The sequence below is a fragment of the Rhodospirillales bacterium genome, assembly GCA_016712595.1.
Lineage (GTDB): Bacteria > Pseudomonadota > Alphaproteobacteria > Rhodospirillales > Defluviicoccaceae > Defluviicoccus.
This window is the reverse complement of record JADJQT010000001.1, coordinates 173,015-229,188: the sequence shown is the minus strand read 5'-3', so window position 1 is coordinate 229,188 and position 56,174 is coordinate 173,015. Positions and strand designations below refer to the sequence as shown.

Annotated in this window: 55 protein-coding genes (2 of these 55 running past the window's edge); 22 read left to right on the top strand and 33 right to left on the bottom strand. The window is 63.7% G+C overall.

The genetic code is table 11. The annotated features are described in order from the left end of the window. The 4 genes from IPK66_01005 to IPK66_00990 all read left to right on the top strand — a co-directional run. Window positions 1-232, top strand: the end of a protein-coding gene (locus IPK66_01005; protein MBK8173915.1) for an ABC transporter ATP-binding protein. It extends 560 nt beyond the left edge of the window; the window shows 232 of its 792 coding nt (coding positions 561-792); the start codon falls outside the window, past its left edge; the stop codon is at window positions 230-232. Continuing rightward, window positions 229-1,098 carry a metal ABC transporter permease gene (locus IPK66_01000; GenBank protein ID MBK8173914.1) on the top strand — a complete coding sequence of 290 codons (870 nt, stop codon included), beginning with the start codon at window positions 229-231 and terminating at the stop codon, window positions 1,096-1,098. The genes IPK66_01005 and IPK66_01000 overlap by 4 nt, the downstream gene beginning before the upstream one ends. A 27-nt stretch (window positions 1,099-1,125) precedes the next feature. After that, window positions 1,126-2,097 carry a metal ABC transporter substrate-binding protein gene (locus IPK66_00995; protein MBK8173913.1) on the top strand — a complete coding sequence of 324 codons (972 nt, stop codon included), beginning with the start codon at window positions 1,126-1,128 and terminating at the stop codon, window positions 2,095-2,097. 665 nt (window positions 2,098-2,762) lie between these two features. Beyond that, on the top strand, window positions 2,763-5,207 hold the full coding sequence (locus IPK66_00990) for a hypothetical protein (protein ID MBK8173912.1): 2,445 nt from the start codon (window positions 2,763-2,765) through the stop codon (window positions 5,205-5,207). A gap of 227 nt (window positions 5,208-5,434) precedes the next feature. On the opposite strand, the gene IPK66_00985 is transcribed toward IPK66_00990, so the two are convergent. Beyond that, complete coding sequence (locus IPK66_00985) at window positions 5,435-6,040, bottom strand: thiamine phosphate synthase (protein MBK8173911.1); 606 nt, start codon at window positions 6,038-6,040, stop codon at window positions 5,435-5,437. Window positions 6,041-6,117: 77 nt separating this feature from the next. Between IPK66_00985 and IPK66_00980 the strand changes: the two genes are divergently transcribed. Next, window positions 6,118-6,795, top strand: coding sequence for a YggS family pyridoxal phosphate-dependent enzyme (locus IPK66_00980; GenBank protein ID MBK8173910.1), 678 nt, complete (start codon window positions 6,118-6,120; stop codon window positions 6,793-6,795). 32 nt (window positions 6,796-6,827) lie between these two features. On the opposite strand, the gene IPK66_00975 is transcribed toward IPK66_00980, so the two are convergent. Both IPK66_00975 and ribA read right to left on the bottom strand, forming a co-directional pair. Beyond that, window positions 6,828-7,325, bottom strand: coding sequence for a L,D-transpeptidase family protein (locus IPK66_00975; protein ID MBK8173909.1), 498 nt, complete (start codon window positions 7,323-7,325; stop codon window positions 6,828-6,830). Beyond that, complete coding sequence (gene ribA / locus IPK66_00970) at window positions 7,326-8,474, bottom strand: GTP cyclohydrolase II RibA (GenBank protein MBK8173908.1); 1,149 nt, start codon at window positions 8,472-8,474, stop codon at window positions 7,326-7,328. 171 nt (window positions 8,475-8,645) lie between these two features. Between ribA and IPK66_00965 the strand changes: the two genes are divergently transcribed. Next, entirely contained in the window at window positions 8,646-9,335 is a 690-nt protein-coding gene (locus tag IPK66_00965; protein ID MBK8173907.1) for a response regulator transcription factor, read from the top strand. A 242-nt stretch (window positions 9,336-9,577) separates the two neighbouring features. Here the strand turns inward: IPK66_00965 and IPK66_00960 are convergent, their stop codons facing one another. The 5 genes from IPK66_00960 to IPK66_00940 form a co-directional block, all read right to left on the bottom strand. Then, entirely contained in the window at window positions 9,578-10,309 is a 732-nt protein-coding gene (locus IPK66_00960; GenBank protein MBK8173906.1) for an outer membrane lipoprotein carrier protein LolA, read from the bottom strand. Between the two features lie 142 nt (window positions 10,310-10,451). Continuing rightward, window positions 10,452-12,782: a DNA translocase FtsK 4TM domain-containing protein gene (locus tag IPK66_00955; protein MBK8173905.1), complete on the bottom strand. Its 2,331-nt coding sequence runs from the start codon at window positions 12,780-12,782 to the stop codon at window positions 10,452-10,454. Between the two features lie 35 nt (window positions 12,783-12,817). Further along, a complete protein-coding gene (locus IPK66_00950) occupies window positions 12,818-14,014 on the bottom strand; it encodes an aminotransferase class I/II-fold pyridoxal phosphate-dependent enzyme (protein ID MBK8173904.1) in 1,197 nt (398 codons plus the stop codon). Window positions 14,015-14,287: 273 nt separating this feature from the next. After that, window positions 14,288-15,646, bottom strand: coding sequence for an ammonium transporter (locus IPK66_00945; protein MBK8173903.1), 1,359 nt, complete (start codon window positions 15,644-15,646; stop codon window positions 14,288-14,290). A gap of 438 nt (window positions 15,647-16,084) precedes the next feature. Next, complete coding sequence (locus IPK66_00940) at window positions 16,085-16,423, bottom strand: P-II family nitrogen regulator (GenBank protein MBK8173902.1); 339 nt, start codon at window positions 16,421-16,423, stop codon at window positions 16,085-16,087. 328 nt (window positions 16,424-16,751) lie between these two features. On the opposite strand from IPK66_00940, the gene IPK66_00935 reads away from it, so the two are divergent. Further along, window positions 16,752-17,981, top strand: a complete 1,230-nt coding sequence (locus IPK66_00935) for a UbiH/UbiF/VisC/COQ6 family ubiquinone biosynthesis hydroxylase (GenBank protein ID MBK8173901.1) — start codon at window positions 16,752-16,754, stop codon at window positions 17,979-17,981. Window positions 17,982-18,088: 107 nt separating this feature from the next. Here the strand turns inward: IPK66_00935 and IPK66_00930 are convergent, their stop codons facing one another. Genes IPK66_00930 through trxA form a run of 4 tightly spaced genes read right to left on the bottom strand, consistent with a single transcriptional unit; the run spans window position 18,089 to window position 20,337 of the window. Next, entirely contained in the window at window positions 18,089-18,463 is a 375-nt protein-coding gene (locus IPK66_00930; GenBank protein MBK8173900.1) for a DUF971 domain-containing protein, read from the bottom strand. Beyond that, window positions 18,460-18,735: a Trm112 family protein gene (locus tag IPK66_00925; GenBank protein ID MBK8173899.1), complete on the bottom strand. Its 276-nt coding sequence runs from the start codon at window positions 18,733-18,735 to the stop codon at window positions 18,460-18,462. The genes IPK66_00930 and IPK66_00925 overlap by 4 nt, the downstream gene beginning before the upstream one ends. 19 nt (window positions 18,736-18,754) lie before the next feature. After that, the gene (locus IPK66_00920; protein MBK8173898.1) at window positions 18,755-19,426 is read right to left on the bottom strand and encodes an LON peptidase substrate-binding domain-containing protein; all 672 of its coding nucleotides are present in this window, start codon (window positions 19,424-19,426) and stop codon (window positions 18,755-18,757) included. After that, the gene (trxA, locus tag IPK66_00915; GenBank protein MBK8173897.1) at window positions 19,423-20,337 is read right to left on the bottom strand and encodes a thioredoxin; all 915 of its coding nucleotides are present in this window, start codon (window positions 20,335-20,337) and stop codon (window positions 19,423-19,425) included. Before trxA ends, IPK66_00920 begins: the two co-directional genes overlap by 4 nt. Before the next feature lie 310 nt (window positions 20,338-20,647). On the opposite strand from trxA, the gene rpsD reads away from it, so the two are divergent. Then, entirely contained in the window at window positions 20,648-21,262 is a 615-nt protein-coding gene (gene rpsD, locus IPK66_00910) for a 30S ribosomal protein S4 (GenBank protein ID MBK8173896.1), read from the top strand. Between the two features lie 104 nt (window positions 21,263-21,366). Here rpsD and IPK66_00905 read toward each other — a convergent pair whose 3' ends face one another. From IPK66_00905 to IPK66_00865, 9 genes are all read right to left on the bottom strand, one after another. Beyond that, the gene (locus IPK66_00905) at window positions 21,367-21,774 is read right to left on the bottom strand and encodes an EF-hand domain-containing protein (protein ID MBK8173895.1); all 408 of its coding nucleotides are present in this window, start codon (window positions 21,772-21,774) and stop codon (window positions 21,367-21,369) included. A gap of 57 nt (window positions 21,775-21,831) precedes the next feature. Continuing rightward, window positions 21,832-22,314 carry a hypothetical protein gene (locus tag IPK66_00900; GenBank protein MBK8173894.1) on the bottom strand — a complete coding sequence of 161 codons (483 nt, stop codon included), beginning with the start codon at window positions 22,312-22,314 and terminating at the stop codon, window positions 21,832-21,834. Window positions 22,315-22,507: 193 nt separating this feature from the next. Then, complete coding sequence (grxD, locus tag IPK66_00895) at window positions 22,508-22,852, bottom strand: Grx4 family monothiol glutaredoxin (protein MBK8173893.1); 345 nt, start codon at window positions 22,850-22,852, stop codon at window positions 22,508-22,510. A gap of 18 nt (window positions 22,853-22,870) precedes the next feature. Beyond that, the gene (locus tag IPK66_00890; protein MBK8173892.1) at window positions 22,871-23,113 is read right to left on the bottom strand and encodes a BolA family transcriptional regulator; all 243 of its coding nucleotides are present in this window, start codon (window positions 23,111-23,113) and stop codon (window positions 22,871-22,873) included. A 25-nt stretch (window positions 23,114-23,138) separates the two neighbouring features. After that, on the bottom strand, window positions 23,139-25,337 hold the full coding sequence (gene purL / locus IPK66_00885; GenBank protein MBK8173891.1) for a phosphoribosylformylglycinamidine synthase subunit PurL: 2,199 nt from the start codon (window positions 25,335-25,337) through the stop codon (window positions 23,139-23,141). Window positions 25,338-25,481: 144 nt separating this feature from the next. Further along, complete coding sequence (purQ, locus tag IPK66_00880; GenBank protein ID MBK8173890.1) at window positions 25,482-26,168, bottom strand: phosphoribosylformylglycinamidine synthase subunit PurQ; 687 nt, start codon at window positions 26,166-26,168, stop codon at window positions 25,482-25,484. Beyond that, window positions 26,165-26,407 (bottom strand): phosphoribosylformylglycinamidine synthase subunit PurS, encoded by a 243-nt coding sequence (gene purS / locus IPK66_00875; GenBank protein ID MBK8173889.1) that lies wholly within the window; start codon window positions 26,405-26,407, stop codon window positions 26,165-26,167. The genes purQ and purS overlap by 4 nt, the downstream gene beginning before the upstream one ends. 49 nt (window positions 26,408-26,456) lie before the next feature. Beyond that, the gene (locus IPK66_00870; GenBank protein MBK8173888.1) at window positions 26,457-27,221 is read right to left on the bottom strand and encodes a phosphoribosylaminoimidazolesuccinocarboxamide synthase; all 765 of its coding nucleotides are present in this window, start codon (window positions 27,219-27,221) and stop codon (window positions 26,457-26,459) included. Window positions 27,222-27,314: 93 nt separating this feature from the next. Then, entirely contained in the window at window positions 27,315-28,115 is an 801-nt protein-coding gene (locus IPK66_00865) for an NRDE family protein (protein ID MBK8173887.1), read from the bottom strand. Window positions 28,116-28,223: 108 nt separating this feature from the next. Here IPK66_00865 and IPK66_00860 point away from each other — a divergent pair, with 108 nt between their 5' ends. Further along, window positions 28,224-28,589 carry a DUF1476 domain-containing protein gene (locus IPK66_00860; GenBank protein MBK8173886.1) on the top strand — a complete coding sequence of 122 codons (366 nt, stop codon included), beginning with the start codon at window positions 28,224-28,226 and terminating at the stop codon, window positions 28,587-28,589. A 15-nt stretch (window positions 28,590-28,604) separates the two neighbouring features. On the opposite strand, the gene IPK66_00855 is transcribed toward IPK66_00860, so the two are convergent. Beyond that, a complete protein-coding gene (locus tag IPK66_00855; GenBank protein ID MBK8173885.1) occupies window positions 28,605-29,903 on the bottom strand; it encodes an adenylosuccinate lyase in 1,299 nt (432 codons plus the stop codon). Between the two features lie 113 nt (window positions 29,904-30,016). Between IPK66_00855 and IPK66_00850 the strand changes: the two genes are divergently transcribed. The 6 genes from IPK66_00850 to IPK66_00825 all read left to right on the top strand — a co-directional run bounded on the left by IPK66_00850 (window position 30,017) and on the right by IPK66_00825 (window position 37,177). Then, window positions 30,017-31,057 (top strand): hypothetical protein, encoded by a 1,041-nt coding sequence (locus IPK66_00850; protein MBK8173884.1) that lies wholly within the window; start codon window positions 30,017-30,019, stop codon window positions 31,055-31,057. Between the two features lie 339 nt (window positions 31,058-31,396). Continuing rightward, entirely contained in the window at window positions 31,397-32,584 is a 1,188-nt protein-coding gene (locus tag IPK66_00845; GenBank protein MBK8173883.1) for a hydrogenase small subunit, read from the top strand. Window positions 32,585-32,597: 13 nt separating this feature from the next. Continuing rightward, the gene (hybA, locus tag IPK66_00840; GenBank protein ID MBK8173882.1) at window positions 32,598-33,623 is read left to right on the top strand and encodes a hydrogenase 2 operon protein HybA; all 1,026 of its coding nucleotides are present in this window, start codon (window positions 32,598-32,600) and stop codon (window positions 33,621-33,623) included. A 54-nt stretch (window positions 33,624-33,677) separates the two neighbouring features. Further along, window positions 33,678-34,877 carry a Ni/Fe-hydrogenase cytochrome b subunit gene (hybB, locus tag IPK66_00835; GenBank protein MBK8173881.1) on the top strand — a complete coding sequence of 400 codons (1,200 nt, stop codon included), beginning with the start codon at window positions 33,678-33,680 and terminating at the stop codon, window positions 34,875-34,877. Between the two features lie 19 nt (window positions 34,878-34,896). Then, window positions 34,897-36,597 (top strand): nickel-dependent hydrogenase large subunit, encoded by a 1,701-nt coding sequence (locus IPK66_00830; GenBank protein MBK8173880.1) that lies wholly within the window; start codon window positions 34,897-34,899, stop codon window positions 36,595-36,597. Window positions 36,598-36,670: 73 nt separating this feature from the next. Next, window positions 36,671-37,177 (top strand): HyaD/HybD family hydrogenase maturation endopeptidase, encoded by a 507-nt coding sequence (locus IPK66_00825; GenBank protein MBK8173879.1) that lies wholly within the window; start codon window positions 36,671-36,673, stop codon window positions 37,175-37,177. On the opposite strand, the gene IPK66_00820 is transcribed toward IPK66_00825, so the two are convergent. Beyond that, window positions 37,174-38,541, bottom strand: coding sequence for a glutamate--cysteine ligase (locus IPK66_00820; GenBank protein ID MBK8173878.1), 1,368 nt, complete (start codon window positions 38,539-38,541; stop codon window positions 37,174-37,176). The genes IPK66_00825 and IPK66_00820 overlap by 4 nt on opposite strands. A gap of 16 nt (window positions 38,542-38,557) precedes the next feature. After that, the gene (locus IPK66_00815) at window positions 38,558-39,328 is read right to left on the bottom strand and encodes a 16S rRNA (uracil(1498)-N(3))-methyltransferase (GenBank protein ID MBK8173877.1); all 771 of its coding nucleotides are present in this window, start codon (window positions 39,326-39,328) and stop codon (window positions 38,558-38,560) included. A gap of 82 nt (window positions 39,329-39,410) precedes the next feature. Here IPK66_00815 and IPK66_00810 point away from each other — a divergent pair, with 82 nt between their 5' ends. Beyond that, window positions 39,411-40,331, top strand: a complete 921-nt coding sequence (locus IPK66_00810) for a 4-hydroxybenzoate octaprenyltransferase (protein MBK8173876.1) — start codon at window positions 39,411-39,413, stop codon at window positions 40,329-40,331. Window positions 40,332-40,335: 4 nt separating this feature from the next. Further along, complete coding sequence (locus tag IPK66_00805) at window positions 40,336-40,986, top strand: methyltransferase (protein MBK8173875.1); 651 nt, start codon at window positions 40,336-40,338, stop codon at window positions 40,984-40,986. A gap of 32 nt (window positions 40,987-41,018) precedes the next feature. On the opposite strand, the gene IPK66_00800 is transcribed toward IPK66_00805, so the two are convergent. From IPK66_00800 to IPK66_00780, 5 genes are all read right to left on the bottom strand, one after another. Beyond that, window positions 41,019-43,034 carry a HAMP domain-containing protein gene (locus IPK66_00800; GenBank protein ID MBK8173874.1) on the bottom strand — a complete coding sequence of 672 codons (2,016 nt, stop codon included), beginning with the start codon at window positions 43,032-43,034 and terminating at the stop codon, window positions 41,019-41,021. A 98-nt stretch (window positions 43,035-43,132) separates the two neighbouring features. Then, window positions 43,133-45,223: a hypothetical protein gene (locus IPK66_00795; protein ID MBK8173873.1), complete on the bottom strand. Its 2,091-nt coding sequence runs from the start codon at window positions 45,221-45,223 to the stop codon at window positions 43,133-43,135. Further along, window positions 45,223-48,084, bottom strand: a complete 2,862-nt coding sequence (locus IPK66_00790; protein MBK8173872.1) for a DUF4159 domain-containing protein — start codon at window positions 48,082-48,084, stop codon at window positions 45,223-45,225. The genes IPK66_00795 and IPK66_00790 overlap by 1 nt, the downstream gene beginning before the upstream one ends. Window positions 48,085-48,100: 16 nt before the next feature. Beyond that, a complete protein-coding gene (locus tag IPK66_00785; GenBank protein ID MBK8173871.1) occupies window positions 48,101-49,033 on the bottom strand; it encodes a DUF58 domain-containing protein in 933 nt (310 codons plus the stop codon). Further along, entirely contained in the window at window positions 49,030-50,046 is a 1,017-nt protein-coding gene (locus tag IPK66_00780) for a MoxR family ATPase (GenBank protein MBK8173870.1), read from the bottom strand. Before IPK66_00780 ends, IPK66_00785 begins: the two co-directional genes overlap by 4 nt. A gap of 36 nt (window positions 50,047-50,082) precedes the next feature. Here IPK66_00780 and IPK66_00775 point away from each other — a divergent pair, with 36 nt between their 5' ends. The 4 genes from IPK66_00775 (at window position 50,083) to IPK66_00760 (ending at window position 52,439) form a co-directional block, all read left to right on the top strand. Then, the gene (locus IPK66_00775; GenBank protein MBK8173869.1) at window positions 50,083-50,682 is read left to right on the top strand and encodes a DUF1285 domain-containing protein; all 600 of its coding nucleotides are present in this window, start codon (window positions 50,083-50,085) and stop codon (window positions 50,680-50,682) included. A gap of 122 nt (window positions 50,683-50,804) precedes the next feature. Next, window positions 50,805-51,317: a CoA pyrophosphatase gene (locus IPK66_00770; protein MBK8173868.1), complete on the top strand. Its 513-nt coding sequence runs from the start codon at window positions 50,805-50,807 to the stop codon at window positions 51,315-51,317. Beyond that, on the top strand, window positions 51,314-51,589 hold the full coding sequence (locus IPK66_00765; protein ID MBK8173867.1) for a hypothetical protein: 276 nt from the start codon (window positions 51,314-51,316) through the stop codon (window positions 51,587-51,589). Before IPK66_00770 ends, IPK66_00765 begins: the two co-directional genes overlap by 4 nt. A 70-nt stretch (window positions 51,590-51,659) precedes the next feature. Beyond that, entirely contained in the window at window positions 51,660-52,439 is a 780-nt protein-coding gene (locus IPK66_00760; GenBank protein ID MBK8173866.1) for an N-formylglutamate amidohydrolase, read from the top strand. On the opposite strand, the gene IPK66_00755 is transcribed toward IPK66_00760, so the two are convergent. From IPK66_00755 to IPK66_00740, 4 genes are all read right to left on the bottom strand, one after another. Next, complete coding sequence (locus IPK66_00755) at window positions 52,406-53,248, bottom strand: transglutaminase family protein (protein MBK8173865.1); 843 nt, start codon at window positions 53,246-53,248, stop codon at window positions 52,406-52,408. The two genes, IPK66_00760 and IPK66_00755, sit on opposite strands and share 34 nt — an antisense overlap. Window positions 53,249-53,295: 47 nt before the next feature. Then, window positions 53,296-53,478, bottom strand: coding sequence for a hypothetical protein (locus tag IPK66_00750; GenBank protein ID MBK8173864.1), 183 nt, complete (start codon window positions 53,476-53,478; stop codon window positions 53,296-53,298). A gap of 8 nt (window positions 53,479-53,486) precedes the next feature. Further along, window positions 53,487-53,762, bottom strand: coding sequence for a hypothetical protein (locus IPK66_00745; protein ID MBK8173863.1), 276 nt, complete (start codon window positions 53,760-53,762; stop codon window positions 53,487-53,489). 303 nt (window positions 53,763-54,065) lie between these two features. Continuing rightward, window positions 54,066-54,272 carry a cold-shock protein gene (locus IPK66_00740; protein MBK8173862.1) on the bottom strand — a complete coding sequence of 69 codons (207 nt, stop codon included), beginning with the start codon at window positions 54,270-54,272 and terminating at the stop codon, window positions 54,066-54,068. Window positions 54,273-54,958: 686 nt separating this feature from the next. Here IPK66_00740 and miaB point away from each other — a divergent pair. Further along, window positions 54,959-56,174, top strand: the 5' portion of a protein-coding gene (miaB, locus tag IPK66_00735; protein ID MBK8173861.1) for a tRNA (N6-isopentenyl adenosine(37)-C2)-methylthiotransferase MiaB. It continues 131 nt past the right edge of the window; 1,216 of the gene's 1,347 nt are visible here — the first part of the coding sequence; it begins with the start codon at window positions 54,959-54,961; the stop codon falls past the right edge of the window.

The window sequence follows — 56,174 nt, the reverse complement described above, 5'->3', positions numbered from 1 at the left end:
CGAACGCCGGACCGTTCTTGCCGTGCTCCATGATCTGGAGCAGGTGCGCAATCACTTCCCCCGCGCCCTGCTGCTGGCGCGCGAGGCAGTCGCGTGGGGAGACACTGGCCAGGTGCTCACAACCACCAACCTTGATCGCGCGCGGCAACTGTGCGAAGCGTGGGATGAATACGTTGGGATTTGTGAGCGTGCGCACGAACAGGCCGAAACATCGGGTGGAACGGGGCGATGATCCTCGATGGCCTGATCGAGCCGTTCGTTGCATTTTCGTTCATGCGCCGGGCGCTCGTCGGCTGCCTGGCGCTGTCATTGGGGGCCGCACCTGTCGGCGTGTTCCTGATGCTGCGTCGCCTCAGCCTGACCGGCGACGCCATGGCTCATGCCATCCTGCCTGGCGCCGCGCTCGGTTTTCTTGTCGCCGGCTTGTCGCTGTCGGCTATCACGATCGGCGGACTGGCTGCGGGTCTCCTCGTCGCCGTTCTCTCCGGACTTGTCGCACGGGCGACGACGCTGCGCGAGGATGCCAGCCTTGCAACCTTCTATCTGATTTCCCTCGCTTCGGGCGTGTTGATCGTCTCCACCCACGGCAGCAACGTCGATCTCCTACATGTGCTGTTCGGCACGGTGCTGGCTCTCGACGATGCGGCGCTGGTGCTGATGGCCGCCATCGCCTCCGTCACCTTGCTCACGTTCGCGGTCGTCTACAGGATGCTGGTGCTGGAATGTCTCGATCCGCAGTTCCTGCGCTCGGTGAGCCGGGCGAGTTCACCGGTGCATTTCACTTTTCTGGTGCTCGTCGTCCTCAATCTGGTCGGCGGATTTCAGGCACTCGGCACGCTGATGGCCGTGGGCCTGATGATCCTGCCCGCGGCGGCGGCGCGCTTCTGGTCGCGCAGTATTGCCGGGCTCATCGGTTTGTCCGTCATCGTCGCTTTTGCATCCAGCGCCGCCGGCCTGTTGCTGTCCTATTACTACAACCTCCCGTCGGGCCCGGCGATCATCCTGACCGCCGGAGCCGTTTACATTGTCTCCCTGGTCTGCGGGCAAAACGGCAGCTTGCGCGTGCGCCGACGGCCCGGAACCCATCTGCAACGATGAGAGAGCGCAATCGCTGGAGTTAACGCCATGTCGTCTCGACGACTTTTCCTTCGCTTTATCGCGTCTTCGGCATTCCTGGTGTCCGGGGCCATCTTCAGCCCGATGCCGGTCCGCGCGGATCCGCCCGTTCCGGTGATTGCCAGCTTCAGCATCCTGGGCGACATGGTGCACGCGGTGGGGGGCGAACGGGTGCAGGTGACCACACTCGTCGGTCCGGACGGCAACGCGCACGTCTACCAGCCGACACCGGCGGACGCGCGGGCCGTCAGCCGTGCGCGGTTGGTTGTCGTCAACGGCCTCGGTTTCGAGGGTTGGATGGACCGGCTGGTCACGTCGTCCGGTTATCGCGGGCCAATCGTCATCGCCACCGATCACGTCGCGCCGCGAATCGTTGATGACGCTGAAGACGACGCGAAGGCAGCGGGACACGGGCAGCACGGCGACACCGCAAATACCGGCGAGCCATCCGAGAGCATCGATCCGCATGCGTGGCAGAGCCTCGCCAACGCGGCGATCTATGTTGCGAACATCACCGACGGCTTGTGCGCGGTCGATCCCGCCGGCGCGGACGTCTACCGCGCCAATGCACGGCAGTACACCGCGGCGATCGAAGCCCTGGATGCCGAGGTCCGGGCGAGCATCGCCCGGCTGCCTCAAGACCGGCGCAAGGTCGTGACTTCTCACGACGCGTTCGGCTACTTCGCCGCAGCCTATGGCATGCAGTTCATCGCACCGGAGGGCGTAAGCACGGAATCCGAGGCATCGGCCAAGGATGTGGCGAAATTGATCCGGCAAATCCGTAGTCAACATATCCCTGCCGTATTTATGGAAAACGTCACCGATCCCCGGCTGATCGAGCAAATCCGCCGTGAAACTTCGGCTGTCATCGGCGGCACCCTTTATTCCGATGCGCTCTCGCCACCCGACGGCCCGGCGCCGACTTATCTCGACATGTTCCGCAACAACGTCGCGGCCCTGACCAAGGCGCTCGCGTCCTGAGCGAGGATCGCGAATAGCGCATCCGCTGCATTGCTTGCCGCGCTTGGCATCAGACGCGGACGCAATTCAGCGGCAGCACGGCTCCGGCGCCGTCATCCCCCGCTATTGCCCCGCCATGCCCCCAAAACCATTGCTATCCAAAGCGTTACAGAACCTCCTTGCACGGCATCCCTGAGCATGTCATGACACACGTATACAGGGCATAAGCACGGCAAAAATAAGTTGAAAACCGGGCGGCGGGACACGCCAAGCCCCAATATGCGCCACGTTCGTGTCAGCGGACGACCGCTTGTTGCGGCCAAAACCGGATTTCCAAGATCGCGTTGAGGGCACGGCGAAGGTGGTGGGCGATGCGATTGCTTCGCCTTGACGCTGAGAGACTCGGACGTGCGCAGGCAAGGCTGTAACCAGCTTTCAGCGGACGGAACACGAGGTGTGCCCACCGATCAAGGTGACCGGCGAGGAAGAGAACTTCGGCCAGATCAGAGGGAGGGGATGCGCTTGGCGCGTGCGCGCCGTTACGCTCGGCTGAGCGTTCGGTAAAACAGCTCAAGGTGTCAATTTACGAAACGTTAGTCTCTCTTAAGGAACACGAGACTGGTGAAATGCGTCGTCCAAGTTAGCGGTGAACAGTACAAGCTGACAAACGCGAGAGGACAGGTCAAATGGCCAATGTTTACGGGACAAACGGAAACGACACGATTTACCTTGGGTATAGTTCCGGTGGTGTGAGCGGTTCGGTAACTACCGGGGACGATAATGTCTATGGCTACGATGGCAATGACTACATCAGTCCAAATGCCGGAAATGATTCCGTAGATGCCGGCAGCGGTGATGATACTATTTACGGCTATACAGGGAACGATACGCTCTACGGCTTGGACGGAAACGATACTATCAGTGGCGGCGACGGAAACGATGTCTTGTGGGGCGGAGGCACCGGAACCGATACGGTCGACGGCAACGATGGCGACGATTACATCTACGTTGCCACGAACCAAGCCGAATTCGACAGTATCCAAGGTGGCGCTGGTAGCGATACGGTCGGTAACTATATATCGGCAGACGTCGTCCTCAACACCTTCAGTTCATCGACTAACAGTATCGAGGTGTTTTACGGTAACGGCTACGGGATTGTCGGAAACGCAAACGGCAACTACCTTTACTTTTACGGTACCACTCTCAGCAATGTTGCCTACATCGATGGCGCCGGCGGAGATGACACGATCTACGGATCGAACGTATCGTCGGATACACTCTACGGCAGTGGCGGCAACGATGATCTTTACGGCTACGGCGGCAACGACAGTCTCTCCGGCGGCGATGGCAACGACACGCTGTGGGGCTATGTCGGCGTCGATACCCAGGACGGCGGCGGCGGCGATGACTGGATCTACGTCGAAGGCAGCGACGACGAGTTCGACGTATTGATCGGCGGCGCCGGGTCGGACACCGTCGACAACTATGGCGGCAGCGATCTCGTTCTCAACAACTTTTATTCGTCGGCTTACGGTATCGAATACGTGCAAGGAAACGGCTTCGATATCTCTGGCAATGATGGGAACAACTATCTCGACTTCTCCAGCGCCCACCTCTTGAACGTTCCGGAAATTCGCGGCGGCATCGGCAACGATACCATCTACGGCAGTTCTTACGGCGCTTCGAGCATCCTTGCCGAGGGCGGAGACGACGTCGTCTACACCTACGGCTATGACGACTACGTCCATGGCGGCGGTGGGCGCGACTACATCAGCACAGGCGACGGCGACGACAGCATCTTCGCCAGCGCCGGCGATGACACGTTGGTGGGTGGCGCCGGCAACGACACCCTCGACGGCGTGCTTGGGTCAGACTCGATGATCGGCGGCATCGGCAACGACGTTTACCGCGTCGAGAGCGCCGGGGACGTTATCAGTGAGGCCGGCGGCGGCGGCACCGACCGGGTCGAGAGCAGCATCACCTATACGCTGGGCGCCAACCTCGAAAATCTCACTCTGCTCGGCTCCGCAGCGATCAACGGCACCGGCAACGCCCTCAATAATACAATCATCGGCAACACCGCCGCCAACGTGCTCTCCGGCTTGGGCGGCCTCGATACGCTCGACGGCGGTGCCGGCAACGATCGCCTTCTCGGCGGCGACGGCAGCGACTCCCTGCTTGGCGGTGCCGGCAACGATACCCTGCTCGGCGGTGCCGGCAACGATACGCTCGACGGTGGTGCCGGTAACGACTCGCTCGACGGTGGTGTCGGCAACGACGTTTACCGGGTGAACACGGCGGGCGATGTCGTCTTCGAAGCTGCCGTGCCCGGGACCGATCGCGTCGAAAGCACCGTCTCGTATACGCTCGGCGCCAATGTCGAAAACCTGACGCTCACCGGTGGTGCTGCGATCAATGGCACCGGCAACGCCCTTGCCAACATCGTTATCGGTAACGGCGGGGCGAATTCACTCTTCGGACTCGCCGGCAACGATTCGCTGGTCGGCAACGCCGGCAATGACACCCTCGACGGCGGCGCCGGTAACGATACGATGGCGGGTGGCGCCGGCAACGATACCTACATCGTCAATGCGGCCGGCGATGTGGTCAATGATGCTGCCGGCGGAATCGATAGCGTTCGCAGCGCGGCAACCTTCACGCTCGGTACTGGTCTCGAAAATCTTGTCCTGACCGGCGGGGCTGCGATCAATGGTACCGGCAATGCCCTCGCCAACTCGATCATCGGCAATTCCGCCAACAACGCTCTGGGTGGCGCCGCCGGCAACGATACCCTCGCCGGCGGTCTCGGCACCGACTTCCTGACCGGCGGCGCCGGCGGGGATCATTTTGACTTCAACAGCATCGGTGAGGCCGGTCTCGGTGCCGGGCGTGACGTGATCACCGATTTCCAGACCGGCATCGACAAGATCGATCTTGCGGGAATCGATGCCAACACGCTGGTCTCCGGCGATCAGGCATTCGTCTTCATCGGGACCAGCGCCTTTACCGCCGCCGGACAGATCCGCTTCGCGGGCGGGATTCTCGAAGGGAACATCGACGGTGATAATGCCGCCGAATTCCAGATCACCCTCAGCACCGGCAGCGTCGTCGCCGGCGACTTCATTTTCTAGCGTTTCCGCCCCACTTGTCCCGGCCGCGGCTCACGCCTCGGCCGGGGCGAGACCTTCAAGCGCAGCTACTTCTCCGCAGGACCAGCCCAAGTGACCAGCGGCGATCCTGGCCTGCTCTCGCCCGGTCGTTGACAATTCGCGCCGCGCCGGCCTCAAGTGCATGGGAGACGGCAGCCTGTCCGGCGCGGTTGCAATCGCCTCTGCGCATCTCTGCAACCGCAGGGTCTCTAGGGCAGGAAGGCCGAGATCGCGGCGAAGCCCATGGCCCGTGAGGCGGCCAGCCGCCGCGCCGTGTCTTCATTCACCCCTCCAAGGGCGAAGACCGGAAGAGGACAGCTCCGCGTCCAGCGGACGAAGCGCAATACACCCAGAGGCGGCGCGCCGGGGTGGCTTTTCGTCGGAAATACCGGTGAGAGCAGCACGGCGTCGACTCCCGAGACCGCGGCACGCCGCATCGACGCGGGGGAGTGGGCGGCGGTTGTCACCAGCCACCGCGACGGCCGACACCGATGCCAGTGGCGCCGGCCGGCCCGCAGCATCGCGTCCGACAGATGCAATCCGTCGCAGCGGAGCTGACGCGCGAGGCGCCAGTCGCCGGCGATAAGCAGAAGGATGCGTTTATGTCGGCAGATCGGCCGGAGCCGCCTTGCGCCATCTTGCCGGCATTGCGCGTCGCGCTCGCGGAATATCACCGCGCTGCCCGCGGGAAGCCCACGGATCACCGCGAGCGGATCGGCTGATCTCTCGCTGTCCGTCATGGCGATCAGTCGTGGCAGCGATGGGTGAGCGGCAGGTGATTTGAGCCGCTGGCACAGCTCTGCTAGGCTCGCCATGGCCGCTCCGTCCGGCCACCCCTCATCCCCGGCCTTACGCATCGCCGAAGACCGGAACCGCAAGGAGGACCGCATCCATCGTGGACGTCGCCGCCAATCTCGCTTCGGTGCGCGCCGAGATTGCCGCCGCGGCCCGCACCGTCCGGCGGGCGCCGGAGACGGTGACCCTCGTCGCCGTGTCCAAGACGCATGGACCGGACACGGTGCGCCGCGCGATCGACGCCGGCCAGCGGGTTTTTGGCGAAAATCGCGTCCAGGAGGCGGAGAGCAAATGGCCAGACTTGAAACGCGAGGTTCCGGATCTCCGCTTGCATCTGATCGGGCCGCTCCAACGCAACAAGGTACGTCGGGCGGTGCGCCTGTTCGACGTGATCGAAACGCTCGACAGCGCTGAACTCGCGCGCGCCATCGTCGAGTGCGGCCGTCAGGAAGAACGGTTCCCAGCGGTGTTCGTTCAGGTCAATACCGGCGAAGAGCCTCAGAAGGCAGGTATTTTCCCCGAGGACACGGACGCGTTGGTACGCCTGTGCCGTGACGATCTCGGCCTTGCGGTTCACGGGCTGATGTGCATTCCGCCGGTGGACGAGGAACCCTCGTTGCACTTCGCCCTGCTGCGAGAGATCGCGCACCGCAATGGGCTGAGCCAACTCAGCATGGGAATGAGCGGCGATTTCGCCATTGCCGTGCAGTTCGGCGCCACTCACGTCCGCATCGGCACGGCCATTTTCGGCGATCGGCCTGCAGGCTTCGGCTAGACGACGCGCGAGCGGACTAGCACCAGCCCGCCTTAGGCGCCAATGCATACATGATCGCCCGGGGCGCACACGCGCAACAGCGCGCGGAGCGGATCGAGAGCAAGCGCAATGCAGCCCTCCGTAGGTCCGAAGTCTGGACGGGCGACGTGCAGGAAGATCGCGCTTCCCCGCGCCGGAACGACCGGCTCGTCATTATAGCCGATGATCGCCAGCAGGTCGTAGAGCGCGTCCTCGCGCCACATGCGCTCGTGGCGGGCCGGGTAGGGCAGGCGCACCGCCTTGTTATAGGCCGCGTCGCTCGGATCATCGCACCATCCGAGATCGGGATCGATCACAGCACAAGGAAGCGCTGTTTCGGGCGCGGCGAGCCGGTCCGAGCGAAAGAGAACGCGTCGCAGGGCAAATCGGCCGATGGGCGTGGCGCCGTCGCCCTCCTGCTTGGCCGCGCGCAGCCCGGAGCGGCCGATGGCGCACCGCGCGCTGCAATCGGGCCAAGCGAGGCCGCCGCTGGCGGAGACGGTGATGTCCATCTACAGCAAGTGGCCGCCGCGGCCGGCCTTCGTTCGCATGTAGACCTCATTGTGCCGGTTCGAGGGAAACGCGTGCGGAACTCGTTCTTCGACGACGATCCCGCAGCGTGCGAGGCCATCGACCTTCCCCGGGTTGTTGGTCAGCAGCCGTACGCGCGAGAACCCCAGATGCCGCAGCATTTGCGCCGCCGGAACGTAGACCCGCTCATCGGCATCGAATCCGAGCTGCTCGTTGGCATCAAGGGTATCGAAGCCCCGATCCTGTAACTCATAGGCGCGCAACTTGTTGACCAGACCGATGCCGCGGCCCTCCTGCGCCAGATACAGTAGCAGGCCGCCCCCCGCAGAGGCGATTTCGCGAATGGCTCCGCGCAGTTGGTCGCCGCAATCGCAGCGCAGGCTGCCGAGCAGATCTCCGGTAAAGCATTCCGAATGAATGCGGGTCAACACCGCTGCCGGCGGCGCCGGGTCGCCCAGCAGCACGGCAAGGTGTTCCAGGCCACCGTCATACGGCCGGAAGGCGACGATGCGTGCGTCCTCGGCGCCGAGCAGCGGAACGCGCGCTTCACTGACCGGCTTTAGACTGCGGGCGGCGGTGAAATCGTACTGAAAGACGTCCCCCGCATCGACCCACAGCAACCCATGGCGATTCGCCCAATTCGGCAAATCGTCCGCATCCGGGGCGTTGATCGCGGCGCTGACGACTGCCGGCAACAGCCGTGCCGTCTTTACCAGCAACACTGCCGCGCTCTCGCATGAATACTGTTCGGCTTCGCTCACCTGGATTGCTTCGAGCGGAAGATCGGGTTTTTGCGCCAACGGATCGGCCAGCGCCTGGACCAGGTCCGCGGTCAATCCGTCGGCGACGGCGGCGGCCACGGCCTTCAGGCCGATGCGCCCCAGACCGAGAACGGCCGCTCGACGCGAGGTGATCACCACCACGGGCGCGGTCGATGCCATATCGGCAAGCGAGCGCAGACTTTCCGGTGTGGCGGCCTCTGCCGCGAGAACGAGAGATGCGGTACCGCCACCGCCGGCGACGGCGACCGGACGGCCACGCCGCAGGTCAGCCATGGCCCGGTCGACAGAGCGAAGGCTGACCGGCTCGCGCGAAACGGGCACCGGTACGACGTGCAGGAAACGGCCCATGACCTGTCGACCTTATTGCCACTGCAAAAAACCAGACTAGCCGCGCGCGCTCCAGCGAAAAAGCCATTTCGGCAATGCTGGTGCAACGGATGAGACAGCCACCGCCGTTGTATAATCCGTTCCGGCAGCTATGCTCCCAACAAATCGCCGACGGGTACGATAGAGGGTTCAGTGACAGGCGCGAAGCGGGTGCTGCTGGTCGATGATGATGTAACGTTGCTGGAGATGCTCTCTGAACAGTTGCGGTTGCATGAGGAATTTTCCTCGCTCACCGCGGATACGGGCGCGCGCGCCATCGAGATCTGCACATCAGAGAATTTTGACGTGATCATCCTTGATGTCGGTCTTGCCGACATGGACGGACGGGACGTTTGTCGGCAATTGCGCCAAATCGGGGTGAAGTGCCCGATCATCATGCTCACCGGCGCCGATACCGAACGCGATACCATTTTGGGCCTCGACGCCGGGGCCAACGACTACATTACCAAGCCCTTCCGTCTCGGCGTTTTTCTCGCGCGATTGCGGGCGCACATCCGCCAGCACGAGCGCAGCGACGATGCCGTGTTCGGCATCGGCCCCTATACGTTCAAGCCGAGCGCCAAGCTTCTGGTGAACAATCAGACGCGCAAGAAAATCCGCCTGACCGACAAGGAAACGGCGATCTTGAAGTTTCTCTATCGCTCCGGCGGGCGGGTGATCAGTCGCGACGTTCTGCTCGACGAAGTCTGGGGATACAATGCCGGGGTGACGACGCACACGCTCGAGACGCACGTCTATCGCCTGCGCCAAAAAATCGAGACCGACCCGTCACACGCGTCAATTCTGGTCACCGAGTCCGGCGGGTATCGGCTGGCCTTGTGACAGCCATACTGTCATTCAGGCAAAAAAAGCGCCCGGCCAGGGGGGATAACCGAGCGCTTTAAGCTTCTCGAAGGAAGCTCGCGGATGGCAGGGGAACCATCCGGGGAAGCGCCTCACGAGGAAGCGCAATCTCCGCTTGGAGAGATGGCCTCGAATGCAATCATTACAAACGCCACGACTGCATCCCTGGTATGCAAAATATGCATGGAACTTTTTCGGCTTTGCCCACCATGGCCATGCCGCTATGGGGATTGGCGCGACGAGTTGCGGGGGTCTACGAAATGGAAAAGATCAGAACTGAGCTTCTCATTGAACGACGGATTGACCAGCGAGACGACCGTTGTCACGCCTTGCGCGTCCGTAACCGCCCAGCGGCGTAGTGCCAGCGATGATTCGTCGAAGATAAGGGTGATTGAACCCTCCCCCGGATGATCCTTTCGCACGACGGTAACACCCAGTGCATCGCCGCTATGATCGAGGTGGGTCACGACGAGCGCGTCGGATGATAATGAGATGTGTTTGTCGAGAAGGATACCGGCTGGTGTCGAATCGAGCGGGATGTAGCTCACCTGCTCAAGTTTCTTATCGTAATAAATTAAAAAATTTCCGTTCGCGACAACGAGAACTGGAACGGGAGGCTGATATTCGATGCGCATCTTCCCTGGGCGGGAGAGATAAACCCGACCCTGTGCCGTTTCTCCATTGGATGATTCCTGCACGAATGCCGAATCGACCGTGCGGATAGCATTGAGCTTATCTTCGATTTTTGACAGGGCCACCTGATCGTCTGGATCGAGCTCGAGGGTCGGCGACAGCGCCGCCACCGCCGGCGAGGGGCCGTCGGGAAGGCCCGAAAGGCTTCCGGCGGCGAACAGGATCGGCACCGCCAGAAACGGCAGCCGAAGGAGGACGCGGCGAACCCGATGCCAGAGCGAAACGGCGGGGAGGGAAAAGTGCGTTGAGCGGAGCGTCACTCTGATCTCCTGCGAAAGAAGGGCGGCACCACATCCGATGCGCGGCAGCGATATGGCGCAGTCCTCGGCAGCAAGACCGACGCAGCCGCTCCGCCCGGACGAGATATGGGATGGAAGAACGCCGACAACAGGGACGACGCGATCAGCTCGCTCGTTCTCCCGCCATTACTTCGCGCCGGCCCACCCGGTCCGCTTTCGAGACCAGCCCCTCGGCTTCCATGCGTTCGACGAGCCGCGCGGCGCGGTTATAGCCGATTTGCAGGCGACGTTGAACGAAGCTGGTCGAGGCTTTCCCCTCGCGAAGGACGATGGAAACGGCCTCGTCGTAGAGGGCATCGCTGGCGTTGTCCTCTTCGCTGCCCAGCCCCGCTGCGCTTTCCTCCTCCTCGGCTTCGGTTACCGCCTCGATGTACTGCGGCTCGCCCTGCGCCTTCAGGCAGTTGACCACCGCCTCGACCTCGGCGTCGGAAACGAAGGGTCCATGAACGCGGGTGACACGGCCACCGGGAGCCATGAACAGCAGATCGCCCTGGCCCAGCAGCTGTTCGGCGCCCTGCTCGCCGAGGATCGTGCGGCTGTCGATCTTCGAGGTGACCTGAAAACTGATCCGCGTCGGAAAATTCGCCTTGATGGTGCCGGTGATGACGTCGACCGAGGGGCGCTGGGTCGCCATGATCAAGTGAATGCCGGCGGCGCGAGCCATTTGCGACAGGCGTTGCACCGCAGCTTCGATGTCCTTGCCGGCGACGAGCATGAGGTCCGCCATCTCGTCGACGACGACGACGATCAGCGGCAAAGGCGACAGGTCGAGCTCCTGGTCCTCGAACTTCGGTTTGCCGTCGTCGTCGAAGCCGGTCTGGACCCGGCGCAGCAAGGCCTCGCCCTTCTTTTTCGCTTCGGCGATCCGGGTATTGAAGCCGGTGATATTGCGCACACCAAGCTGCGACATTGCCCGGTAGCGCTCCTCCATCTCGCGCACGGTCCACTTCAGCGCGACCACGGCCTTGCCTGGCTCGGTGACGACGGGAGAAAGAAGGTGCGGGATTCCGTCGTAAACGGAAAGCTCGAGCATTTTCGGATCGATCAGGATGAATTTGCAGGCGTCGGGGGAAAGCCGGTAAAGCAGGGAAAGGATCATGGCGTTGATGCCGACCGATTTTCCCGAGCCGGTGGTGCCGGCAATCAGCAGGTGCGGCATGCGGGTAAGATCGACGAGGAATGGCGCCCCGCTGATGTCCTTGCCAAGTGCCAGCGTCAAAGCGCCGCCGGCCTTTTCCATTGCAGCGGACGCGAGCAGTTCGCGCAGTCCGACGGTTTCTCGCCGCTGGTTCGGCAACTCAATGCCGATGACATTGCGGCCCGAAACGACGGCGACGCGCGCTGATACAGCGCTCATCGACCGGGCGATGTCGTCGGCGAGGCCGATCACCCGGGCGCTCTTCGTTCCTGGCGCGGGTTCGAGCTCGTAAAGGGTGATGACCGGTCCGGGGCGGACCTTGACGATCTCACCGCGAACGCCGAAGTCGTCGAGGACGGTCTTGAGCATGCGCGCGTTCTGCTCGAGCGCGCCGCGTCCGATGGCGTCCCCGCCGATCGATGGGGCGCTCAGTTGCAGGAGATCAAGCGGCGGTAGGCGATAATCGCCAGAGACCCCGCCGAAATCGAGCGCGCCCTGGGCCTCTTCCTCGGCCTTGCGGCCACTTTTCACCGGGCCCGATTTTGCTTCGACGACATCGCGCTTGAGGCTTGGCGCCTGCTTGACGTCACGCCGGGCGGCGGCCCCTTCCGGCATCGCGATGAGCGGCTCTCGCCGTTCCCGGGCGGGCGAACGGGTCTCGCTGCCACGATCGGCAATCCGCGCGAACAACAAGCGCCCGTTTGCCACGCCGGCGCGAACGGTGCGCGCGAACAGGCGCCAGTCGGCGATGGAAACGCCCATGCCGAAACCGAGGGCGGGCATTCCGATCGCAAATGCCAGCAGAGCAAGCGCAGACGGACCGACGATCAGCGGCGGCGCGCTGGCCAGGGTCTCGAACAGGACCGCGCCGATGACGCCCCCGATGCCGGCGGCGATCGGCCATGCCGCCGGTGCCGGTACACCCGCGCAGGCAATGCTGAGCAGCACGATCGCGGCCAAGAGGGACAGCGCCTGCAGGCCGAGACGACGCATGGGCCGCTTGCCGACGAGCCGCCAGCCCCAGCCGAAGAATCCCAGGACCGGAACGAGCGCGGCGCAACCGAATCCATGGAGGAGGACGTCGGCGACGAGGGCGCCGGGCTGGCCGATCAGGTTGACGGCGTCGGCACCCGTCGCGTTATTGAACGACGGATCGCTCGGATCGTAGCTGACGAGAGAAAAGAATAGCGCGAAGCCCATGCCGAACAGGACAAGCCCAGCCGTCTCAACCGCGCGCTTGCGCAGATAGAGGCTGGCTCCGGCCGGCAGAATTGCAAGTGTTCCCGTACGGATCATAACGGCGCTCGGCTCGATCGCGAAAAGATGCTGATTTATAGGATGCTGAGAAGTCTTCTTAAAGCATCTTCGGTACTTTCCAGATCATCGACGAGGGCGAGCCGGATGCGACTTGCGCCCGGGTTGGTCCCGTCGGGCGAAGGCCTTGCCAGATATGAGCCTGGTAGGACCCGCACGGCGCCTTCGCCCCAAAGCCTGCGAGCGGCGCGTTCGCCGTCGTCCACTGCCAGCCAGAGGAAAAAACCACCGATCGGACTGACGCGGCCGAATCGATCGTTGAGAAGACGCTCGGCGAGAGCGAATTTTTCACGGTAAAGGGCGCGATTGACGCGCGCGTGCTCGTCGTCACGCCATAGCGCAGCAGACGCCGCCAGCACCGGCAGCGGGACCGACGCGCCGCCGAAGGCCCTCAGGCGGCGAAACGCGGTGATCAGTTCCGGATCACCGGCGACGAATCCCGAGCGCAGGCCGGGCGCGCTCGATCGTTTCGACAGGGAGTGAAACACCAGGACGTTCCGGCACCCTTGCCCGAGGGCGGCACAGGCCTCGAGCCCGCCCGCGGGTGTTATCTCACCGTAGATGTCAGCATAGCATTCATCGAGGACGAGAACGAACTCGTACCGCCTCGCGAGCTCGACGGCGGCGATCAGGGCCGTGCGATCGAGGACGGATCCTTGCGGATTGGCGGGAGAGCACAGGTAGACGAGCGCGGTGCGGCGGAGTGTCGCGGGGTCAATGGCAGTGAGATCGGGTTGATTACCAGAGGCCTCGGTGGCTGAAAGGAAGACCGGCTCGGCGTGAGCGAAGATCGCGGCTCCGACGTATACTTGATAGAAGGGGTTGGGCATCAGCACCAGCGGCCGGTCTGCCGCGCCCGTCGTCGATGGGCGGACGATGACCTGGGCGACCTGGAAGAGGCCTTCGCGCGTTCCGGCGAGCGGAAGCACGTGGCGATCCGGATCGATCAAGCCATCCGGCAGGGCGTATCGGCGCCGCAACCACTGCGCGACCGCGGATCGGAAGTCGGCGGTGCCATCGAGGGGCGGGTAGCGGCCCCATCCGTCCGCCTGCGTCGCGAGCGTCTCGGCGACGAAAGCGGGCGGCGCGTGTCTCGGTTCGCCCACGGAGAGAAGGTATGGCCGGAGACCGGCGGGTGGTTGGATACCGTCCAGCAAGTCGCGGAGGCGATCGAACGGATAATCGGTGAGCAGACCAAGCAAGGGGTTCGGCATGATGCGGTGCGGATGTCCTCGATGATCGCGACCCGGGCATTTGCGCGTACTGGTTATCGCCGGACCGGGCAGTCCGACCGGGCGCCTCCTATTGCCGATAAGTACACCTGGGCCGGGCCGCGAAACAAACGTCGCGTCTGCCCGTTGGCGTGAATGAGCCCTTCACCGCGCGCAAAAAAAGGCCGGAAGGAACACCTTCCGGCCTAATCAAGCGTTGAAATCGTCAACGAGGGGAGAGGGAACTCAGCGAGTCGCCCCGACCCGAGCGATCGGCTACTGGACGGTCTCGCCGTGCAGGCTGAGGTCAAGTCCGCTGACCTCGGCCTCCTGGGTCACCCGAAGGCCGATGATCACATCAAGAACCTTGAGGATGATGAAGGAGACGACGCCGCAATAGATGACCGTAACCAGGACGCCTTCGATCTGCGTCCAGACCTGACCCGGATTACCCTCAATCAGGCCTGGGGTGCCGCCGATGCCCTCGACGGCGAAGACGCCGGTGAGGATCGCGCCGATGATTCCGCCGATGCCGTGGACGCCGAAGACGTCGAGCGAGTCGTCGTAGCCCATCTTCGGCTTAAGCCAGACGGCGCCCCAGTAACAGGCGACGCCAGCGCCGATGCCGATGAACAGAGCGCCCATGGGGTCAACGAAACCGGATGCCGGTGTGATCGCAACCAGACCACCGACGGCGCCGGAGATGATGCCGAGGACACTGGGCTTTCCATGCGTGATCCACTCGATGAACATCCAGGTCAACGCGGCCGTGCCGGTGGCGATCTGAGTGACGGCCATCGCCATCCCCGCACGATCGCCGGACGTCACCGCCGAGCCGGCGTTGAAACCGAACCAGCCGACCCACAGCAGGGACGCACCGATCAGACTGAGGATGAGGTTATGCGGCGCCATGTTCTCGGTGCCATAGCCTTTGCGCTTGCCGAGCACGAGACAGGCGACGAGGCCGGCGATACCGGCGTTGATGTGCACCACTGTTCCGCCGGCGAAGTCGAGGACGCCGGCGCCGCCGAGGAAACCGCCACCCCAGACCCAGTGGGCGATCGGGACGTAGACGAGCAAAAGCCACAGGGCCATGAACCACAGCATCGCCGAAAACTTCATGCGATCGGCGAAGGCACCGGTAATCAGGGCTGGGGTGATGATGGCGAAGGTCATCTGGAACATCATGAACACGGTCTCGGGGATCGTGCCCGCCAGCGCGTTCACCGAATCGAGCCCCATTCCTTTTAACAACAATCGATCAAGGCCGCCGATGTAGGTTTGCAGCCCGCCTCCGTCGGTAAATGTTAGGCTGTAGCCGACAATCATCCACAGGACGGTCACGAGGCAGCAAATGGTAAAGCTCTGCACCGCGACGTCGAGGACGTTCTTCTTGCGGACCATGCCGCAATAAAACAGGGCGACACCGGGGACCGTCATCATCAGGACCAGCGCCGTTGATGTCATCATCCAGGCGGTGTCGCCGGTATCGATCGGCGATGTCGCCTGTTCGACGGCGGTCACCGCTTCCTCTACGACAGTTGTCGAGTCTTGCGCGAATACGCCTGCGGTAACGGCCAAGAGAACGAGCACGGCCAGTCCGCCGGGAGCGAGAAGTTTCAACAGGAAACGCATTTGTTCGGCTCTCCTAAACGCGGTTGTTATGGTTTCTCCGGCCCGCACGGGACCAATTCCGTGGCTGCCACCCGACGTCGCCGCCCATCAGTCCCTCTTCTGATGTCGACACCACCGGCATCCGTGGTCTGTGAAACCGCCGTGCGTTTCTCAAACTTCGTGCCAGTCCTGGCTGTATCCCCCAAGCAATTGAATTGCTGAGGGAAACGACATCAGAGCTGACGATCAGGCGAATTTGTGCGTCGCGTTGAGTCTGCTCAACAAAACACCAAATGCGATTGTGCTGCCTGACTCTTGAGCATGGCAGGTCAAGATCACCGCCGGAACCGCGTGACCGCATCAATGCCCGTTGGACGCGACGGCGTCCGCGCGGGCAGTGCAGCGGTCGGTGGGGGGAGCGTGGCATGGCCGTTGTGGACGCGGAGACGTTGGTTTCTCCTAGAGGGCGTCGCTGTCAGTATCGCCGGTGCGGATGCGGATCGCGCGCTCAACGTCCCAAATGAAGATCTTTCCATCCCCAATCTTTTCCGTGCGAGCCGAGGCCTGAATCGCCTCAGAGACGCGCTCAGCCAGATCGTCGGGAACGACGACCTCAACCTTGACTTTTGGCAGGAATTGAACCGTGTATTCTGCGCCTCTATAGATTTCCGTCTGGCCTTTTTGCCGACCGAAACCTTTGACTTCGGTAACGGTCATTCCTTGGACGCCAAGAGACGTCAATGCTTGTCGGACATCGTCGAGTTTGAACGGTTTGATAATCGCAATGATCATTTTCATGCTTGTCATCCCTTGGTTCTGAGCGCCGCCGTATTCTACCTCCACGGCCGACCTGCCGGTTTCCACCGCTGATCGCGCGCGATGCGCTCTCTTCGGTGAAGGTTCCGAAAGCAGGAAGATCGGTATCATGAATCGTGCCACCGTGTAGATTTCCGAAAAAGCGCTTGCGCACCAAACAATTAGGATTAATCCTGCGGCCGGGCGCGGGGAGGGAGCGACTCGCCCGACGTGCATAAATTATGTGCAAAGATTAAAAAATGTGCCGATGCTGCAATAAGCGGCGGCAGCGGCATGAAATCATCCCGCCTTCGACAATGTGAGGGACAAAATGACGGGAATTCCGCAGGTGCAGAATCGGCTGGCGGTCGACGTGCTGATCGCCGGCGGTGGGTTCGTTGGCTTGGCGCTGGCCTGCGCGCTGGCTGATACTGGCCTGTCGACGGCCGTCGTCGAGGCAGAGGACCCGGCAACGGCGCTCGATCCGTCCTTCGACGGTCGAGCATCGGCGATTGCCTTGACCTCGCAACGCCTGCTGGCCAAGCTTGGCGTGTGGGAGCTGCTTGTGGATACGGCGGCGCCGATGCTTGACATCCGCGTCTCCGACGGCGAGTCCCGGTTGTTCCTCCACTACGATCATCGCGACGTCGGCGACGAGCCATTCGGCTATATGCTGGAAAACCGGTTGCTGCGCCGGGCTCTGCTGGAGCGCGCCAGCGCGCACCCCTTGATCCGCCTGCTGGCGCCGATGCGGATCGCTGCGCTCGATCGCAATGAGGCGCGGATCGACGTGCGATTGATCGATGGCAGACGCGTTCGCGCATCGCTCGCCGTCGCCGCCGACGGGCGCGGATCACGCGTGCGCGACGAAGCCGGAATTCGCATCACCCGCTGGGCCTACCCTCAGACGGCGATCGTCACCACCGTCGAACACGAACGCTCGCACGCGTTCATCGCCCACGAACACTTTCTGCCCGCGGGGCCGTTCGCCATTCTCCCGCTTCGTCCCGAGACGCGTTCCTCGATCGTCTGGACCGAGCGCGCGGCGCTGTCGGCGGCGATCCTGCGCCGCGACGATGCCGGGTTCACGGCGGAGCTGCGTCGGCGGTTCGGGGATTTCCTCGGCGAGGTGCGTCCGGTGGGGCCGCGATTCAGCTACCCCTTATCGCTCCAATATGCCGCGCGAGCGACGGGGCAACGCCTCGCCCTGGTCGGCGATGCGCTTCACGCGATGCATCCGATCGCGGGGCAGGGGTTGAACATGGGCTTTCGCGACGTCGCCGCGCTCGCCGATGTTCTGGGCGAGGCGTCCGCTGCAGGCCATGACCTCGGGACGCAAGTTGTCCTCGCACGCTACGAGCGGTGGCGCCGCTTCGACAACACATTGATGCTGGCGGCCACCGATGGCCTCAACCGCTTGTTCTCGAACGACATCGCGCCAATTCGCTTGGCCCGGGATCTGGGGCTTGCCGTGGTCAACCGGGCTCCGCCGCTCAAGCGCCTGTTCATGCGCCATGCCATGGGTCTTGTCGGTGAGTTGCCGACGCGCATGCGCGCCTGAGGCGCGGGGATTACCACACGCCGGTCTTCCCCGCTTCGGTTTGCCTTTGGGGAGTCTACGGTGCTCCGGGGCAGATGATCCGGTGGCCAGCACGGGATGCGGGTGGCTTAACGCTCCCGACTGAGGCCTCGTGCCGAAAGATTATCGATGTAGGCCTGCCAGAGACTCTGCTCGTTCTCGCCCAGATGGTAGAGCCAGTCCCAGGTGTAGATGCCGGAGTCATGCGCGTCGTCGAAGCGGATGCGGATGGCATACGTGCCCACCGGCTCGACCGCGGTGATGCCGACGTTCCGCCGACCGGCCACGATCGTTTTTTGCGACGGGCGATGCCCCTGGACCTCGGCGGACGGGCTTTCGACGCGAAGCAGCTCGGCCGGCAGCCGAAACGAGCGACCGTCGTCGAAGTCCAGCTCGAGAACACGTTCATCCCGCTTCAGTCGAATCTCTACCGGCTGGTGCCGGCTGCCATACGTCTCGCTCATCGCGACTCACCTGATTGCTGCGAAAGATCGTCTTCGACCTCCGCATGCGGTGGGGGCTGCATGCTCGCGTCGTCATCGCCGTCACCGATGGCGCGGGCTTCGTCGACCAGCATGATCGGAATGCCGTCGCGGATCGGGTAGGCAAGACCGGCCGCCACGCTCACCAGTTCCTGCCGATCCGCGTCGTAGCGCAGCGGGTGCTTGGTCATCGGGCAGACGAGAATCTCGAGCAGCCTCGGGTCAATACGGCGATGGGCGGTGGGCACAGGCAAACTCCGTTAGGCGGGCGGATCAATGCCGGGTCGGGACGGGCGCCGTATCGTCCGCCAGCATCGACATCTCGAACAGGGAAATTAAAAGCTGGCAGCGGGCTTCGATGTCGTCGGATTCGAGCAGCGCCTGCTTTTCTCCCGGCTCGAACGGGCAGCTCATCGCCAAAGAGGTGACGAGCGCATGCGTCGAGGCGGACTCTGCAGCTTTCCAATCGCACGAGATACTTTTACGCTCGAGGAATGCATGGGCGGCGGCCAGCAAGCGCTCACGATCTCCGCCGTTGTCGGCGGCGGGCTCCAGATCGCGCTGGAAAGCGGAAAAATCGGGAACGACCCGGCGAAAGCCTCGGTGCAACGGCAGTTCCCGGGTGACGTGGAACCGGCATATCCCCTTCAGCGTCACCAGGAAGCGGCCATCGTCGGTTTCGGTAAACGAGATGATGCGCCCGGCGCAGCCGACATCGAAGATCTCCGCATGATCGGGAACCGGATGCGGTTGTGATCCGCGCGGCTGGATCATGCCGACGAGCCGCTCGTTTCCGAGCGCGACTTCGATCATGTTGCGATAGCGCGGCTCGAAGACGTGCAAGGGCAATTGCCCGTGCGGGAGCAGCAGCACGCCTTCGAGCGGAAAAATCGGAAGCGTCTGTGGTAACAGGCGCAACAGATCGTCTGACGTCACATCGGTCATGAGAAGAGAACAGACGAGAGGCGGCGGCGCGCCGAGACGGTGAAGGGATGGGCAAGGCCAATGGCGTCGAAGATCCGCAGAAGTTGCTTGCGGGCGGCTTCGTCGTTCCATGTGCGATCAACGCGCACAAGTTCCAAAAACTCGTCGATGGCCGCTTCGGTAAGTCCGCGGGCGAACAGCGCGGTCCCCAGATCGAACCGCAGTTGCCGGTCATCGGGAGCAGCCTCGACGCGCCGGCGCAAATCGGCGACATCGCCAGCCGACTGTCGGGAGGTTTCCACAAGCTCGATCGCGGCGATCGCCGAGACGATTTCGGGGTCCTTGAGAAGGTCGCTTGGAAGCCCTTTGACGACCGCACGGGCTGCCTTGGTATCGCCAAGGCCGAGACGGGCACGGACCATCCCGGCGAGTGCCTTCGGATGGCGCGGATCGCCCTTTAGCGCCTGGGCGAACCAGTCGACCGCCGCGGCATTGTCGCCCGCCGCAAGTGCGTCTTGCGCCGCTTGCAGCGCGTCGTCGGCGGGAGAATCCACGGACTGGGTCAACTGCTGGATGAAGGCCCGAACCTTGCTTTCCGGCTGCGCGCCGACGAACGCGTCCACCGGCCGACCGCCGACGAACGCGTAGACCGTCGGCACCGATTGAATGCGCAGCTGCGCCGCCAGATCCTGATTGCGGTCGATGTCGATCTTGACCAGACGAACCTTGCCGCCGGCCTGCTTGACCAGCTTTTCGATTAGCGGCGTGAGCGTCTTGCAGGGACCACACCACGGCGCCCAGAAATCCACGACCACGGGCACCGTCATCGACGCCTTGATTACGTCGTCGGTAAAGCTCCGGGTGTCGCCATCCTTGATGGCATCCGCCGGTGCGGCGGCGGAGGCCGCGGGCTTGGAAGGATCGATGATCATTTCGGCGTTCAATGCAGCGTGAGGTGCGGCCGATTTCACCGCTCGCCAATACATGGCAGCAACCGCAGCGGCGCTCAAGCCCCTTCGCTGCGCGCGAACGATTCCGCATCAACCTGCGCGGCGAAGAATGTTGGCGTTCGCTACAACCGGGGATGATCCCGCGTTGACAGCGAAGCGAACAGAGCTATAGTCCGCCGCCTACACTTCCGGGAACGCGGGCGTGCGTTTTGGCGCGCGCCACGCTCGCCGCCGATGATTTGATGGCGGCGAGACTACCGGGACAACAACATGAACGGTGGATACCGGCACCATGACCAAACGGATCGAAGCGAAATACAAGATTAATCGCCGTCTCGGCGTCAACCTGTGGGGACGGGCGAAAAGCCCGATCACCGCGAAGGAATATGGCCCAGGCCAGCACGGTCAGCGCCGCAAGAAGCCGACCGACTACGGCTTGCAGCTCATGGCGAAGCAGAAGCTCAAGGGCTATTACGGCAATATCAGCGAAAAGCAGTTCCACCGCTACTACGAGGAGGCGATCCGCCGCCGTGGCGATACGTCGGAAAATCTTATCGGCCTGCTCGAGCGGCGGCTCGACTCGGTGGTATACCGGCTGAAGTTCGCGATGACGCCCTTCGCCGCCCGCCAGTTCATCAACCACGGGCATATCAAGGTCAACGGCCGCCGGGTGACCATTCCGTCCTACTTGGTCAAGGAAGGCGATGTCGTCGAGGTGAAGGAAAAATCACGCGACCTCGCGATCGTTCTCGAGGCGATGCAGAGCCCCGAGCGCGACGTTCCGGACTACCTCGGCGTCGATACCGGCAAGCGGCAAGGGGCGTTTTTGCGCACGCCGAAGCTGGGCGACGTCCCCTATCCGGTGCAGATGGAGCCCAACCTCGTTATCGAATTCTACTCGCGCTAAGGCGCAGGCCTGCACCGGCTGCCGAGGGCTGCCGGTGCGTCGCCTCGCCTGCGCGGGTTAGCCTGCCCCGCGCGCCGGGCGGGTTGTCCGCGGAGGCAAGGCGGCTATTTCGCCGGGGGCGGTCCGTAGGCGCTAACCTCGTCGGAGCTCAGCGATCCGTTGTGATCGGCGTCTGCTTGGTCGAAATCGCGGGCGCGATAGGTGACGAACTCTTCCAAGGAGAGCACGCCGTCGCCGTTGCTGTCCGCTGCGGCGAAAGCCTTCGGGTCGACCACCTCGATCGCCTGCAATTCCTCGATTTCGAGTACGCCGTCCTTGTTGCGGTCATCAAGGAAGAAGACGTCGACCATACGCAACGCGTACTCGTTGCGATCGATCGAACCGTCGGCGTTGTGGTCGGTCATTTCGAACGACGAAGGGGGTTGCTGGGCGGATGCACCGGAATCCGGCGCGAGCAGCGCGAGACCGGCAGCGGCGAAAGACGAGATGAGCGCAAGACGGCAACGGACCATTTCAGCAGCCTCTTCGGTCCCGGAACGAACATCCCGGAAGCAACAGTTGGATTTTCGTCAGCTGGTGATTTTCCACGAGCCGTCCGGCTGGCGGCAGGCCGTCCCATAACTCTTTTGCGGCTGACCACCGATGGTTACGGTCTGCTGGTATTCACGGCAGTATTCGCCGGAGCTCGATTGATAGGTCTTGATCGGCGTGATCGCGCCGGAATGACCGCTGTCGGGATTTTGCCACGTCGTGGTGGTTCCGGACGGCTTGGTTTCCAGGGCCTGCTGCGTCGTTGCCGCGGCGGTGCGCTTGTCCTGATCGTCGAGGTAGTTTCCGGCAACCCCGCCAACAAGCCCACCCAGGAGTACTCCCGCGGCGATGCCGGTGGCGCCACCGCCTGCCGCAGCGCCGAGCAGACCGCCGCCAGCGGCGCCCAAGGCCGCGCCTATGCCGGTCTTGGGCCCAAAGTCAGAGCCGCCGCTCCCTTGCTGGCATGATGCCGTGGCCATCGCCGCTACGAGGACGAACGACAACGCGGCCCCTTTTCCCATGCTTATTCTCATCGTCGCTCCCGCCCTCGTCCACGCACGACATCATATCGCTGCCGCTTTGAGACACGAAAGCGTAGGCGATGTCGGCGTGCCGCTCAACCCCGATCCGCGTCCGAGCAGCGCCGCGAACGGGCGTTGCCCTTGGGTCTGGCCTGGGCCCTTGCCGCCGCCCGTCGCTCCCGTTCGCCGGGCTTTAGCTGGCGTAGCTCACGCCCTTTTGCTCCAGGACCTGCTGCAGTTCACCGGATTCGTACATTTCGCGGACGATGTCGCAGCCACCGACAAACTCGCCGCCGACGTACAGTTGCGGGATGGTCGGCCAGTTGGCGAACTGCTTGATGCCCTCGCGCAGGCTGGGATCGGTCAGAACGTCGATTCCCTTGAACTTGACGCCCATGTTGGTCAACGCCTGAACGACCGCGGCGGAAAACCCGCACTGCGGAAACATCGGTGAGCCCTTCATGAACAACACCACCGGGTTCTCGCTGATTTCCTGACGGATCCGGGCGAAGACCGGATTTTCGTTCGTGTCTGCCATGCTTGTGATCTCCTGCGATTAGCCAACGACCGGAGGTGTACCGGTGGTTAAAGAAAGCGCGTGCAGCGCCGTTCCCATACGGCCCTGCAATGCCTGGTAGACAATCTGGTGCTGCTGCACGCGAGACTTGCCGATGAAAGCCTCAGAGACGACGAGCGCCGCGTAATGATCGCCATCGCCGCGCAGATCGTCGATCGTAACCACGGCGTCAGGCAGCGATTCCTTGATCAGCCGTTCGATTTCGGCGGCGTCCATCGCCATCGTCAACTTTCTCCTTCGGTTTTGGTTAGCGCGCCATGTATGTGGGCAACCAGCTCTCGTTCAGCACCTGCAATTCACTGAGCGATATGGCGCCGCTGCCGCGAACGATCAACTGCGAGCCACCGATGTGGCCGATGACGCACGCCTCGACGTCGGCACCGTGCGCCGCATCGATGATCGTGCGGGTGGCCGCGGCGGGCACGGCGATCACGTAGCGTCCCTGATCCTCGCCAAACAGCCATGCAGGCAAGACGGTATCGGACGGCGGCTCGATGGTAATGCCGCGTCCTCCCGCCAGGGCCATCTCGGCAACGCAGACGAGCACGCCGCCATCCGAGACATCGTGACACGTCCTCACGCCGTGCGTTTCGATCAGCGACCGGACGAAATCGCCCGCCCGCCGCTCGGCGGCAAGGTCGACCGGGGGCGGCGCGCCATCCTCGCGTCCTTCGATCTCACGCAGGAAAAGGGATTGGCCCAGCCATCCCGGGCTCGCCATCCCGCCACCCAGGAGCAGCAGCGTATCCTCGCCCTCCTTCAGCGCGATCGTGGCAAAGCAGGCGATGTCGGTGAGCAGACCGACGCCGCCCACGGTCGGTGTCGGTGGAATGGCGATACCATTCGTCTCGTTGTAAAGGGAGACGTTGCCGGAAACGACGGGGAAATCGAGAGCGCGGCAAGCCTCGGCCATGCCCTCGATGCAGCCGGCGAACTGACCCATGATCTGCGGCTTTTCCGGATTGCCGAAGTTCAGGCAGTCGGTGATGGCCAGCGGTCGCGCGCCGACCGCGGTCAAGTTCCGCCAGGCCTCGGTCACCGCCTGCCGGCCGCCCTCGCGGGGATCGGCGAGACAATAGCGGGGCGTGCAGTCGGAGGTCGCCGCCACCGCCTTCGATGTGCCGAGAATGCGGATCACCGCCGCGTCGCCGCCCGGGCGCTGCACGGTCGAGGCCATGACCATATGATCGTACTGTTCCCAGATCCATCGCTTGCTGGCGAGATCGGGACAAGACAGCAACCGCTTCAACGCCGAGAGCGGATCGGAGGAAACGGGCAGCGCGCGCGCATCGATGACCGGAAGCGTGGGCGTCGGTCGATGCGGTCGGTCATACTCCGGCGCGGCGTCCACCAACGGCGCGATCGGCACGTCCACCACCGTCTCGCCGCGATAGCGCACGACCATGTGGCAGGTATCGGTGATCTTACCGACGACGGCGAAATCGAGTTCCCACTTCTCGAAGACCACGCGCGCCTTGTCCTCGGCGCCCGGGCGCAGCACCATCAGCATCCGTTCCTGGCTTTCCGAGAGCAGGAGTTCGTAAGCCGTCATCCCGCTTTCGCGCGCCGGGACCAGATCGAGGTTGAGCTCGACGCCGACGTTTCCTTTCGAGGCCATCTCGAACGAGGACGACGTCAGGCCGGCCGCGCCCATGTCCTGGATGGCGATGATCGCGTCGGTCGCCATGAGCTCGAGGCAGGCCTCGATCAGCAGCTTCTCGGTGAACGGATCGCCGATCTGAACCGTCGGGCGCTTCGCCTCTGTCTCGGCACTGAATTCGGCGGACGCCATCGTCGCTCCGTGAATCCCGTCCCGTCCGGTCTTCGAGCCAACGTAGACCAGCGGATTGCCGGGGCCGGCGGCGGCTGAATAGAAGATGCGGTCACGGCGGGCGAGACCGACGGTCATGGCGTTGACCAGGATGTTGCCGTCGTAACCCCGGTGGAAGGCGCACTCGCCGGCGACGGTCGGCACGCCGACGCAGTTGCCGTAGCCGCCGATGCCAGCAACGACACCCGATACCAGATGTTGCGTCTTCGCGTGCGCCGGATCGCCGAAGCGCAGGGAATTGAGGTTGGCGATCGGCCGCGCGCCCATGGTGAAGACGTCGCGCAGGATACCGCCCACGCCGGTCGCAGCGCCCTGGTAGGGCTCGATGTAAGATGGGTGGTTGTGGCTCTCCATCTTGAAGATGACGGCGTCGCCATCGCCGATGTCGACGACCCCGGCGTTCTCGCCCGGTCCGCAGACCACCCACGGAGCCTCGGTCGGCAAAAGGCGCAGCCAGCGTTTCGACGATTTATAGGAGCAGTGTTCGCTCCACATGACCGAAAAGACGCCGAGTTCGGTCATCGTCGGCTCACGGCCGAGTACCGCGAGAATGCGGGCGTACTCGTCCGGACTCAAGCCATGCTGGGCAACGATCGTGGGGCTGATCTCGGTCATCGCTCGATGATTTTATTGTGGAACGCGCCGCTCTGTTTAACAGAAGCCGGTCGCTTGGCAAGCACGCCGCGCCGAAGGTCGGCGGCGCTTAGACGGCGGCGCTTAGACGGCGGCGCTTAGACGGCGGCGCTTAGACGGCGGCGCTTAGACGGCGGCGAGCAGTCCTTCGAACAACGCCCGCCCGTCGGTCCCGCCGAGCAGCGGATCGGCCAGCCGCTCGGGATGCGGCATCATGCCGAGAACGTTGCCGCGCCGATTGACGATGCCGGCGATGTTGCCGAGCGACCCGTTGGGGTTCGCGCTCTCCGGCACCAGCCCCCGCTCGTCGCAGTAACGAAAGGCGATCCGGCCTTCGCCTTCGAGGCGGGCGATCGTTTCCTCGTCAGCGAAGTAGTTGCCCTCATTGTGGGCGATCGGCATGCGAACGACCTGGCCGCGCCGATAGCCGCGGGTAAACGGCGTGTTCTCGCTCTCGACGCGCAGGAGCGTGTCCCGGCAGATAAAGCGCAGGCCGGCGTTGCGCAGCAGCACCCCTGGCAGCAGACCCGCCTCCGTCAGCACCTGAAAGCCGTTGCAGATGCCGAGGACGGCAATGCCCTCCTCCGCCCGCTGTTTGACCGCGCGCATGACTGGCGAGTGCGCGGCGATGGCGCCGCAGCGCAGGTAATCGCCGTAGGAAAAGCCCCCGGGCACGACGATCAGGTCGAACGACGGCAATGTCGTCTCCCGATGCCAGACCATCGCCGGTATGCGGCCGGTCACCTGTTCGAGGGCAAGGGCGACGTCCCGATCGCAGTTCGAGCCGGGGAAAACGATGACAGCGGCGTTCATTCGCCAACGTCGATCGTATAGTTCTCGATTACCGTGTTTGCCAGCAGTTGCCGGCACATGGCATCCAGCGTCGCCTTTGCTGCCTCGGCGTCGGCGTCGGCGAGGTCAATCTCGATGTACTTGCCCTGGCGGACCTGTTCCACGCCGACGAAGCCCATCGCCGCCAGAGAGTGCTGCACGGCCTTGCCCTGGGGATCGAGCACACCGTCCTTATAGGTGACATGAACCTTCGCCTTCAGCATGGGCGTTCGCTCCGCCTGGGTCCTGCAAGCCTGCTAACGGCGCCACTCATTGCATGATCTCCGGCCCCTTCATGTCCGATGGCCCGCTCTCGGGAGCGATGCCGAGACGGCGTGCGACCTCCTGATAGGCGTCGGCCAACTGGCTGAAATCGCCGCGGTCGCTTTCGCGATCAAGCCGCTGATTGGTGCGAATGTCCCACAGGCGGCACGAGTCCGGACAAATCTCATCAGCAAGGACGATGCGCATCTGATCGTCGTCCCACAGCCGGCCGAATTCGACGGTCAGGTCCATCATCCGCATGCCGATGCCGAGAAAGAGGCCGCTGAGGAAGTCATTGATGCGCAGCGACAGCGACATCATCTCGTCGAGATCCTGCGGCGTCGCCCAGCCGAAGGCGGTGACGTGTTCCTCGGAGACCATCGGCCGGCTGAGTTCGTCGGACTTATAGTAGTATTCGACGATCGATCGCGGCAGGGCTGCGCCCTCGCTCATGCGAAAGAGTTCGGCGAACGAACCGGCGGCGAAATTGCGGACGACGACCTCGAGGGGGATCATTTCGACTTCCCGGACGAGTTGCTCGCGCATGTTCAACCGGCGCACGAAATGGGTAGGCACGCCGATTTCGCCGAGCCGTGTCATTAAATACTCGGAAATTCGGTTATTAAGAACGCCCTTGCCAGTAATAACGCCCTTGTTCGGGACGTTTGCCGCAAGGGAATCATCCTTGAAATACTGCACCAACGTTCCGGGTTCTGGCCCCTCGTAAAGAATTTTTGCCTTGCCTTCGAAGATCTGTCTGCGTCGGGCCATAGCCGCTTATCCTCGAATTTTTGTACCACTGCCGAAGCAGCAGGCGAGTGTGATATACCAACTGTCCGTGAGCAACACAATCTACCACTCCTTTCAGGTAAGTGGCACCGGAACGAAGGCGTCGTGCGCCGGCGGGCCGGCGGCAAACAGCCAGACCGCATGACGACCCTCTGTGCGCTGGCCGTCGCGTGCGCCGTCGCTTTCTGATCTTCGCGGCAGCGCCATCAGCGATGAGCAGACCGTACCAAAGCCAGTGTCGGTTATGACGGTCATCGCCCCGCCCGGCCCGGCGTCGGCATCCGTATCGCGGCATGCGAGAAGCGCTGTCCACGCGCGCCAGTTCCGGCGGTCCGGTTGCGGTGCCGGTGCTTTCTGGAGACATGGTAAATATCGGCGGATTCTTGGCGAGCGCAAGTCGTTGCGATCGTAGGCGGTGACCATTGACAGACCAACCGGGATCGCCTCGATCCTCAACCCGGCCCGGGTTCCAGCCTCGCTGCCGTCGGTCGCGCGCACAAAAAAGGCCTCTTCGGCATCGCAGATCACGAGATTGAACGGACGATAGCCGTAAGGATCAAGATCGCCGAGCGCATCCGCCGCCGCTCTGGCGCACGCGTGGCGGAGGACGCGTAGCGGCAACTCACCGCGGCTGCGGCGCCCGGCGAGCGGACCTAACGTATTGATACGGTTGAGAACTGCGGCGATGACACCATCGTCGTTCATGGCGACCCACGTTCCCCCACCCAGGACATCCAGTCCGCCGACCACACCGCTCTGTTCGGGCCAGTGTCGTCCGGGCGACGTCCACGGCCGGTCGGCCAATTCGTCGCGATTGGCGGCAAGGATCAGCGGCCATGGGTGATGCGGTCGGCGAAGCACCACGACGGTGCACATCAGAAGGCGCTCGGCGCGGCGGGGTTTCCGTTGCCCGCGCCAGTCACAGAACATACACTTGCCATCGGTAGCAACGACGCGCCCCACGGTTGCGCATCGAGGATCGAGATGACCGACATTTTTCGCGAGATCGAGCAAGGATATGAAGCCAAATATAAGCTCGACGAGGAGACGCGCTTCAAGGTGCACAGCCGGCGCAACAAATTGTTCGGTCTTTGGGCGGCTGGCCTGATGGGCCTGGACGACGGGAAGGCGGTGGAATACGCGCGCGGCCTTGCGCGTCTTGATCTTGATCCGTCGGCGGTGGCGGATATCGCGGATAAGGTGCACGCAGACTTGGCCGCGGCCGGTACCGGGATCGAGACGCGCGACATCGTCGCGGCGCTTGCGCGCGCGGACGAGGAGGCGCACCGGCAGATCGCCGCAGCGTACCCGATGCCTCTCGACAGTGACCACGTCCAGGTGGGCGGTTGACCGCGACCTTGCGGATTACGCATCGGCGAACACGCGGGTAAAGATCGCTTCGACGCCCCGCAGGTAGTCGTCGAGCGAGAACAGGGCCGCGAGCGACGATAACGAGATGCGCTCCGTAACCGTTGGATCGGCGGCGAGGAGGTCGTGGAAGCTGCGTTCCCCGCTCCACACCGCCATCGCATGGCGCTGCACCAGACGGTAGGCCGCCTCGCGGCTCAGTCCGGCCTGGGTCAGTGCCAACAGGACTTTTTGGGAAAACAGCAGGCCGCGAAGGCGGTCAAGGTTGGAACGCATCGACTCGGGATAAACGAGGAGACGCTCGATGACGTCGGCGAGGCGAGCCAGCGCGAAATCGAGGGTAATCGTCACATCGGGGCCGATGAACCGTTCGACTGACGAGTGCGAAATGTCCCGCTCGTGCCACAGGGCAACGTTCTCCAAAGCCGGGATCACCGCGGCGCGCACCATCCGTGCGAGGCCGGTGAGGTTTTCCGTCAGCACGGGGTTGCGCTTGTGCGGCATGGCTGACGAGCCTTTCTGGCCGGCGGAGAAATATTCTTCCGCTTCGCGAACCTCCGTGCGCTGGAGATGGCGGATTTCAATGGCGAGGCGTTCGATCGAGCTGGCGATCACCGCAAGGGCGGCGAAGAATGCCGCATGTCGGTCGCGGGGGATGACCTGGGTCGAGACCGGTTCGACGACGAGGCCCATCTTGTCGGCCACGTGCCGCTCGACCGCGGGATCGATCGTCGCAAACGTTCCCACCGCGCCGGATATCGCGCAGGTGGCGATTTCCCGCCGGGCAATGACCAGGCGCTCGCGGTTGCGCCGCCATTCGGCGTAAAAGCCCGCGAGCTTGAGGCCGAATGTCGTCGGCTCGGCGTGGATACCGTGGCTGCGGCCGATGCAGGGCGTAAGTTTGTGCTCGAACGCGCGCCGCTTCAGCGCCGCGAGAACGGCGTCAATATCAGCGAGCAGGATGTCGGAGGCGCGCGCGAGCTGTACGGCAAGGCAGGTATCAAGCACGTCGGACGACGTCATGCCCTGGTGAAGAAAGCGGGCCTCCTCGCCGACATGTTCGGCGACATTGGTGAGAAAGGCGATGACGTCGTGCTTGGTCTCGCGCTCGATCTCGTCGATGCGCGCGACCTCGAAGGCGCCACGATCGCGGATCGCCTTCGCGGCCTCGGCAGGAATGACGCCGAGGGCCGCCTGCGCATCGCAGGCATGCGCCTCGATGTCCAGCCAGATGCGGAAACGGCTCTCGTCGGTCCAGATGTCTGCCATCCCGCTTCGACTGTAACGTGGTATCATTGCTGTCCTGCCTCGCCTTGTCCCGGGTGCGAATGCCGCGCGGCGTTCGCCGGGCAAGCCTTTCGTTTCGATCTCTTGATAAGGTGGTGGCGAGCAACGAGCAAGGAGAGGCGATGCGAGACGACGGCGGCATAGCCGACGCGCGGGGCGCTCCGGAGGGGCCGGTATCAATTCCGTTGTTCGACGTCACGCCCGGCGTCGCCGAGGGAATGCCCGCGTCGGTAGCGCTGATGGACCTCGCCGGTGCACGCCTCGAATCCCTCATGGATCGGGGGCGCCGCCATTATGGCGAGGCCGCATTGGCGGCTGCCGACTGGCTGTCATCGAGATGGCTGGCACGGACGGGTAACCCTTATCGCGAGGAAATCGCCCTGGTTGCGGCGCGGCTCGGGCGATCCGGCGCGGTGATGCTCAACATGTCTTATGAGTGGAGCTGTACCGCCGGCGTCGCCTTTGAGCGAAGCACCGGCGGCATGCGTTTGCGGCGCACGCTCGACTGGCCGCTCGATGGTCTCGGACGCAACGTCATTGTCGCGCGCCAAGCCGGCACGGCGGGAGCGTATTACAGCGTTACATGGCCCGGTTACGTCGGTGTCTTGACCGGCATGGCGCCGGGTCGCTTTTCCGCCGCGATCAACCAGCCGCCGCTCCGCCGTGTGACCTCTGCGCGCCGTCTCGACTGGATCATCGCCCGCGCGGGCGTCTGGCGAAGCGCGAGCCTGCCGCCCCCCCATCTGCTACGGCAGGTGTTCGATGAATGCCGCACGTACGAGGAAGCGAAGCAGGCGCTGATTGAAACGCAACTGTGCACTGCAGCCTTCTTTTCCTTGGTGGGTCCTAAGCAGGGGTGTGTCATCGAGCGTCGCGAGGACGGCGCGTGCGTGCACGACGCCCCGGCAAGCATCAGCAATCACTGGATCGGCTTTCCGATCGCCGGTCACGACAAGGGCGACGACAGCGTCGGGCGCCGCGCGCGAATGGCGAGGGCACTGGCCGATCAGGAGCAGGGCCTTTCCTGGGTTGTGCCGCCAATTCTCAACTGGACGACCCGCCTTGCGGTCGTCGCCGACACGGCATCGGGCGAACTGATCGTTCAGGGCTGGGAAAAAGCGGCTGCGGCGACGACGATCTTCAAGCTCGGCCAGTTTTCTTAATCGTAAACGGCCCGTTGCCTAGTTCCAGCATCGTTGCGCCCGCGTGTTCGCGTTGCGAATGCAAAGCATGCAGCGGTCCGTTGCGCCATTCATTCGCAATTAAAAACCGATAAAAACTGTTAATCGCGATCGAAGCTGAGACATCGGCACGACGCTAACGGCCTATTCATAAGCGCTTTAATGCAAGCAACTATTATTATAAAATAGATATTTATTTCTGGCGATAATTTATTGTTGATTCGGGTGCATGCGTGCCTATTATTGTCCGCTATAAGAAAAGCGAGACACTTGCCGCACAAGCGGCACAAAAAAAGATGCTCGCAAATGGGAGGTGGCTAAATGACCGGCGGTTTGTGTCCGGACGCGACTGCTTTCGATAATGCGGACGGCTATGTGGGAGCCCTGGGTGGCCTGCAGCGGCGTGACTTCCTGAAGTTCTGCACGGGAGTGGCGGCGACGCTCGGACTCGCCCCGGCGCTCGGGGTCCGCATTGCCGAAGCCGCCACGGCACCGATGCGACCGCCGGTCATCTGGCTGTCAGCGCAGGAATGCACGGGTTGCACCGAGTCGCTGCTGCGCGCGCACCATCCGACGATCGAGACGCTGATCCTTGATATGATCTCGCTCGATTATCACGAAACGCTGTGCGCGGGTTCCGGTCACCAGGCCGAGGCGGTCAAGGCGCGCTCAATGCAAGAGAACGCCGGAAAGTATGTTCTCGTTGTCGACGGCTCGATCCCGACCCGAGACGGCGGGGTCTACTGCATGGTCGGTGGCCGGCCGATCCTCGACGTTGTCAAAGAGGCCGCCGAGGGTGCCGCTGCGATCATCGGCATCGGTTCGTGCGCTTCGTGGGGTGGCATCCCGTCGAGCGACCCCAATCCGACGCAGGCGAAAGCCGTGCAGGACGTCCTTCCCGGCAAGACGGTGATCAACATTCCCGGCTGCCCACCGAACGTCTATAATTTCCTGTCGACGGTTCTTTATCTCGTCACCTTCGGCAAGGCGCCCGATCTGGACGACAAGAACCGGCCGAAATTCGCCTATGGCCGCTTGATCCATGAGAACTGCGAGCGCCGACCGCATTTCGATGCCGGCCGCTTTGCCCATGCCTTCGGTGATCAGGGCCATCGCGAGGGCTGGTGTCTTTACAAGCTCGGCTGCAAGGGGCCCGAAACCTACGCCAACTGCCCGGCCATCCTGTTCGGTGACGTCGGCGCCGGGGCTTGGCCGGTCGGAACCGGCCATCCCTGCTTCGGGTGCACTGAGCAGGGCGTTGGTTTCACCAAGCCGATCCATTCGTTGGCGCAGGTTTTGACCGTTACGCCGCCAACAGCGTTTCCGCGCGTCGCCGAAGATAAAGGCCAGGGGGCGACGATCGCAGCGGCGGGACTGGCGAGCGCGGCGATCGGTGCCGGTTTGGGCGCTGGTGCCGTGCTCGCCTCCCGGTTGGGCAAGAAGCCCGTCCCCGATGAAAAGGCGTTCACCCGATCGAACTACGACGATCGGCCTGATGCCTCGGCTTGAGAAAGGCGCAGCGATGACGCTTGACCGCCGGGATTTCCTGCGCGCGCTCTCGATCGCGGGCGCCGGCACGGCCCTCGCTGCCTCCGAGGTCGCGCCGGCCGGGGCATTGCAACGCCCACCGAAACCGGTATCACCGGAAGCGATTGGCCTGCTTTATGACTCGACCCAGTGCGTCGGCTGCAAGGCGTGCGTGGCGAGTTGCAAGCGGGCGAACGACATGCCGCCCGATATCACCGCCGATCAGCGTGCGTGGAACGAAGGCACCTGGGACACGGCCAAGGGCCTCTCGGGAAATACCTTGAATGTGATCAAGGTCTACCGCGATGGCTCGATGGAGCAGAAGGACCGGGAAACGGACGGGTTCGCGTTCATCAAGCGGCAGTGCCTGCACTGTGTCGATCCGTCGTGCGTCTCCTGCTGCCCGGTTTCGGCGATGACCAAGGACCCCGAAACCGGGATCGTCAGCCACGATCCGGATCGCTGCATCGGCTGTCGCTACTGCGTGTTCGCCTGCCCGTTTCAGGTGCCCGTCTATCAATACGACCGGGCGTTCGGCAAAATACAAAAGTGCCAGCTATGTAAGCATCGCCTGGCCGAGGGCGAAATCCCGGCGTGCGCCGAATCCTGCCCGACGGGCGCGACCCTGTTCGGGCGCATCACCGATCTTCGCGCTGAGGCGCATCGGCGCCTCGAACTGCAACCGGGCGATACCTATGCCTATCCGTCCGGCGAACTGGGCGGCGATCGTGGGGACGCGTACGCCCCGACGGAGAAGACCGTTCGCGTCAGCTACCTTCCGGAAGTGTACGGCGAACATGTTCTCGGTGGCACGCAGGCGCTCTATCTCGCCGCCGTGCCCTTCGAAAAGCTGGGCCTGCCTCACGGCAACGTGCCGGATTACGCCTACGCCGCGCAGACGGAAGGCGTTCAACACCTGCTCTACAAGGGGATGATCGCTCCGGGAGCCGTACTCGCCGGGCTGGTGCTGTTGGCTCGGCGCAATTTCGGCAAGCACCATCACGAGGCGGAAGAAGACTGAGGCGAAACGTCGGCAGGCCCGAAACGCGAGCGCCGGCTGGAGAGTTAAAGCACGATGAGCACCCACGAGCACGCACCGATCGGCGGCCGCCTGTTCACCCGCTGGTTCCTGTTTCTTCTCGCGATCGTACTGATCGCCGGTGTGGTGCTTGGCGAGCGGTTCATTTTCGGGCTCGGCGCCGCGACCAACCTCAATGATGGCTACCCGTGGGGCATCTGGATCGCCATCGATTTGATTATCGGTACCGCGCTGGGCTGCGGCGGGTTCGTCACCGCCTTTCTCGTCTACATCCTGAACAAGGGCGTCTACCATCCCCTCGCCCGCGCCGGTCTGATGACCAGCCTGTTCGGCTATAGCCTCGGTGGTCTCGCCGTCATGTTCGACCTCGGCCGCTGGTGGCAGGGCTACAACATCATGCTGCCATGGCTGATCAACCCCAACTCGGTGCTGGTCGAAACCGCGCTGTGCATCTTCGCCTACACGATGGTGCTGATGGTGGAGTTCGCGCCCACGGTGCTCGAGCGTTTCAGGATGACCCGGTCACGCAAGACGCTGCATCGTGTCCTCTTCTTCTTCACCGGCCTCGGCTGCCTGTTGCCGATGATGCACCAGTCGTCGATGGGCACGGCGATCGTTCTGCTTGGCTACAAGCTCTCGCCGCTGTGGCAATCGCAGATGTTGACGGTATTTTTCCTGCTCACCGCCGTTTCCATCGGCTTTGCCGTCGTCGTCTTCGAATCTGCCCTGTCGTCCGTCGTCTTCGACCGGCCGTTTGAAACCCGCATCCTTGCCGGGCTCTGCGGCGTCATGGCCTGGGTCGCGGTGATCTTCCTTGCCCTGCGCGGGATCGACCTTGTTCGTCTCGGTGCCATCGGCCTTGCCTTCGACGCCACCACGCCGGCCGCCTCGTTCTGGGTTGAAACGGGGCTCGGCGTTGCCGCGGTCGCGCTGTTGATGCCGGTGCGCAACCGCTCGAACCCGCGGACCATCTTTCTCGGCGCCACCGCCCTGCTGCTGCACGGTGCGCTCTATCGCCTGAACTGCTACCTGATCGGCTACGACCCCGGCTACGGCTGGCACTATTTTCCTTCGGCGGGCGAGATCCTCGTCACCCTCGGTGTCTTCTCGTTGCACGTGCTGCTCTATCTCGCCCTCGTCCGCCACCTTCCGGTTCTGCATGCCGTCGAAAGGTCCACGGACGCCGGACGCTCGACCGGCAGCCCGGGCCGTCTCGCCATCGACCAATCACGATAAGACCTGAGAAGAGGCTCGCATCGCCATGCGCATTACCATCGACCCCATCACCCGCATCGAGGGCCATCTGCGCATCGACTGCGAAGTCGACGGTGGCAAGGTGGTCAATTCGTGGTCATCGGGCCAGATGTGGCGGGGAATCGAGGTAATCCTCAAGGACCGCGATCCGCGCGACGCCTGGATCTTCGCCCAGCGCATCTGCGGCGTGTGCACGACGGTGCATGCCATCGTCTCGGTGCGGGCGGTCGAGAACGCGCTCAAGCTCAAGGTACCGCTCAACGCTCAGTACATCCGCAACATGATCATCGCCGCGCACGGCATCCATGATCATATCGTCCACTTCTATCAGCTCTCGGCGCTCGACTGGGTCGACATCGTCTCGGCGCTGAAGGCCGATCCCAAGGCGGCGGCGGCGATTGCTCAGAGCCTGTCCGACTGGCCGCTGAACAGCGCCGACGAGTTTGCCAAGGTCCAGAAGAAGGTGCAGGCGTTCGTCGATTCCGGCCAACTCGGCATCTTCGGCAGCGGCTATTGGGGTCACCCGGCGATGAAGCTGCCGCCGGAGGTCAATCTGCTGGCCATTGTGCACTACATGCAGGCGCTCGACTACCAGCGCCGAGCCAATCAGATCGTCGGAATTCTCGGCTCGAAAACGCCACACATTCAGAACCTCGCCGTTGGCGGCGTCGCCAATCCGATCAATCCCGAGAGCCAGTCGACGCTCACACTCGAACGCCTCTACAAGGTCAAGACGCTGCTCGACGAGCTGGGTGGATTCGTCCAGCAGGTCTATCTGCCCGATGTCGCGGCGATTGGCGCGCTTTACGCCGATTGGACCGCCTACGGAGCCGGCGTGACGACGATGATGGCGGTTCCGGAGATGCCGCTCGATACCCGCAACACCCAGTTTGCGCTACCAGGGGGCTTCATTCCCGCGGGGGATGTCGGGCGTTTCCAGGCGATGGCCAACTTCAGTGACGGATTTTTCGAAAAGGGCGTCAAGGAGAGCGCGAAGCACGCCTGGTACGAAGGGTCGGGCGAGCCGCTGCATCCTTATGACGGCGAGACCGAACCCAAGTTCACCGGCTTCGAGGACGATGCGAAGTACTCGTGGGTCAAGGCTCCGACCTTCAACGGCGAGCGGGTGCAGGTCGGCCCCCTGGCGAACGTGCTGGCGATGTATGCCGCCGGGCACGAGCCGACGAAGCGGAATCTCGGCCGCCTGTTGTCGATCGCGGCCAAGGTCGGTGGCAATGAATTGCCGCTTTCGGCGCTGCAGTCAACGATCGGCCGGCATGCGGCACGCGCCGTGCGCTGCGCGGTTCTGACCGAGACGCTCGCGGCGCAGTGGGATCTGCTCATGCAGAACATCGCCAAGGGCGACTATGCCACATTCAACGCGCCGAGTTTCCCCAAGGGCGAGATCCGTGGCTTCGGCTGCCATGAGGCCCCCCGTGGGGTTCTCTCGCACTGGACCGTGATCAAGAACGGCAAGATCGCCAACTACCAGGCGGTTGTGCCGAGCACATGGAACGCCGGACCGCGTGACGAGAACGACGCGCTCGGGCCCTACGAGGCGTCGCTGATCGGCAACCCGGTGGCCGATCCGGAGCGACCGCTCGAAGTGATCCGCACCGTGCATTCGTTCGATCCCTGCCTTGCCTGCGCCATCCACATGATTGACGGCAGCGGGGAGATCGCGCGCATCAAGGTTCTCTGAGGGGGGCGGCAGCGGGCACAGACCTGCGCCGCTCCGGCTCGGAGCTTGATAAATTAAGGAGAACTGCTCTCCGATGAACGTGCTTGTACTCGGCGTTGGCAACATCCTCCTTTCCGACGAAGGGGCGGGCGTTCGCGTCATCGAGGCCCTGCAGGAGCGCTACGATGTTCCCGAGACCGTCGCTGTTGTCGACGGCGGAACGTGCGGCATGGACCTGCTCGATACCCTTGCTGACCGCGATCACCTGATTGTGGTCGATGCCGTACATACCGGGAGTCCGCCGGGAACCGTGGTCCGCATCGACGGACGCGACATTCCGGCGGTCTTCCGGACGAATGCAACGCCGCACCAGCTGGGACTACAGGAGGTGCTGGCGAAATTGATCCTGCTTGAGCGTGCCCCGGCCCGCGTAACCGTGATCGGCGTTCAGCCCGCCTGCCTCGACCTCGGCCTTGCATTATCCGAAGCCGTTGCCCGGCGTATCGATGACATTTTGCGGCTGCTGATCGCCGAGCTGCCCGGCATCGTCCTCAGGCCTGACGGCCGGGTGTGGCCCACAGCGGCGGAGCTGATCGCTTAGTAGGCGAACTCGCGAAAGATCGGATCGACACTGCCGTTCCAGCGGCGGTTGTAGGCGCAGAGCAGGTCCTCGGCGGAGGTGAAATTCGCCTCGGCGATACGAAACAGCGGAGCGAGAAATTGTGTTTCGTTGCGGCCGAGGCCGTCGTCGATCGCCCGGCGGCAGAGTCCGCGGTGCGCGATTTCCAGGGCCTCGAGGGCAATATCGCGGACGGTGATGTTGCGAAACGGGGTCTTGAGCGCCGTGCGCGGCACCATGGCGCGCATTTCCTCCCGCTCCTCGCCCGTCCAGTCCTTGACCAGATCCCACGCCGCCGCGCGCGCATCGTCATCGTAGAGCAGGCCGACCCAGAACGCGGGAAGCGCGCACAGGCGGTTCCACGGCCCGCCGTCGGCACCGCGCATCTCGATGAACCGTTTCAAGCGGACTTCGAGGAAGCAGGTCGTCAGATGATCGGCCCAATCGCTCATCGTCGGTGTCTCGCCGGGAAGGCCGGGCAGGCGCCCGGCCATGAAGTCGCGGAATGACTGCCCCGCGACGTCGATGTAACGTCCATCGCGATAGACAAAGTACATCGGCACATCGAGCATGTAGTCGACGTAGCGCTCGAACCCGAAACCGTCCTCGAAAACGAAGGGGGCGATTCCGCAGCGGGCGGGATCGGTGTCGGTCCACACGTTGCTCCGCAGCGACAAAAAGCCCGACGGCGCGCCATTGATGAAGGGCGAGTTCGCGAACAGGGCGGTCGCGACCGGCTGCAGGGCAAGGCCGATGCGGAACATCCGCACCATCGACGCCTCGGAATCGAAGTCAAGGTTGACCTGGACGGTGCATGTCGCCTGCATCATATCGAGCCCGAGGCTTCCGACCTTCGGCATGTACGCGGCCATGATGTCGTAGCGACCCTTCGGCATCCACGGCAGCTCCGCGCGCGGCCACTTCGGCTGATAGCCCAGACCGAGGAAGCCGACGTTGAGCTCGGCGCCGATCGTCTTGACCTGATTAAGGTGCCGGCCGATTTCGCAGCAGGTCTGGTGAATGCTCTGCAGCGGCGCACCGGACAGCTCCACCTGACCGCCGGGCTCGAGCGTGATCGAGCAGCCGGTCTCATCGACGAGCGCGATGGTGTTGCCGTTCTCGCGGATCGCTGTCCATCCGAAGCGCGCAAGGCCTTCGAGGATGGCGCGAATGCCCCGCGGGCCGTCGTAGGAGAGCGGCTTTAAGTCTTGCAGATCGTAGGCGAATTTCTCGTGCTCGGTGCCGATCCGCCACTGCGAGCGCGGCTTGCAGCCACTTTCCAGATAGGTGATCAGGCTGCGCCGGTCGGTTGCCGGCTCCGGTGCGGCTTGGCTGAGACCGGACATCACTCAATTCTCGCTGTCATTCGCTTATCGCGGGGCGCCAGTCTTCGGTGAAAGCACGCCAGCTTGCAAGCGCCGCGATCGCGGCCGTCTCGGCGCGCAGGATCAAGGGGCCGAGGCTGATCGCGGTTACGAACGGCGCGATCGCGATCATCGTCGCCTCCGCCTCGGTGAAACCGCCTTCCGGGCCGACAAGAATGCCAATGTCGCCCGCAGATCGGACGATAGCGGCGCGCCGCTCGCGGGCGGCATCGGCGATCGTCCGGCCAACGCCACGCTCGTCGAGGAAGAACAAGGGGCGATCCTGCAGCCACGTTGCAATCAGCGCCTCGAGTTGCAACGGCTCGGCAATACGCGGAATCGTCAACCGCCCGCACTGTTCGGCGGCCTCGATCGCCTGCGCGCGGACGCGATCGAGCACGATGCGGGGCGCGACGGCGTGCTGGGTGAGTACCGGTTGCAACGTCGCGACGCCGAGTTCCGTTGCCTTTTCGATGACGAAATGCAGGCGCTCCTTTCTGATCGGGGCGAAGGCGAGGATCGGCCCGCTTTCGCTGCGCTGTCGGCAAAGTTGTGTCGTAACGCCAAGGGCGCAGGTGCGGCGGTCTGCCCGGACGATCGTCGCCAGCCACTCGCCGTCGCGCCCGTTGAATGTGCGCACGCCGTCGCCGACGCCACGCCGCATCACGCGCGTCAGGTAGTGCGCCTGGGCGTCGGTGACGGCGAATTCCGCGCCGCATTCGAGCGCGGCGTCGACAAACAGGCGGACAGGAGTTTCAGCGCGCGGCATCCTCTTTAATCTCAGTGTTCCGCCGGAATGGCTGGATCGTGGGTACCCTGTTCTTTGGAACTCATGGCATAACAGACGGGCCATGGCGCAGACCAGCACAACGAGTACGAGCGATATCCCCGCAGGCGACTGGATTGATCGCCGCTTGCCCCCCGTTGTTCGTCCCTACGCTCGGCTGGCTCGGCTGGATCGGCCGATCGGCATCTGGCTGCTGATGTTTCCGGGCTGGTGGGGGCTTGCCCTCGCCGCGCCCGGCTGGCCCGATCCATGGTTCCTTGCGCTTTTTGCCGTGGGCGCGACAGTCATGCGCGGTGCCGGCTGCGTTATGAACGACATCGCCGATCGCAAGTTCGATGCGCGTGTCGCGCGGACGGCCGGCCGGCCGCTCGCCAGCGGCGCGGTGGGCATGCGAGACGCGGTGCTGCTCATGGGCGGGCTTTCGTTCCTTGGGCTTGCCGTCCTGCTTCAGTTCAACGGGTTCGCGATCATTGTCGGTGCATCATCGCTTGTGCTCGTCGCGGTCTATCCCTTCGCCAAAAGAGTGACATACTGGCCGCAAGCCGTGCTTGGCCTGACCTTTAACTGGGGCGCGCTGCTTGGATGGGCTGTGGTCCGCGGCGAGCTGGCAGTGCCGGCGCTGACGCTTTATGTCGCCGGGCTATTCTGGACGCTCGGATACGATACGATCTACGCGCACCAGGACAAGGAGGACGACATCCTCATCGGCGTAAAGTCGACCGCGCTTCGCTTCGGCGGCGCCACGCCGTTATGGTTGTGGGGCTTTTATGCGACGACGGTCCTGCTTTTGGCGCTGTCCGGCGCCTTGGCGGGAATGGGGTGGCCGTTCTACCTGGGACTGACGGGGGTTGCCGCGCACTTCGTCTGGCAGATTGTGCGTCTCGATATCGAGAGCGCTCATCGGTGCCTCGCCCTGTTCAAGGCTAACCGCTGGGTTGGCTTGATGGTGTTCGTGGCGATCGTTCTTGGCTGGATCGGAGCCTGAGGTCGTGGACGATACGGCGGTCCGGGCGTTCATTGTCGCGAATACTGAAATTGTCACGCCGCCGCTCGTGCCTGAAATCTCCCTGCGGCTGGCGAGCAAGTCGGTTCCAATCTGGCAGGCGACGGAATCCGCGCTCGAGCAGATCGGCGTCGAGCCGCCATATTGGGCGTTTTGCTGGCCGGGCGGTCAGGCGCTCGCCCGGTTTCTCATTGACGCGCCGGATCGCGTCGCCGGCCGCAGTGTTCTCGACTTCGGCGCTGGCTGCGGGATCGCCGCAATCGCCGCCGCCCGGTGCGGCGGCGTGGCGTACGCCAACGAGATCGACCCGCTAGCGAACACCGCGGTGGCGATGAATGCGGCACTAAACGGCGTTACCGTCACCACCGAACCGGGAGACCTGATCGACTCCGCGCGATCCGGCTGGGGAATCGTGCTCGCCGGCGACATCTGTTACGAACGCAAGTTCGCGGAGCGGGCGATCGGCTGGCTGCGCCGTCTGGTGCGATCCGGCAGCGATGTCCTGCTGGCCGACCCGGGACGTGCCTATGTCCCAAGCTCTGGCCTCGACGCGCTTGCCTGCTACGAGGTGCCGACGTCGCTCGATCTTGAGGACCGAGTGAGCCGCACGTGTATTATCTGGCGCGTTCTGCCGTAACGCGCCTTGCGCGTGGAAGGCCGGGGCGATCGTCAGGCGGCGCGCACCTGGGACAAGAAGCGCTCGACCTCGCCGCGCAGGTCGGCAGACGTTCGGCCGAGAACGACGACGGCGTCGAGGACTTCGCCCGCCGCGCTTCCGGTTTCGCGGGCCGTCTTGCTGATACCGCTGATGCTGGTGTTTACCTCCTGCGTGCCCGTCGCGGCCTCCTGCGCGTTGCGCGCGATCTCCTGTGTTGCCGCGCTCTGCTGTTCGACGGCCGCTGCGATGGTTGACGAAATCTCGTTAAAGCGCAGGATCGTCGATGAAATGCCGACGATGACTTCGACCATTTCGTCCGACGCCGTCTGAATTCCGGCGACCTGCCGGGTGATTTCGCCCGTCGCCTTCGCCGTCTGCTGGGCGAGAGCCTTGACCTCGCTGGCGACGACGGCGAAGCCTTTGCCGGCTTCACCGGCACGCGCGGCCTCAATCGTGGCGTTCAGCGCCAAAAGATTGGTCTTGGCGGCGATATCATCGATCATGCTGGTGACGGCGCTGATGTTCCGGGTTACGTCGGCGAAGGCGACGACGCGCTCGCTCATCCGATCGGCATCGTCCGATGCGCGCCGCGAGATGACGGCGGCCTCGCCAACCTGGCGACTGATTTCGCCAACCGAGGACGACAGTTGTTCCGAGGCGGCGGCCACGGACTGAACGTTCGCCGCCGCCTGATCGGCGGCCGAAAGGCCGGCCGAAGACTGCTGGCTGGCATGCGCGGCGACCGTCGACATCGACCGCGCGGCGTCCTCGATCCGCGAGGCCGTCTCGGCGACGCTGGTCACGGCGCTCTTGACACCGGCCTCGAACGCATCGGCGAGAGCGAACGTGCTGTGACGTCGCGCCTCCTCCGCCTGCCGTCGCAACGTCTCCTGCTGTCCTTGAAGCCGTTCGACCTCGATCGCGTTGTCCTTGAACACCTGGACGGCGCGAGCCATTTCTCCAATTTCGTCACGGTGATCGAGCGCCGGGACCGCGATCGCCCGATTCCCCTCGGCCAGCGACGTCATGGTGCCGGTCATCGCCCGCACGGGGCGGCTGATCGAGCGCGCAATTAACCACGCGAGCATCATGCCAACGAGAACACCCACACCAGCGGCGGCAATCGAGCCGGTCTGCGCCAATGTCAGCGCCGACTGGGTCTGTTCTTCGTTCTGCTGAGAAAGTGCGACATGGTTCTTGCGCATCCTTTCGGAGGCAGCGGTAAAGGCATTGGCCGCGTCCGCCATCGGGCCGCGAAGGCGCGCGGAAACGGCGTTTGTCGAATTTACGAATTCGCCGAACGCCTCACCGTACTGGTGGCCGAGCTTGCGTGCCTCTTCAGCGCTCTCGCGGATGAAGTCGTCATCGACATCGGCGAGCAAGCTGTCGATCGCCGTATCGAAGGCTTCGATATGCGACTTCGCCTCGTCCACCAGGTCGGGCTCCTGGTACGCAATGAATCGCATTGACGCCGCGCGCGCCGTCAGGATTTCCTGCTGAGCAAGACCGGCAAGCGCCGCCGACCGAAAGTGCTCTTCGCCCATCGAAATATCGATGATCGCCGCAAGGTGTTCTCTTATCAGAGAGGCATACGTATCCATCATGCCATGTAAAATATCTTCCCGCCGTCTGCGCAGATCAATCAATTGCGTATATTGCGCTGTGTAGTCCGAAAATAGGTCCTCAAGTTTCTTGATTTCCGCCTGATCGGCAGCATCGCTCGCATTCATGTGAGCTTCCTTTAACGCGCGCGCCATCATTGCTTCTTTATCTTTGTAAGCCGCGAGCACGGCCTCGTCGCCCTTCTCGATATAAAGTGCGGCGTCGCGTCGCATCGCCATTACGTCGCGATCAACGTTGAGCATGCGCGTCATTTCGTTGGTGACGGTGGCAAAGTTGCGGAAAGCAAGGACAGAGTGCGAGATACCAGCGGTGCCAATGGCGGCGACGACGACGAGCACCGAGAGGACCAATCCGAACCCGCCGAACAGCCTGAGGCGGATGGAGACCCTGGAAAAAAGCGACATACAGAGGATCCTCGCACATTCGGGACGCGAACGTTCAAGGTATGCTGCCACGAAGAGCTTAACATTCGACTAAGTCGCGAGCGGCCATCGCCGCACATTCAGCGGCTTTCCCGCCACCATGCGCTTGCGAGACCGCCGAGGATCACGGCAAGAATCAGTACCGGCATCAAAGGAACCTCGGTTGCCCCGACGGTGGCATGCGCCCGATTGCGCTGCAGTCCCAGCCAGCCGCGCCCGGCCGCGTCTCGACCCGGCTCCGTCCTGCGGAACTCCGGTATCCCATCGGCAAGCCAGGCGATGCCGCCGCCGGTGGCCGTCACGAGCGGCGCGAGGCGCTCCGCAGATGCACGCAAATCGACGAATTCGGGCGGATTAATCCGCCCCACGGCGGTCAGCGCCGTATGCGTGCCATCGGATACCCGCCATAACCCAGTGGCATCGGCTCGCATCTGGGCGCGCGAGACACCGTCAACGCCGCTCTCAAGATGGAGCGGGTGATCGACGCCTGCCGGATCGGTCACCGTAACGTCGACGTCGCCGGCCTCGAGGCTGCGACGCGTTACCGTCAGGATTCCGTCCGATGCTTGAACGGCGAGGCGTTCCTCCTCCAGGTCCGGCTCCTTCATCAGCCAGTGTGCGAGGCGCCGCAGCAGCTCGGCATGCGGTCCTCCGCCGTCATAGCCGCGGCTCCACAACCAGATCTGGTCACTCATCAGTTGCGCGACGCGCCCATCGCCGACGCGGGCGACGGCAAGCAGCGGCTGGCCATCGTCCCCCGTCATCAATGTCGTTCCCGTGCGGGCTTCGCCGCCGATCAGCCGGAACCAGCGTCCCCACGATGGGCCGGACGGGGCAGCACCGCCGTCGTTGTTCGTCTGCCCCTCGCCCGGCAGCGCGGCGGTCACGGGGTGACGGTGGCCGACGTCCGATACCTCGGGACGGAATGCCTTGTCGATGATCCGGCCGTCCGGGGCAATCGGCAGAACATCGCCGAGAGGTGTGGAGTAAAGAGACTGAGGGCCGGCAAATTCCGGTCCCACGGAGACCAGGAGCGCGCCGCCCTGGCGGACGTACTCGGCAATGCGGCCGTAGTACGGCATCGGCAGGATGCCGCGAACGACATAGCGATCGAGCACGATCAGGTCGAAATCGTAAAGTTTGGTCTCAAAAAGCTCCTGGACGGGAAAAACGATGAGAGAAAGATCCTTCAGCGGTGTCGAATCGTCCTTCTCCGGCGGACGGAGAATGGTGAAATGGATCAAGTCGACGGACGGGTCTGATTTCAGCAGATTGCGCCAGGTGCGCTCCCCCGGATGCGGCTGCCCGGAGACGAGCAAGACGCGCAAGCGATCGCGCACTCCCTTGACCACCGTCGCGGCCCGGTTGTTCAGCGTCGAGACGTCGTCAGGAGCGGGATCGGCCTCGATTTCCAGCACCGTCGGGCCGACATGGCGGATCGGCAGGGCATAGGACGCGGTCCGCCCGGGGATGGCTTCGGCGTGACCGGCATCGACGCCGTCAACGCGGAAGCGGACGCGAACCGGGCTGTTCGTCGCGGGAGGGGTACCCGCCTCCTCGATCCGATAGCTGACGGTGACGCGCTCGTCGACGAGACCGTAGGCCGGTGCCTGTTCGATGACGACCCGCCGGTCGTGTTCGTCTCGCTTTCCGGCAACCAGGAGATGGACCGGCGCCGTCAGCCAAGGGGCCGAGCCCGGGGGCGGCACGTCATGCACCTGTCCATCGCTGAGGATCAGCACGCCGGCGAGCCGGTCGGACAGGTCGTCAAGCACCGCGCGCTCGATCGCGCCAAACAGCCGTGTCTCGCCCGTACCATCGGCTCCCGCATGGATGGTGCGGATCTCGAGACCATCAAGTTTTCCCAGTGAAGCTTCGATGCGCGCGCGCGCGGTTTCGATCATGTGAGCGCGATCTCCGATCTGATCGCTGGGCGAATCGTCGACGACGAGCAGCGCGACGTCCGGTCGCGGTCGCTGGTCTTCGTGGACGACGCGTGGATCGAGCACCGCGATGCCAAGCGCGGCCATCGCCAAAGCTCGGAACAAGGAGCCGCGCGTCCGTCTGAACACAGCGATGGCGATGAGCCCCGCGGCGGCAGCAAGAATCGCGACCACGAACCACAGCGGCACCAGCGGATGCCATAGGATATCGGCGATCACCGCGGACATCATGGCGCGAGGCGGTCCATAATCGCCGGCAGATGCACCTGATCGGCCTTATAATTGCCGGTCAGTGCGTACATCACCAGATTGACGCCGAAGCGCAGCGCCAGCTCCCGTTGCTGCTCGCCTCCGGGCACGACGGCAAACAAGGGCCGCTGGCCGCTATCCACCGCCCAGGCACCCGCCCAGTCGTTCGAGCCGGCAATCACGGAACTCACGCCATCGTTGACGTGCTCGCCCGTGGGCTCGACCCAGACGACTCCGCCCGTGCGACGGCCGGGTGCGTCGGCGAGAAGGTAATATGCCCGACGAAGGACGTGATTTTCGGGCAAAGGTACCAATGGTGGCAGATCCAGCGCGTGGGCGATTGCGCCGAACGCCGAGCCGTTTCCCCCGCCGGTCTGACCGCGTGAATCGAAAACGATCGTTCCCCCCGTGCGCATGTAGCTGCTCAGCTTCTGCGCTGCCCGAGGTGACGGCGGGCGTGTCGATTCGGACAGCGGCCAATAAAGCAGGGGATAGAATTCAAGCGCGTCGCGTTCGGGATCGACGCCGACGGGCTCAGCCAGCGCCGCCGCGGTCCGCCGGTTGACCACCGCGGTCAGGCCGGCGAGACCCGATGCGGCGATCTCGTCGATAGCTGCATCACCCGTTTGGATATAGGCGAGCCGCGTATCGAGGCTCGCGGGTTCAGCCGTTCCGTCGGCGATCACGGTCTGGGCTTGGGCGAGCCCGATCGTGCCAGCGGCCGCGGACAGTCCGAGCGCGAGAACGGTGGCGCGCACGACGTGGGTCGTGGAACGGCGCGCGGCTCGCCCGACAGCGAGGGCGCGCGCCGGCAGAATGCCGCGCAAGATGAACGCGCAGACAAGATCGACAAAGGCCAGTGCCAGGGCGGTGCCCAGCAGCCACGGTCGCAGGTCGCGCTCCGTGCCTTCGCCCAGCAAAGAGACGTTCGCTCCATCGGGAACCGCGCTCGGCGCCGCGATGAGCGGGGCCGGATCAGCCACGCGCGGGCCGAGATTGAACGCTTGGCGCGCGCCGGTCGTCCCGTAAAAGCCCGGAGGATGCCGTGGCCCCACGGCCGTGTCGGCAAAAGCGCCGCTTTCGATCGCCCGTACTCCGGACGGGGCGGGACCGAGTCGCCCGAAGCCGTCAAGCGTTTCCAGAGGGGCCGCGAGTGAGGTGGACGTCGTCGTATCTCCGCCCTGTGCGAGATCGACGATCCGGCGCAGGAGTTCGACGAACAGGCCCGACAACGGCAGGTTCGACCAGTCGGGTGTCGCCGTCGTATGGACCAGGACGACCCAACCGTCGCCCCGGCGGGCGCCACTGATCAGCGGTGTGCCATCGTCGAGATGCGCCCAGGTGTGCTCCGCCGAATCGAGGGAGGGCTCGGCGATCACCTGGCGGTGAACGACGAGATCCTTGGGAATCTGCAATCCATGCAGCGGGCTTGCCGCGTCGAAGGGAGCCAGCCGTCCGCCGTCGGACAACGACAGCGCACCGCCGATCGTTCGTTCGCCCGCACGCAACGGTACGGGTAGGAGCGGATCGTTTGCGGACGCTTCCCGCGCCAGCCGAGGGCCGGCGAAACGGAGCAGCACGCCACCTGATTCGACCCATTTGCGAATGGTATCGGCGGAGGCGGGATCCAAGGTTCCGACGTCGGTCAGCACCAGCGCGCCGAGCGGACGCGCCAGCAGCGTCGCGAGATCCCCCTGGCGGACGTCAGCGAACGGCTGCATCGCCCGCTGCAGGAAGTAGCGCGCGTCGAGCAAGGGTTGTTCGCCCGTCGTTTCTCCCAGCAGGCCGACAGAGCGACGTCGCCAATGCTCGTCGGTCAGCAGCACACCGCCGGCGGTCTGCGCGCCGTCGATTTCGATTCGCGTGAGCCTCGCCGATAATTCCGTCGGCAGGTCGACCGGCACGAGGGCACTCCGTTGGCCGGCGGCGAGCGTGATCGACCGCTGTGCCAGCGGATCGCCATCGTCTCCGGAAAACCGCAGACCGAGGATTTTTTCGGGGCCGGGCTCGGCACGTACGACGGCGAGTTGCGGGCCCAGTGGGCCGAGAGGAGCCGATTTTAGGACCATCGCGAGGTAGTCCGATCGTGGCAACAGCAGGCTGACCGGACCCAGGGCGCGCAGACGCTCGACCAGCATTCCCACGTCCATGCGCTCATTCGCATCGACGTTGCGCGACCCTGAAAGCTTCGGTTGGGTCGCATTCGACGCCGCCCCGTCCGGCGTGGCCGTCGTCGGCTCGGCCAGACCGTCCATGATCCAGATGACGGCGCCGGGTGGCCATGCGCCCGCGTTCGCCGTCCGTGACAGCGCCGTGACAGCGGTGGCACGAGACGTCGGCCACGGTTTCGGCTTCAATGCCAGCGCCACCTCGCGGGCTCGTGCCGCCGGCAGCGGCAGGAGGTCTTCGTCCGGCGTATCGGCGAACGCAGCCGCGGTCGGCACCAGAACGACCGGGCGTCCTTCCCGTTCACTGCGGTCGATCGCCTGCAACAGAGCCTTGCGCCGCTGCTCCCAGTCGGTCGCGGCGGCCCAGCCGTCGTCGATCAGCAGCATGACCGGGCCGGTGCCGGGAAGCCGCTCCTCCGCATCAAGGATCGGGCGAGCGATGCCAAGGACAACCGCCATCACCAGCGCGAGACGCAGGGCGAGGAGCCACCACGGCATCCTTACCGCCGTTTCGTCGGCGGAAGAGAGCGCGGCGAGCAGGCGGAAGGGTGGGAATTGAACGCGCCGGGGCGACGGGGGCGTGGCTCGCAACAGCCACCAGAGGGCAGGCAAGGCGATAAGACTTAAGAGCGCCCACGGAGCGGCGAAGCTGAGCGCGCCCAGGCTCAACATTGGCTGAGGACTGTCATCATCGGCGATCAGGACCTGAAAGGGCAAGGTAGAGCGACAGCAACGCGATTTCCGGCGCGTGATCGGTGCGGTGGGTGAGCGCCGACCAACCTGCTCTGCGGGCGGTCTCGCGGATTGCATCGCGGTGTCGGGCGAAGGCGTCGCGATAGGACGGGCGAACCGACTCGACCCGGCCGAACAGGCGCTCGCCTTCCCGTTCGCTGCCCGAGAACAGCACACGCCCGGCAAACGGCAAAGTTTCCTCGGCGGGATCGACGATATGCAGCAGATGGCCACGCAGGCCGCGGTGGGCGAAACCTGCGACGGCTTCCTGCAGCGCGGGTATCGGTGCGAGAAAATCGCCGATCAGCACGACGCGTCCGTGTCGCGGCAGGAGATCCGCGCTGGGAAAATCGGCGGGCCTCGCGTCCGTATCGCGTTGCAGGCAAACGGCGAGCCGCTGCAGGGCGGCGCGGCCCCCGGAGGGCGGCAGGCCGGTGCCCAGTAAGGCGACGTGCTCTCCGCCTCGCACGAGCAGGGCGGCAAGGGCGAGCAGGAGCAGTTCTGCGCGGGCACGTTTGCTCGGCAGTGCGCGCGCCGAACTCCAGCGCATCGAGTCCGAGGCATCGCACCACAACCAGACACTCTGAGCCGCCTCCCATTCGGTTTCGCGCACGAACGCCCGGTCCGATTTTGCCGATTGCCGCCAATCGATCCGATGGGCGGCGTCGCCGGAGTGATAGCGGCGGAATTGCCAGAACGACTCACCGTCGCCGACGCGTCGCCGGCCGTGGACGCCCTGGCTCACGGTGGCGGCAACGCGTTCGGCGGCAACCAGCAGCGGCGGCAGCGTCGATGCGAGTGCTTCGGCGCGGCACAGGTGCGACGCGTTCGTGCTCGCCGAAGGCTGCCGGCGCTTCCCCCCGCCGGGTGCTCCCCACTCGGCCGTCATGCGAACTGCGCCGCCAGTTGATCGATGATCGATCCGATCGCCACGCCTTCCGCGCGGGCGGAGAAGGTCAGCGCCATGCGGTGGCGCAGGACCGGCCGGGCCAGCGCCAGAACGTCGTCGACCGAGGGCGCCAGCCGGCCGTCAATGACCGCGCGGGCCCGGGCACCCAGCATCAGGGCCTGCGAAGCCCGTGGTCCCGGACCCCAGGCGACGTTCTCCCGGACGGCGGCCAGCGGACTTGATTCGGGACGCCCGGCGCGGACGAGCCGCAAGATGGCTTCGATCACGCTGTCGCCGACCGGAACGTGCCGGATCAGGCGCTGGGCCTGCAGCAACTGCGCCCCGGTGAGAACTTGGACCGGAGGCTCGTCGCTCGGACCGGTGGTGGCGAGCAGCACGCGCCGTTCCGCGTCGAGATCGGGATATTCGACGTCCACCTGCATGAAAAAGCGGTCGAGTTGGGCCTCCGGCAGGGGATACGTTCCCTCTTGCTCCAGGGGATTCTGAGTGGCAAGAACGTGGAACGGTGCCGGCAACGCGTGATAATGGCCGGCGACGGAAACCCGCCGCTCCTGCATCGCCTGAAGCAACGCCGACTGCGTGCGTGGGCTGGCCCGGTTGATTTCGTCAGCCATCAGCAACTGACAGAATACTGGCCCCTCGATGAACCGGAAGTGACGCCGCCCGCTGTCGGATTCTTCCAGAACCTCTGATCCGAGGATGTCCGCGGGCATAAGGTCGGGGGTAAACTGTACCCGCCGCTCGTCGAGGCCGAAGACCCGTCCAAGCGTCTCGACCAACCGGGTTTTCCCCAGCCCCGGAACGCCGATGAGCAGCAGGTGGCCGCCAGAGAGCAAGGTGATCAGTGTTTCATCGACGACAGTCTTTTGACCGAAGATGACGCGGGCGATGGCCTCGCGGGCTTGCGCAATCTGCGTGCCGAGTTGATCTATCGTATCGATGAGCGCAAAATCCCCCTGCTCGCCGAGGTCTGTCTTGGGGCGGGCTGTCATTGCGCCACTCCTGCCGTTTGTTGAAATCGCGGATTGATGTCAAAGCTGTCCTGTGACCTGCCATCGGACCAGCCGTCGGCGGGGCCGGTCTTCTTCGCTAATTCGGTCGATCTACCGGGTGCGCCACCGCCTTCGCCGCAGGGCCGCATCCTCTATGAAAACCTTGGCATCAGCATAGATGGTGAAGGCATCTGGCATTATCACGGCTCGCCCATTCAGCGCAAAGAGCTGGTTTGCCTTCTTGCCTCGGCGTTGCTGCGTGACAATAGTGGTGTCTATTGGCTGGTGACACCCTCGGAAATGGGACCGATCGACGTTGCCGACCTGCCGTTCCTCGCCGTTGAGATGGTTGTGTGTGGCAGCGGCGAGGGGCAGACGATCAGCTTTCGCACCAACGTTGACGAAATCGTCACGGTTGACGACCGCCATCCGCTGAAAGCGGCGGTCGAGGCCGAGGCGGGGTTTCTCGGGCCATCGATCGGTCTGGATCGCGAGCTGCAGGCGCGGGTCGCTCGATCCGTCTATTACGATCTTGCCGCGCTCGGCATCGAATGCGAGATCGACGGGCGCCCCTGCCTCGGCGTCTGGAGTCGAGGGCGCCTGTTTCCTGTTGGCTGGTTGGATGGGGCACCGTGAACGGAACCCCTAGTCGGACGTGCCTTGAACGCCGTTTTGCGAAGCGCCGAATCGTTCCGAAAGAAACGCCGGTGCCGAGGGACATCTGGAGCGAGCGCGGCGATCATGCTCTCAACGACGGCATGGAGCCATTGTTGCCGCTGAAGCCGGCTGCGGTGCTCGTGCCGTTGATCGACCATCCGGATGCGCTGACCGTGCTGTTTACCCGGCGCACCTCGCACCTCGCCCATCACGCCGGACAAGTGAGCTTTCCGGGCGGTCACATCGAGCCAGACGACGATGGCCCGGGAGAGACCGCGCTTCGCGAAACCGAAGAAGAGGTCGGCCTCGAACGCGAGCGGATTACCCTGATCGGGCATCTCGATGCGTACATTACCCGGACTGGATTTATCGTAACACCCGTCGTCGGCGTGGTCAGCCCGCCGTTTGAGATCCGACCCGACCCGCACGAGGTCGCGGAAGTGTTCGAGGTTCCCCTGACCTTTCTGCTCGATCGGGCCAATCACCAGAGGTGCAGCGCCGAATTCGAAGGCGTAACCCGCTATTTCTGGGCAATGCCGTATGGCAGGCATTACATCTGGGGAGCAACGGCGGGGATGTTGATCAATCTCTGCGAATTTCTCGAGGCGGAATGAGCCGGATCCTGCTGCAGTACCTGCTGCCGCTGCTGCTGCCGACGGCGATCTGGCTGCTGTGGTATCTGATTGTCGGTCGTCGAACGGTGACCGCCGACGGCAGCCGCAGCGTTCTTTACCACGGTCCGTGGTTCTGGTTGTTTCTCGGCGGCGTCTGTCTTCTTGGCGTAAGCTTGGTCTTTTCCGCCCTGACCCAGGGCTATGATCCCATCGGCCGATACGTCGCTCCTCACTGGGAAAATGGCCGCGTCGTCCCGGGTCGGGTCGAATGAAAAACAACGCCACGGTCCGTTGCCGCCGCTTCGCGGTCATGGGCGCCGCCGCGCGCAACGGGCCTCGCGCATGAGCGATGCGCCCGGAGGATTTCTCGCGGCAGACGAACCGCCGGCCTGCGATATCATCAACGCTGCCGGATCTTCAGACGCGGTGCTCGTCTGCGACCACGCGTCCAATCGCATTCCAAGACGCCTTGGCAGTCTCGGCCTCGATCCGGACGAACGCGCTGCGCACATAGCCTGGGACCCGGGGGCATCCGTTGTCGCAGAACAACTTGCCGATCTGCTGGATGCTCCTCTGGTGCGTAGCGGCTATTCGCGACTGGTCATCGACTGCAATCGCCCGTTGAACAGCGCCGAGTCGATCGCATCGCACAGCGCCGGAATCGCGATCCCCGGCAACCAAGGGCTCGATACGAGAGACCGGAATGCGCGCGCCGAGGCACTCTTCCGGCCGTATCATCACGCCATCGCGCGCCTTTTGGACCGCCGTGCCGCGGCCGGTCGGCCGAGCGTGCTCTTGAGCATTCACAGTTTCACGCCCGCCCTTAACGGCATCGCCCGGCCCTGGCATGTCGGCATTTCCTATCGGCAGGATGCACGGTTGGCGATTGATCTGCTGAACGCACTGGCGGCGGATACAGATCTGTGTGTCGGTCGCAACACACCCTACGCGATTACCGATGAGACCGACTACACCATTCCCGCGCACGGCGAGCGGCGGGGAATTGCGCATGCGCTGATCGAAATCCGCCAGGACGGACTTGCGTTGGCCGCCGACGCCACTGCCTGGGCGCGCCGGCTACATCGGTGTTACGTGCGAATCAAACCCGGAGCGGGAATCTGAGCCGGGTCGACTTCATCTGTCCACACGGTGAAGCTTGCCAGCGTATTCGGCCCGAAGGTGCTGCTGATTGCCACGTCCGCCGCATCGCGACCGTGGGCGATCAGTATTCGGCCGATCCGCGGAATGTTGTTGCGCGCGTCAAACGTGTACCAGCGTCCGCCGAGAAAGACCTCGAACCATGCGGAAAAGTCCATGGGGTCGGCCGATGGCGGAACACCGATGTCGCCGAGATAACCGGTACAGTACCGCGCCGGAATGTTCAGGCAGCGGCAAAACGTGATCGCGAGATGGGCGTAATCTCTGCAGACTCCCTTGCCCTCATTGAAAGCTTCCCACGCCGTTTTGGTCGGCCGGGCATGCTCGTAGCCGAAAGTGATGTGGCGATGGACGAAATCGCATACGGCCTGTACGCGCGCCCAGCCAAATGACGTCGTGCCGAACAGCGACCATGCCGTCTCGGACAAACGGTCCGTCTCGCAATACCGACTCCCCAGCACGTAGACCAGCGCCTCTTCGGGAAGATCCTGCACGAGGTATTGAACCGCATCGGGAGCGATGACATCCGGGAGCCCGTTATCGCGAACGATCGCATTGGCGAACAGCCGCGTCCGGCCCTGTGGAGCCACGATCCGGCTGCACCAGTTGCCGAACCCGTCACGATAGGCGGTCAGGGGGACGGGAGGATCGCTGATCAGATGATCAGGAACCACCATGTCCGAGATGCGCGAATAATGAACGTTAAGCGTCAGGATCATCGGGGTCGGTTGTGGACAATCGTAGATCAACTCATATCCGACGCGGATGAGCATGGCATATCCCAGATTAGATGGTGTCACGGACGTGCGATATTCGAAGCTCAGCCGATCTGGCTTTCCTTGACTACCCGCTCGTGGCCGTCGTCGACGCTTTTGATCCGATATTGGCAATCATTGTGTTCTGCGGGTAACAGACGGACGATCTTATAGCTGCCGGTCCGCGCCGCAGGTCCTGTTCCATCACGAGAAAACCGGATCGTCTGTCCCACCGAGAACTTGTGCATGGTCATATTTATGATCCCTCGATTGAATCGGCAGGGGCTTCGGTCAGTTTTTTCGCCGCGGAGCGCTTGGATAAAACCGCCCTAACCCTGGCCTTGCTCGAAGCAGTTTCCTTTTCGTGCTTAACGGCACTGCGGCCAGCCAATTCAGCGATGATCGACGGGACGAGCACGGCGGCGGAAGCCTTCTGGGCCGGAGTGCCGCGGCGCATCAGACGCTCGGCGTTTGCGCGCAAAATCGCCAATTCGCCATCTTCCATCGTTGGCAATCGGGTCGAAACATCCATGATATTGATCCCTTAATCGCCGCGCCATCGTTCGTTTCCGACGATATGGCCGGGCGCATGTTTACCGAGCCGCCGGCAGGTCGCCGGCAGGTCGCCGGCAGGTCGCCGGCAGTGGCCGCCGTACCGCCTCGGCGAGCGATCCTCCAAGCGAGTCCTGACCGCACCACGCGTCACAGGGGTCCTAAACCCCCGCGAGGGGACCGCCGCGCCGATCCTGAACGCGGCCCATCGGCGAGCATGTAACGTGCCTGCTGCTCAGACCCTCTGGTGTCGTCTCACGATGACACCAGAGACGCGAAAAACTCAGCCGGCGCGCAAGTTGACGGCCGAAGTCTTGCCCTGTTGCCCTCGCTCCAGGTCGAACTGAATGCGCTGCCCTTCGCCCAGGTTGCTCAGACTCGAACGCTCGACGGCGGAAATATGGACGAAGACGTCCTTTGATCCGTCATCCGGCTGAATGAATCCGAAACCCTTGGCCGAATTGAACCATTTTACTGTACCGATCGACATTTTGCCGCTCCACATAAACGCTGGCTGGCAAAAAGTGCCAACCTAATCAACATTCAATTTGGGGAGCGCGTAAGTCGATCGAAGAATCAACCGGAGATGACGGCCTTGCCCGCACGGAATTTGACTCCCTTTAAATGGGTACATCCGTTCATGTTTTCAACAACTAAAAGCGGTCTGGTCAATTTTACTTCCTTGTAATTACAATAAATTGCCAATAATCAGATTTATATTAAGACGTTACGACGCAGCCTGCCGGGTAGGGTCTGCGCCCGTGGCGCCTCTGTTCGCGGTATGTCGGCCGGTGCGACGAAAGGCTCCGTTCCGTCGACGGCCGTGCCAGTCGCGCCTAGTGAAGTTAATCCCAAGGTGCTGCCACCGCCCGCAACCGCGCCGACAACGGCCCGGAAAACCTCGCCATCCTGTGCCGGCTGACCCTCAACCTGCTGCAAACCGCCCGACCCAAGCTCGCCGTCAGCCGCAAGCGAAAACGCGCCGGCTGGCTCGACGACTTCGCCAGATCCACCATCGGCCAAATGCGATAGCCCTGCCGGACTTCCAGCCGCGGCTTGACTCGCGCACGCGGCCTGTTAGGGTTGGGCGTGCCCTGAACGAGTCAGAAGCACACGGTCGTGTCGTGCGAACGGCAAGGGCACCCGGATCTTCCGTATAATTGCGCTTTCGAAGCGTTGGCCAAGAAGCTCCATATCAAGACGTACGGTTGTCAAATGAACGCCTATGATTCGGCCCGAATGGCCGATCTTCTGGCGGGAATTGGCTACGTGGCGGTGGAGCAGGCGGAAGATGCCGATCTTATCATCCTCAACACCTGCCACATTCGCGAAAAGGCGGCCGAAAAGGTCTATTCGGAACTCGGGCGGCTGCGGCACCTGAAACAACGTCCGGCCAGCGATGGCGGGCCGGTTCTGCTCGCGGTCGCGGGGTGCGTGGCGCAGGCGGAGGGAGCGGAGCTGATAAGCCGGGCTCCTTTTGTCGATGTCGTCGTCGGGCCGCAAAGCTATCAGCATCTGCCAGAACTCGTCGCCCGCGTTCACCGGGCGACAGGATCAGTGCTGGAGACGGAGTTTCCCGCCGAGGCGAAGTTTGATTCGCTGCCCGACGCCAGCGTCGAGCCGGGCGCCTGTACCGCATTCCTGACGGTTCAGGAAGGCTGCGACCGTTTCTGCACGTTTTGCGTCGTTCCTTACACGCGCGGCGCCGAATATTCCCGACCGGTTGCCGAGGTGATGAAGGAGGCGCGGCGCTACGTCGCCTGCGGCGTTCGCGAGATCACCCTGCTTGGGCAAAATGTCAACAGCTATCACGGGCAGGCACCAGATGGCCGGGAATGGCGTTTGTCGCGGCTGATCCGGGCGCTCGCCGAGATTGATGAACTCGAGCGTATTCGTTATTTGACGTCTCATCCCAGCGATCACGACGATGATCTGATCAGCGCACATGGCGACGTTCCGCAACTCATGCCCTACCTGCACCTGCCGGTGCAGGCCGGTTCCGACCGAATCTTGCGTGCGATGAACCGTCGGCATTGCGCCAACGACTATCGCCGGCTGATTGACCGGCTGCGCGCCGCCCGGCCGGACATTGCCCTCAGTTCGGATTTTATCGTCGGATTTCCCGGCGAACGGGACGACGACTTCAGCGAAACCATGCGTCTCGTCCGGGATGTCGGTTTCGCGCAGGCCTATTCCTTCAAGTTCAGCGCGAGGCCGGGAACGCCGGCGGCGGACCTGCCGGACGTTCCGAAACACGTCAAGGACGAGCGACTGGCGTGCCTTCAGCAGCTCTTGGACCAGCAGCAGATTGCGTTCAATCAGGCCTGCATCGGCCGCGAACTCCCAATTCTGCTCGATCGCGCCGGCCGCAAGCCGGGACAACTCGTGGGCC

What these genes read in the sequence shown, in the direction of transcription:
- IPK66_01000 (MBK8173914.1), top strand. Translation starts at nt 229, where the DNA reads ATGATCCTCGATGGCCTGATCGAGCCGTTCGTTGCATTTTCGTTCATG.
- IPK66_00995 (MBK8173913.1), top strand. Translation starts at nt 1,126, where the DNA reads ATGTCGTCTCGACGACTTTTCCTTCGCTTTATCGCGTCTTCGGCATTC.
- IPK66_00990 (MBK8173912.1), top strand. Translation starts at nt 2,763, where the DNA reads ATGGCCAATGTTTACGGGACAAACGGAAACGACACGATTTACCTTGGG.
- IPK66_00985 (MBK8173911.1), bottom strand. Translation starts at nt 6,040, where the DNA reads ATGGCGAGCCTAGCAGAGCTGTGCCAGCGGCTCAAATCACCTGCCGCT.
- IPK66_00975 (MBK8173909.1), bottom strand. Translation starts at nt 7,325, where the DNA reads ATGGACATCACCGTCTCCGCCAGCGGCGGCCTCGCTTGGCCCGATTGC.
- ribA (MBK8173908.1), bottom strand. Translation starts at nt 8,474, where the DNA reads ATGGGCCGTTTCCTGCACGTCGTACCGGTGCCCGTTTCGCGCGAGCCG.
- IPK66_00955 (MBK8173905.1), bottom strand. Translation starts at nt 12,782, where the DNA reads ATGATCCGTACGGGAACACTTGCAATTCTGCCGGCCGGAGCCAGCCTC.
- IPK66_00950 (MBK8173904.1), bottom strand. Translation starts at nt 14,014, where the DNA reads ATGCCGAACCCCTTGCTTGGTCTGCTCACCGATTATCCGTTCGATCGC.
- IPK66_00945 (MBK8173903.1), bottom strand. Translation starts at nt 15,646, where the DNA reads ATGCGTTTCCTGTTGAAACTTCTCGCTCCCGGCGGACTGGCCGTGCTC.
- IPK66_00940 (MBK8173902.1), bottom strand. Translation starts at nt 16,423, where the DNA reads ATGAAAATGATCATTGCGATTATCAAACCGTTCAAACTCGACGATGTC.
- IPK66_00935 (MBK8173901.1), top strand. Translation starts at nt 16,752, where the DNA reads ATGACGGGAATTCCGCAGGTGCAGAATCGGCTGGCGGTCGACGTGCTG.
- IPK66_00930 (MBK8173900.1), bottom strand. Translation starts at nt 18,463, where the DNA reads ATGAGCGAGACGTATGGCAGCCGGCACCAGCCGGTAGAGATTCGACTG.
- IPK66_00920 (MBK8173898.1), bottom strand. Translation starts at nt 19,426, where the DNA reads ATGACCGATGTGACGTCAGACGATCTGTTGCGCCTGTTACCACAGACG.
- trxA (MBK8173897.1), bottom strand. Translation starts at nt 20,337, where the DNA reads ATGATCATCGATCCTTCCAAGCCCGCGGCCTCCGCCGCCGCACCGGCG.
- rpsD (MBK8173896.1), top strand. Translation starts at nt 20,648, where the DNA reads ATGACCAAACGGATCGAAGCGAAATACAAGATTAATCGCCGTCTCGGC.
- IPK66_00905 (MBK8173895.1), bottom strand. Translation starts at nt 21,774, where the DNA reads ATGGTCCGTTGCCGTCTTGCGCTCATCTCGTCTTTCGCCGCTGCCGGT.
- IPK66_00900 (MBK8173894.1), bottom strand. Translation starts at nt 22,314, where the DNA reads ATGGGAAAAGGGGCCGCGTTGTCGTTCGTCCTCGTAGCGGCGATGGCC.
- grxD (MBK8173893.1), bottom strand. Translation starts at nt 22,852, where the DNA reads ATGGCAGACACGAACGAAAATCCGGTCTTCGCCCGGATCCGTCAGGAA.
- IPK66_00890 (MBK8173892.1), bottom strand. Translation starts at nt 23,113, where the DNA reads ATGGCGATGGACGCCGCCGAAATCGAACGGCTGATCAAGGAATCGCTG.
- purL (MBK8173891.1), bottom strand. Translation starts at nt 25,337, where the DNA reads ATGACCGAGATCAGCCCCACGATCGTTGCCCAGCATGGCTTGAGTCCG.
- purQ (MBK8173890.1), bottom strand. Translation starts at nt 26,168, where the DNA reads ATGAACGCCGCTGTCATCGTTTTCCCCGGCTCGAACTGCGATCGGGAC.
- IPK66_00870 (MBK8173888.1), bottom strand. Translation starts at nt 27,221, where the DNA reads ATGGCCCGACGCAGACAGATCTTCGAAGGCAAGGCAAAAATTCTTTAC.
- IPK66_00865 (MBK8173887.1), bottom strand. Translation starts at nt 28,115, where the DNA reads ATGTGCACCGTCGTGGTGCTTCGCCGACCGCATCACCCATGGCCGCTG.
- IPK66_00860 (MBK8173886.1), top strand. Translation starts at nt 28,224, where the DNA reads ATGACCGACATTTTTCGCGAGATCGAGCAAGGATATGAAGCCAAATAT.
- IPK66_00855 (MBK8173885.1), bottom strand. Translation starts at nt 29,903, where the DNA reads ATGATACCACGTTACAGTCGAAGCGGGATGGCAGACATCTGGACCGAC.
- IPK66_00850 (MBK8173884.1), top strand. Translation starts at nt 30,017, where the DNA reads ATGCGAGACGACGGCGGCATAGCCGACGCGCGGGGCGCTCCGGAGGGG.
- IPK66_00845 (MBK8173883.1), top strand. Translation starts at nt 31,397, where the DNA reads ATGACCGGCGGTTTGTGTCCGGACGCGACTGCTTTCGATAATGCGGAC.
- hybA (MBK8173882.1), top strand. Translation starts at nt 32,598, where the DNA reads ATGACGCTTGACCGCCGGGATTTCCTGCGCGCGCTCTCGATCGCGGGC.
- hybB (MBK8173881.1), top strand. Translation starts at nt 33,678, where the DNA reads ATGAGCACCCACGAGCACGCACCGATCGGCGGCCGCCTGTTCACCCGC.
- IPK66_00825 (MBK8173879.1), top strand. Translation starts at nt 36,671, where the DNA reads ATGAACGTGCTTGTACTCGGCGTTGGCAACATCCTCCTTTCCGACGAA.
- IPK66_00820 (MBK8173878.1), bottom strand. Translation starts at nt 38,541, where the DNA reads ATGTCCGGTCTCAGCCAAGCCGCACCGGAGCCGGCAACCGACCGGCGC.
- IPK66_00815 (MBK8173877.1), bottom strand. Translation starts at nt 39,328, where the DNA reads ATGCCGCGCGCTGAAACTCCTGTCCGCCTGTTTGTCGACGCCGCGCTC.
- IPK66_00810 (MBK8173876.1), top strand. Translation starts at nt 39,411, where the DNA reads ATGGCGCAGACCAGCACAACGAGTACGAGCGATATCCCCGCAGGCGAC.
- IPK66_00800 (MBK8173874.1), bottom strand. Translation starts at nt 43,034, where the DNA reads ATGTCGCTTTTTTCCAGGGTCTCCATCCGCCTCAGGCTGTTCGGCGGG.
- IPK66_00795 (MBK8173873.1), bottom strand. Translation starts at nt 45,223, where the DNA reads ATGTCCGCGGTGATCGCCGATATCCTATGGCATCCGCTGGTGCCGCTG.
- IPK66_00790 (MBK8173872.1), bottom strand. Translation starts at nt 48,084, where the DNA reads ATGTTGAGCCTGGGCGCGCTCAGCTTCGCCGCTCCGTGGGCGCTCTTA.
- IPK66_00785 (MBK8173871.1), bottom strand. Translation starts at nt 49,033, where the DNA reads ATGACGGCCGAGTGGGGAGCACCCGGCGGGGGGAAGCGCCGGCAGCCT.
- IPK66_00780 (MBK8173870.1), bottom strand. Translation starts at nt 50,046, where the DNA reads ATGACAGCCCGCCCCAAGACAGACCTCGGCGAGCAGGGGGATTTTGCG.
- IPK66_00775 (MBK8173869.1), top strand. Translation starts at nt 50,083, where the DNA reads ATGTCAAAGCTGTCCTGTGACCTGCCATCGGACCAGCCGTCGGCGGGG.
- IPK66_00770 (MBK8173868.1), top strand. Translation starts at nt 50,805, where the DNA reads ATGGAGCCATTGTTGCCGCTGAAGCCGGCTGCGGTGCTCGTGCCGTTG.
- IPK66_00765 (MBK8173867.1), top strand. Translation starts at nt 51,314, where the DNA reads ATGAGCCGGATCCTGCTGCAGTACCTGCTGCCGCTGCTGCTGCCGACG.
- IPK66_00760 (MBK8173866.1), top strand. Translation starts at nt 51,660, where the DNA reads ATGAGCGATGCGCCCGGAGGATTTCTCGCGGCAGACGAACCGCCGGCC.
- IPK66_00755 (MBK8173865.1), bottom strand. Translation starts at nt 53,248, where the DNA reads ATGCTCATCCGCGTCGGATATGAGTTGATCTACGATTGTCCACAACCG.
- IPK66_00750 (MBK8173864.1), bottom strand. Translation starts at nt 53,478, where the DNA reads ATGCACAAGTTCTCGGTGGGACAGACGATCCGGTTTTCTCGTGATGGA.
- IPK66_00745 (MBK8173863.1), bottom strand. Translation starts at nt 53,762, where the DNA reads ATGGATGTTTCGACCCGATTGCCAACGATGGAAGATGGCGAATTGGCG.
- IPK66_00740 (MBK8173862.1), bottom strand. Translation starts at nt 54,272, where the DNA reads ATGTCGATCGGTACAGTAAAATGGTTCAATTCGGCCAAGGGTTTCGGA.